The sequence below is a fragment of the Pseudomonas sp. TUM22785 genome, assembly GCF_028198105.1.
In the GTDB taxonomy this organism is placed as follows: domain Bacteria; phylum Pseudomonadota; class Gammaproteobacteria; order Pseudomonadales; family Pseudomonadaceae; genus Metapseudomonas; species Metapseudomonas solani.
The window spans coordinates 5,410,892-5,463,826 of the sequence record NZ_CP116239.1; the positions used below are offsets into that span (position 1 = coordinate 5,410,892).

Genomic DNA, 52,935 nt, shown 5'->3' on the forward strand with positions numbered 1-52,935 from the left:
CAGCAGGCGAACCTGCTGGGCGGTCACTGGACGGCCTCAACAGCCTGCTGGTAGAGCTGGGCCCAGGTATCCGGGTGTGGCTTCCCGGGGCGCCAGGTGCGCAGATACAGCTCCCAGGCTGCATGGGCGTCGCCGATCTCCGGCAGCGCGAAGCGGTCGGTGTAGAGCAGCAGGCGGGCCAGACAGCAGGCCAGGATGTCGTCGGTCTCGATCGCTGCGTATACCGCGTCATCCGTTGGCGGCACTCCCCTGGCCTCGAAGACCTTCGCAGCGCTACGCATGGTGCTGATATGGCGAGGCACGCCGTGAACCATGCCGCCACCCTTCTCCCCCTGCCAGAAGCTCCTCGCGGGGCCGTTGATCTGCCGGCGGTGGATGAATCGGCTCTCCTGCAGCCCGATGGCCAGCAGCATCACCTCGGCCTTCTTACCCGCCATGCGGTCAGGCAGCAGCAAAAACGCCGGGGCAATGATGTCCCGGCGGACCTGTTGTAGATCCATGGTGTTCTCCAGAAACGAAAAGCCCCGCATTCGGCGGGGCTGTCAGGTAGGTTCGGCCCTTGGCGGCCAGTTCATCGGCGGGAGCATGGCGAGCAGTTCGGCCTCGGTAGGAACCGGGCCGCCAGCCCTCACGTCGGCAACCAGCTGATAGCCCAGCGCCCAGCAGGCGTCGCGCCACTCGACGCCGGCCTGGCCCTCGGCCTGGAACTGCGCATTGGTGCTAGTGGCGTAGGTGCACAGGCTGAGGATGGAGTCGTAGCCACGAGTGCGCGCCACTGCGTCCATATGCGCCTGAACCGCGGCGGTCAGTTGCTGCTGCAGCAACTGCAGGCGACGCTCGTCAGGGTCAAACGCCTGCGCAGCCCGCTGTAGGTCGGCATCAGAAACGCCATCTACATGTAGGACGCCATTCTCGTAGCGCCTGGCGAGCAACTCACCATTCCCGGCAGCCCGCGCGATGCTCTCTAAATCAGCAGCAGGGTCGATACGTATTGATCCCATGATCAGACCTTCAGCAGTTGCATGTAGGTGTACCGCGAACCGCCGGTTAGCGGCCGGCTGCCGCCCGAGACGCCGGTGTTGATGTACAGGTAAAACTCCAGGTAATCCGACGCTGATTGCACGTCGACAATGCAACATGCAATCGTGTTGAGGTCGGCTACGCCGGGATACGAAACATAGCCAGCCGTTCCGTTCACGTAGAGGCTGCCGTTTTTGTAAACCGCGCAGATGGCGTAGTCCCTGTCAACAGCCGAACCAACGTCGCTACGCATAACGACGAGGAACCGACCAACGCCCGGAAACACTCGATTGTTGGCCGCGTCCAGCGAAATTCCAGCGCTGAACAGGGTCGAGTCCAGCAACACCTTCGTGAACACCGTGTTGGGTATGGTCTGGTTGCTACCCAGGTAGAAGCTCCCGGCGGGAGCTGGCGCATTCAGGGTGTCCCCCGGCGGCAACTGCCGTGGTTTGCCGTTGACCGATACCAGCGGCAGGCGCAGGGTCACAGCAACACCGGATCGCTGTCGGTGGTCACCAGCTCAGTCGTCGAACGAGCGATACCCAGGTACTGGCTGACCTTGTTGGTGCCCTGGTTTGCCGAGAGAGCGGCATCCAGCGGAGTGGCCGTAACGGCGCCAGCGGTTCCCAGGAAGTAGTCGGAGCCGATCGTCAGGCCAGTCAGGTTGGCGTTCACCCCGTCCAAGGGGTATACCGTCGCGGTGCCGGCGTTCGCAACTGCAGCCGTCACATAGCCGTGGGCGGGGCGGTTGTTCGAGTTATCCGCCTTGCGCGCGCTGAACGCGCCGGCGTTCGGGTAGAGATTGACGAAGTCGCCGGCCGCGAGCGCCTCGGTGGCCGTAGCGGCAATGGTGTTGGCTCCGAAGCCAGTCGGCATCACGGTCGTGGAAAGTCTGCCGTTGTCGTCCAGCGCCACGAGATCGCCGCCATTGGCAGAGCCGGCGGAAACAACGGTCGCGATGATCTGCTGGAACTTGCCGCCGACGAGACGGATAAAGCCTTTTGCAGCCATGTGTCACTCCTATGCCAGTTCAACTGGCTGATCGATGTTGATGATGAGTCGAGTGCTGGATACAGCCCTGCCCACGTAGAGCAGGAAACCGGCCTCCGGCGGGGCCTGGGTGAGTTGTCCGGCAGGGCCGAGCCACACCGGACCAGGCGACCACGACCAGGCTGAGTCATCCATCGGCCCGCTGGATTGGACGTTGATTGGCTGACCAGCCGTGGCAGAGGTGAGGGTTACGCCGCAGACGAGGTCGACGTGGTCGCCATCGTCGGCGTCCAGATAGAACACCTTGTCATTGAGTTCGTAGACCAGCCGCAGCGCGCTGATCGTCTCGCCAGCCAGGCGCTGAACCGAAGACCCACCAGCGGGGCCTGGCTGACCTGGAGGGCCGCCTGGCCCCTGCGGCCCGGAGGCCACGATTGCAGCAGGCGCTCGACGAGGCTGGGTGACGATCACCACCGGCTGCGCCACCACTACAGCGGTCGGGGTGTCAGCCATGGCAGCACCCTCCCCCACTGCTGACGACCACCTCGCCGCGCAGCCAGCGCTCTACGCGCCCATCGGTGTAGGTGAGGTCCAGGTCCCACTCGCCGCGCGTCCAGCCGATGGCGGCGGTCTGCTCGGGGGTCAGTTCCAGCAGCAGTTGGCCGAGGCCGATCACGGTCAGCCCCGCGCCCAGCGTCAGCACGATCGGGTCAGCACCCTCGCCGCGGATCACCGCGCGGATGCCCATGCCCGTCAGGTCGACCGGGAGCTGGTAGACGAGGTCGCCGCCGGTGGCGCGCAGCGAGCGACCGTTGATGTCGTTGAACTCGACGGTGTCGGCGTCGATCACCCTGGTCATGCGGCCCACAGAGGTGAGCTTGTCCAGGTTGAGGTTGCCGCCCTGGATGCCCTCGGCCCAGGTCATCCACTCCCCGGGCAGCCCGTGGTCGGGAACCGTCATCAGCAGCGGTGCGGTTTGCTGGATGGTCGCGATGAGCTTGTAGGTGTAGGTCTTCTGCATCAGCAGGAGCGGCTGCTGAAGCGTTGCGCCCGGAATGATGTCCAGGACTAGGCGGGCCGGCTGCATGGCTGGCTGCTCCTTGTGTCAGGTGTTGGGGTTAAACCTCGGCGCGGCGCATCCGCAGAACCGGGACCGCCCCGGAAACCAGGTCGCTGTCGCTGTAGGTCCAGGTGGCGGGCAGGCCGCCGGAGAACGGCTGGCTCTGCTGCAGCATGTTGAAGCGCGTCAGGGCGGCACTGCCCTGGCCCAGAGAGGGCATGCCCTCGCGCAGCGCCTCGACGGTGGCGCCGACGCTGCTGTGGAACGCGAGCCAGTACACACGGTCTGCGCGCAGGGTGTACGGGGTGATGGAGACCCATTTGTCCCCGGAGGTGCTGACCAGGATCTGGCCAAACGTCACCAGCAGCTCATTGGGCCAGCCCATCTCATCAGCCGAGTACAAGCCCACCCGGATGTAGCCGCCGGAGGAGCCCGTCTGCACACGGATGCGCAGCTCATCGATGACGACGTCGCGAAGCGGCGCCCAGGGCGCGGCCTTCACCTGGTCGGGGATGAACGCGTTGTTGGTGGGCGAGCTCCAGAGGAACCCATTGTCTAGGTAGTTGCCCACCTGTGGCAGGGGCGTCAGCCTGGCCAGCATGCTGTCGAGCGGGCGCCAGGCGCCGGCGGCGCGGAGGTTGAGCGCAGTTCCGGTGGGCTCAGGGATTCCGCCGCCCCCGCCGCCGCCTCCGTCATGTGCGGCCGTCCACAGCTCAGCCATGTCGCCTGCAGTGATGCGCGCCTCGACGACCGAGCCCACCGGCCAGTTGTTGGCCACGGTGCCCTCCTGCCCGCGCACAACGGTCAGCACGCCGGCGGAGCGCCCGGTGACCTTCACGATCTCCCAGGCGGTTTCCACTCCTGCGGGGTCGCGGGCAACAAGCGTCAGCAGGTAGTAGTCGGTCCCGATTGTGCCAAGACGCTCGGCCGCGCCGGCATCGATGCTCATGCTCAAGCCGGCAGACGCCAGCTCCGCCGTCAGGGCGGCGCTCCAGTTGTTGATGAATCGTCGGGCCATGTGGACCTCAAATGAAGGTGACGAAGGTGTCTCGCGGGCCCGCCACCTCGCCGGTGTACGGGTTGAATGCGCCCCACAGCAGCGGGCCGTTGGGGTGAGCGTCGGTGTTTCCCTCGGCGTAGGTGGCGGCAGCCACTGGCCCCGCCGGGGTCATGGCGCCCAGGTAGTGCAACCAGAAATTCCCCAGCGGAGCGAGGCTGCGCGCCTCGTCGGCCACGAACATCACCATGTTGTTGCTGAACAGCCGCCAGCGGCCGCCAGCCATGGCGCGGCCGTAGCCATCCAGGGCTGCAGGGCAAGGCGCCACGCCATCGACCAGTTCGAACGCGATGCCCTGTCCTCCGCTCTCCTCCACCGTCGACGAGATCTCACCGCCGCCGGTGTAGGCGATGGTGCGGTTAGCAGTGATCGGCGTGCGCAGCCGGTCGGTCTGGTCGTTGGTGTCCACCAGGTCGTAGACGATGGGCAGTTCGCCGGGCAGTTTCAGCTCACAGTGCTCGGATACCACCGTGTAGGAGCTGATCAGCCAGCTGTCCTCATCCGGTACAGCCTCCGGCACGCTGGTGTCATAGCGGTGCAGGTAGTCGACCGTGCACTCCACCGGCTCCCCGTCATCGGGCGAGAACCACATGGCCAGGATGCGCCCGGTTACCCCAGCGGCGGCATGGCCACTGCTGGTCCAGTACTCGGTCGGCGGCGACGTCGGCAGGAAGTGCTGCGCCTGCGTGATCGCGAAATCGTGCACCGGCGTGCCCAGCGTCTGCTCCCGCGTGCGCAGCACCTCGGTGCTGATGCTGATGGCGCCGGCGTTGCCGGAGACGGTCACCAGCAGGAACCCTGTTGGCACCGGGCGGACGTCCACCGCCCAGCGCTCGTCGCTCACGTAGAGCATGAATATGGCCCGGCGGCCGGCCGGCGTGACGTCGATGGCGCTGTTCCAGCGGCGCACGAAACCATCCAGCAGCGGGCTGGCCTGGCCGAGATCGGCCGGCCAGGTCACCGACAGGGCCTGAACCTGCGCGGGCGCACCGAAATCGCCGAAGCGGCGCGCCTGCGCTCCATCTAGGTCGATGATCCAACGCGTACCATCCGGCGCGCAGTAGATCCAGCCGCCAAGCTCGCGGCCGTAGAGCTGGAAAGGACGCCCTACCAGTATCGCCTCGTTGCGCCATTCGCGACCCAGCGCGTAGTCGGCCGCAAGTTCATCCGGGGTGCGCACCACCGGCGCCACGCCCGGGACCTTCAGCCGGTAGGTGTAGTTACCGTTCTCGACCGGCCCCGGATGCTCGCGGGTAGTGCCATTGTTCAGCGTGAGGACCAACGGGCTGAACGGAGTGGCGCGGGTGGCTCGGCCATGCCAGGGCCACCCCCAGGGGGGCACGTTTGAAGGACTCATCAGCACACCTACGGCGAGGGGTTGGCGGGTAGGAATATCTGCTCCACATCGTTGGCATCCCGCCAAACGATCTTCTTGGGAGCAGGCAGCACGAACAGGCCATCAGGCGAAACCAATCCATCGGGCCAGTATTCCCGGGCTGCAAATGAGGGCTCCGTCAATGGCCCGGCCATGCCGCCTCCTGCTCCGGTTGCCGCTGGCTCCTTCCACACACCGCGCCCTCGGGTCGCGGGCCTCAGCCCCTTGCGCTCCAGGGTGTTCAGCTCCTGCGTGCGCCGGCGGCTGGTCTCCAGAGAGTTCAGGTCACGCTTCAGCGTGCTCGCACGAGACGAGCTCACACCGGCACGGATGCCGGCGCGTTCTTGGGCAAGGGTCATTTACAGCTCCAGGATGTCGTTCGGGACAGCGACCCGGTAAGTCTGCGCCTGTTCCACCTCGTACTCGTCGCGGTGGTCGGCCGGCTGCTCGGGCGCCTCGATGTCGAAGCGGCGCTCGAAGCGTTCCTGTTCCGAGTTGTAGTTCGAGTAGTTGCCGCTGAACCCGAGCAAGTCCTCGTCGTAGGGAGGGCTGTCGACGTGCCCCGAGAACTGGCTCGGCAACTGGATCAGCAGTGGCACCTCACCGGCGGGGGTACTGGCCGGAGCTGATGGAACGGTCAGCGGGTCGTTATCCGTACCGCCGCCCTGGCTCACCGCCTGCTGGATCAAGGTGATGGCCGAGCCGCTGTCCAGGTCCCACTCGTCCACCAGGCTGAACACCCGGGACTGGCAGAGGATGTCGCGGCCCAGGATCTCGTCCTCGCAACGGCCGGTGTGCTCCAGGCGCATCGCCAGCGTGTCCGCCGTCGGCAACTGGTAGCCGAAGCGGTTACCGCGGTGGGCGCCTAGGATCTGCACACGCCCCACGTTCAGCAGGCAGCTCAGGCCCTCGATGCGCCGGCCTTCCTCGCGAATGTCCACCACGTAGTCGCCCAGGGCATCCACCACAGCATCGGCATCCGGCGCCGTGAATTCGGCATCCTCGAACGAGTCAGCACGGTCGCTCTCGGTCTCCATCGCCACCCGCTCGCGGTTGATCACCTCGCCCGCCTGGGCAACGCTCGCCGGCGCCTCGACGCGCAGCTTGTACTGCTCCGTCACCGGCTGAACCCAGCGCATGGCGCTGTCCCACGTGGCCCGCACCAGCAGACCCAGTTCCGGGTAGGGGTTGATCCAGGCCGAGGGCGGATCGCAGAACGCCCCGGCACCGGTCTCCGGCAGGTACTCCCAGTTGGCGTTGAGGATCTTCTGGTAGCCCGCCGACTCGCTGGCCTCTGTCACCATCCCGAGATCAGGAACCTCTGTGGAGTCGCCCCGGTACAGCAGGCAGAAGCCGTCGATGATCGACAGCCCCACCCAATCCGGGTGCTCCCAGAAGAAGGGCTGGTGGCGCTCGCGCAGCCGCGGGAACCGGTAGTCGCCCTCGATCTCGACGACGTTGATGCGCTCGCTCAGCTCCACCGGTATCCACTCGATGGACTCGAACAGCACCGCGCCGGTCGGGACGATGAAGTGCGGCTCCGGGGTCGGCGCCCAGTCCGTCACTTGCAGGGCCCCTTCCAGGCTGAGCTGCAGGCTCGCCGGACGGGTACTCATGCGCTCGGCGGCGTAGTCCCAGCGCGAGCGCCCCTCAACCTCCTCGAACACATCCGCCGACCACAGGCCGCCGGTGATGGCGTCGATACCGGCCACGTCCATGGCCTCGACGATCTCGTTGAGGCGGTCGCTGCACTCGCAGGACAGCACCCCGGTCTGCAGGTTGAACTGTGGCCCGGTGATCTGACCCCGGAACCGCAGGACCTCGTTCCAACCGGCACCGTTCCAGGTGCGGTAGTACAGCTCGACAGCCTGGCCTTGGTAGCTGGCCGGGTTCACCGCTTCGCCCAGGAACTGAAGGTCGAAGTCGGCGATTGCCCGCGAACCTTCCTCCCGTTGGATGCTGATAGACCCGGCCAGCAGGTGGCTGGAGTCCACCCCGTTCAGCATCAGCCGAACCGACCACAGCACCGATACCACAGGAACGATCGTCACCGGTGCCGGCGGAGCGCCCACAGCAAGGCCGCCGTTCAGCGGAGCCCCGTTGAGCGGCGAGCCATTCAGTTGCATCAGACTTCCTCGGCGGTGATGGTCCAGTCGTGGGTGTTGGCCTGCGGGTCCATGGACTCCGGCGGCGGTTCGCAGAACACCGTGAATTGCGGCATCCAGCAGACCTGGTAGAGCGTGGCGCCCGGTACTTCGGTGATGGTGAAGGCGTTACCGGCCATGGCGACCGGGGTCGTCACCCAATCGCGACCGACCAGCGCCAGCGCCCAGGGCGCCTTGTCGGGGCGCGCGGTACCGACGATGGAGCCGGTGAGCGAAGTGGTGCTGACCGAGAGCTGCTTGGTGCATCGCAGCTCCAGCGGCTGGCTGAAGTCCAGAGCCGAAAGCCCCGGGCCCATCCAGCCGCTGCCGCGCAGGCTGATCGACATCTTCCGCCAGTGCTGCATCTTCACCGCCGCACCGCCAGAACGGCGCACCACAGTCGATCCGCCGATCGGCGAATACTCCTGCGACACAGGCCCGCTCCAGCCCTTCAGCGGGATACCGCCGAGCATGACGTCAGGGATCATGGTTGGTCCTTATCGGGTAGAGGATTTGCCGCGCATGCGTGCCAGGCGGCGAATTTCCTTGGCGGTGTCGTGCTGCACCATGGCCGGGAACGACGTGCCGTCCGGCAGGTTGATCTGGAGCGATCCGTAATCGGCCAGCGAACCACCAGAGCCTTCCAGCGATGGAGCCAGCGGCGGAATGGCTGGCAGACCACGCTCACCCAGCACTCCACCGGTAGCGAACTTCGGAACCCGCATGGCGTTGAGCTTGTGGATCGCATCGGCGCCGTAGTGGCGCACGGCAGCGGCGCGAATGATCCCTTCGCCGTTGCTCGCCCGGATGAGAAGGCTGTCGCTCGTGCCGCTCCCAGCTCCGCGCAAGATCCCGCCGGTGGCGAACTTCGGCACATTGGCATCGCTCGCAGCAGGAGCGGTTCCCTGCACGACAGGAACCACCGGGATCACCATCTGCTGCCGGAACTGCGTGGACAGCGAGGTGATCGCCTGCTGTGCAACAGCCGCGGCCTCCTGATCGACCTGGACATCGACACCGACTGGCGGCAGGTTCGTGAAGCTGTTCTCCCCGTCCTGGCGGATTCCTTTCGGGGCGATATCCACAGCCACCGGCGGCAGGTTGGAGTAGCTGTTCTCTCCATCCTGCACGATGGCCGTAGGCTTGACGGCTACAGGAACGGTTGCGACCGGCTCGTCCTTCGCCTTCGGCGCCCCATAGGTCGGGTCGATGCCGGCAGCCAGTGCGCTCGCAGACTTAGACCTGGATGCCTGGGGATTCGCCACCCTTTCAGGCAGCGTGATCGTCTGTCCAGTCAGCGTGGCGAGATCCCTGAGCTCCTGGCGGGCCTTGTCCAGAGCGACGTCATCCAGCTTCACGCTGATAACAGTCTTGTTGACCTTGTCGAGCTCGTCCTTCACCTGCGCAACCAGTGCCAGCGCGTCGGCTGCTCCCTTCTCCGCCTTGTCGAGCGTGACCTTGTCAGCCTCGTCCTCGATCGCCTTCAGGCTCTTGATGAAGCCCGCGAAGCCGTAGGTGTTCTCTCCGGCGTCCTGCAGGTCGCTGAGCACCTTCAGCGCAGCCTGGGCGCTGCTCTTCGCCTTCTCGACATCGCCATCGCGGAGCGCCTGGCGGGCCTGAAGTCGCAGGTCCTGCGCCTGCCCAAACGAGGCCTCACCGGAGGAGCCGGATTGCAGCTTGTTCAGCGCTTCGGTGTACCGCTTCTGAGTGTCGAGCTGGAGCTTCTTGGCGTCCTCGATCTCCTTGGCTGCCTTGCGCTCTGCTTGCACATGCTGCTTCAAGAATTTCTCGGCGCCGGCCACTCCCTCCTTCTGAACCTTCAGGGTATTCGCGATGTACTTGCTGTACTCGGAGTAGCTCTCCTCGTCGATCTTCTCCTGTTCTTCGGCAGCCTTTTTCTTCGCGTCGGTCGCCTGCTCAGCTGCTTCGATAGATGACCTGTAGGCATCGACAGACAGGCCGGCGATCTTGGCTAGCAGCTTCTCTCGATCTCCCTCGAGCTCCTTCACCCAGTCATTCAGCTCTTCCTTGGACAAGAAGAGGCTGAAAGTTGGGCGACCAATGAAAGAGCCGCCATCCCGCGCATTTTTCACCCCCTCCAGGGTCTTCTCGACCTTGTCGAGCTCGTCAACATAGCCATTGGCATTTGCAGCGGCGAATGCCATCTCCTTGGCCAATTTGGAAAACTCGTTTGCCGCCTGCACGGTCCAACCAGCGAAGGTAGCCATGCCGCCAGCCAGATCGTTCAACCCCTGGATTACCTGAGGGTCCGACAGCAGCTCTCTGAGCTTCTCGATCGCGCCGATTAGGCCGGACGTGTCTCCCTTACCGAATGCCTTTAGGGCATCGTTCCGAAGCAAGGTGAGCGCCCCGTCAACCGTCTTGGGCAGCTTCTCAGCCTGCTCTGCGAGCGACGGAAGCGCGTTGACGGCCAAGTCGGTGACAACCTCCGCCGTCAGCAGCCCCTCAGAGGCCATTGCCTTCAAGGCTCCAATAGGAACCTTAAGCCCATCAGCAAATGCGCGTAGCAAGGGTGCCGCTGACTCTCCAAGCGCCCTGAACTCCTCGCCCTGTAGGCTGCCGGCGGCGATGGCTTGGGAAAACTGAATCAGCGCGGACGATGCTTCTGCGGCTGTAGCTCCGTTGATTCTCAGCGCCTTGGTGACCGTGTCTACGACGGCTGCCGTGTCCTTCTTGCGTCCGATCTGATCGAGCGCTGGCGCCAGCCTGGCATAGGTGGAAACCACCTCTTCAACCGGAACTTGAGCGTCCTGGGCGATCTTGAAAGTCGCCTCCTGAGCCTTGTTGAACTCCTCTTGCGATGAGGTGGCAATCCTCAGCTGAGCGTCCATCCTCTTGGCGGAGTCCGTAATCTCTGCGTAGGCGCGCAGCGCGGACACGGACCCATATGCTGCCCCGGCAATACTTACGGCGCCGGTGAGGCGACCGGCAAGGCTGCCGCCGATTCCGGCGCGCGCTCCGGCCAGGTCCTGCATCTCACGTGAGGACTCACGAATTTTTCGATTCAACGCCTCTTGGGCTACGGCGAGCTCGCGCGCGGTGAGGGTTCCGCTCTTGCGCAACAGCTCGTAGTCGCGGCGGGCCTGCTGGATTGCCGCAGACTGGGCGCGCAACCTGGCCACCCCAAGGTTGCCAGCGGCATCGCCCAGGGCCGACTGTCCACGCAAACCATCGGTGCGCTTGGCAAGCTCGGCAGTCAGGCGCTGCTGCTCAGAGGCAAGGCTACGCACATCAACGCCGGAAGCCTTCAGCTCTGCGCGCTGGCTGCGGATGGCCGCCTTCTGCTGATCGAATGCCCGGGTGGCGGCCAGCAGCTGCCGCTCAGCCAGCTTGAAGTCGCGGTTCAGCTCCTTCACTGGCTGGCCGGCCTGCGCGATTGCCTTCTGCAGATCCTCAACCCGCTTCCGCGCGGCGAAGTAGGCGCTCGAAGCAGCTTTGGCAGATTCCTGCGTCTGGCGGAATGCGTCGATCTGCTTGAGCGGCTTGTTTAGCGTACGCGCAAGCTCGTCGTACTCCTTGCGAAGGCCGTTGATGCCGGTCTTCGCACCGGATGCGTCGGCTGTCAGGACCAGTTCGATTTTTTCCACGTGCTCAACCCTTCATTGCGCGGAGAAACAAGGACCAGGGGTAGCTCAACACCTGGTGATGGCCGTGGCGAACCAGGGCGCAAATGGCTTGCTCCAGCTGGATCAGGCCTTCTCGCTTTTCGACAGCCTGGCCAGTAGGTCGAAAAAATGCGGGTTGCACTCCTTGCAGTAGTCGATGACCTTGGCGACCTGCGAAGGGAGCATCTGATCAACCTCTTCCAGTGTCAGGCTGGTCAGGCGCGGCAGGTCGCGCAGGGACAGCGCAGGGAAGAGGCCGTCGGTGATCACCTCGAACTCGCTCTTGTCGTTGGCCATTGCTCGAACATCGCCGACGGTGAGCTCACGAAACACAATCTCGCGGCCGGCGATCATCTTCACGGAACGGCCAATGGAATCAGTCATGCTTTTCTCCAGGTATAAAAAAACCCGCCGTGGCGGGTTTCTGGTTGGTTGATGTGATCAGAATTTCTTAGGGACCATGCTGTCCGGATAACGTGAAAGCTCACGCTCGCCAACGTAGTAGCGGTTCCTATTTACGCAATCGACGAAGATGACGATCTCGCTCGGGGGAACGCTTCGTTGATCTGATAGGCCGACATAATCAACGCCACGGCAATCCGGGGCCCGAGAAACAAAATCGGCGGCCCTGCGCTCCATATCTGCAATTCTTGCGACCCCATCCTCACCCCAGGCTGCATAAGTTCTGGGGTAAGCATCGCGGGTATAGGTTGTCAGAGCATTCGGCAGTATTGGCGCAGGCCTCCTCTCCGGAAGGCTCGCGTAATCCGGCGAGGCCGCATGCTTCTGGTAAATGGTCCAGGAGGACCAGGAAAGGAACACCGCCGCGATAGCAGCAATCACCATCACCCGGCGCTGGTAAATCCCAAGTAGAAACCGCTCCATGACACCCCTCCCTTCTCCGACGGTGGGAATGTAGCAGAGCAGCAACGCCAAAACCCAGCATGTGCTGGGTTCGGCTATCGAGCCCGGTCTATGCCCTGATGAAGGGCTCGATGCGGTCCAGGGTCGATTCCTTCCAGCGAATCTGCTGCACCGGCGCACCGTCGCTGTGCTTCTTGGCGGTGTCGACGACCACGGCGAACTGCCTTCCTTCCGGGAGAACCTCCCAGCGCTTACGCCCTTTCCGGTACTCGAAAGACCGCTGAAGGCCGCAGCGCTCCAGCACCTTGTTTACCGCCTGGCCGCTGAGTCCGTCGAACTTGTCGCCGATATCCGTCGGGGTGAAGGTCAGCTCCTGCGACTCGTTGACCAGGTAGGGAACCCCCGCCATCTGCATCACATCGACCCCCAGCGTTGCGGACACCATTCGGTTGGCGCTGAGCACCGCCTGATTTCCTTCCAGGCCAAGGGCCTTCGCGATAATCAAGCCAGCATTGAAGCTGTCGGCTGTAGTGGGCAGCTTGCGCTCAATCGGCAGGCGCTGTCCGGCTACGTCCTCCAACTCATGGAGACGGCGGATAACCTTCATCCTGAGCGGCGCGCTGTAGCCAGCGAGCAGGCATTCGACGTGATCACGATCCAGCAGATACTCGGTTTGCTCCCGATTCCTGCTGTCGAGATAGATGCATCCAAATTTGGATGCATCTTCCTTCAACTCCTCAAGCATGGATTCGATGTCACGCTTGACGTGGTAGTGAGCTTTGCCGGTAAGGCCCGCAATCTCCCGGCTGCTCATGGTCAGCTGCTGCTGAACGACGATGCTCATGCTGCAGCCCTCTGGGTTAGCAGCATGTGCCGCATGTGGTCGGATCGAGACTGAATGTTGAGCATCGCCGCCATCACAAACTCGAACATCTTGTCTATCGAGACCGGGATATCGCCCCGGGTGGAGACCATGCCTGCGATCAGCTCTTCGTAGCTCAGCACGCTGGCGTTCTCGGGCACAGGGGTGAATTGCTCTTTGCCGTCTGGGTCCAAAGACACCAGCCAACGCTCGTAGCGTTTCAGCTTTTTCCCGATCAGGCCGCCGAAGCCTTCAATGGCCTCGCGACCAAGCCACTCCCCCTCCAGAGCGTATGCAGCAACGAAGTTGCGGGCCGCATCCAGCTGGCTCGCCGGGATGTCCTCGGCGGACACAACGCTGAAGGCCTTGTGGACCTGGGACCAGAGATGGTTCTTCGCGCCACGGCGCAGCGCGGAAGGGAGGCGTTTCACCTTGCCATCAACCACAGCCGCGAGGCAGTGGAAACCATCGGTGCCAAGGGTTTGGCCCTGGATGGTCGCCACATCGGAGGGAGCGAGCTGATGAAGGCGCTTCTCACACTCAATGAAGTAGCGCCGCGCCTGACGTCCTTTCTCGTTACGCTCGACCATCGCTAGCTCTTTGGCCATATCCAGAGTTACGTGGAATTCGCGACTCGGCCGGCCTCCATTGCTTTTACTCAGGAGTGAGTAAAAGTCACGACCATCCTGAAATTCATACTCGCCAATGCGGCGAGCGATCCAGTCATTGAATCGCGCATCAACCTGAAGAAATCGATGCAGCGAGCGCGCATCCACCAGCCTCACCTGATCGCCGCCCAGGACGCCTGAGAAAACCGGCAACATCGCGCCCGCCTCGGAATGGACATTGCAATCCGTAGTACCTGCGGTATTATTCATCCCGTGAACTCCTTCGTAAGTTTTCACACCTGAAGCCCTGGCCTGCACGCCGGGGCTTCTTCGTTTTAGGCCATCGAGGCCCGCCTCTGCTCTCTGCACTTCAGTGCCTCCTCTATCAACAGCTCAATTTCAGCATTCAGGCTGCGGCGATTCATCGTCGCCTCGCCCCGTGCTGCGTCCTTAACTGCCGGCTGCAATCGCAGACCGAACGGCTTGATATCGCGTGTTTTCATGGCTCCCTCCAGATAACTACACGATGTAACGATAACACCGTGTGTCTATGTGTCAACGAAAAATGTGACTACAGTGTGTAACCATGGAAAACGAAGACCTCATCAGAAACATCAACCCCTTCGGCCTTCGCATGCAGCCGGCCCTCAAGACTGCTTTGGAGGAGTCAGCCAAGGACGCCAAACGGTCTCTAAATGCGGAGATCGTTGCTCGTCTCGAGGCAAGCATCTTTAAGGAGGCTGCATCTCGATCTATCGTCCCTGCTTCCAAAGCGAAGGAGCTAGCTTCGGCGGCGCGCCTGGACATTGCGGCAGAGCTTCGCGACCAAGTCGTTGAAGGCCTAAATAGCGCAATCAGCAAGGGTGCCTCACACACCTACATCGAGTGGGTGGATCTGGATCTCATGCAGATGTCCAAGGTCGAATTTGAGGAGGTGACCGAACCACTCGCCTCGGAGCTTCGGAAAGCCGGCTATTCGGTGAAATACGACCGGGATGGAATGACACTAACGTTTTGATGCAGACAACCAAGCCCCGCCCTTGAGCGGGGCTTTTCGTTTCCGCCGATCAGGCCGCCGCCGGGAGCTCCTTCTTGATTCAGCCAACGGCTGGACTGAAGATGCGAGCTGGCTTGCTCACATCTCGCCGGAGAGCAGAGTGGGGAAATCCCACCTTGCCGCCGGTGCCGAACAGCCCGGGGCTGCCAAGACGGCCGCCCAGCGGACTCCGGTGGCGCTCAGTTCCTCCAAGCCACTGATTTGATTGAATTCCTGAAATTTTCGGGAGAAGGCCCAAGCTGGGCTTAGGCCGTTTCTCCCTGGCCCATGCCCACCGATCAGGCCGCCGCCGGGAGCTCCTTCTTGATGCGGAAGTACTTCGAGGTGCCAGCGCCCACCTTGGTGGTATCGCGCAGCACCTTGGCCGTAGCCTCGAAGCCGCCGAAGTCCTCGGTGTTGATCCAGTCCATGGTGGTGGCCAGGTTGAGGCGGCACTGGAAGAAGCGAGCCTCGACGCGCTTCTGGGTGCCGGCGGCGTTCTCGCCCTCGAAGAGGAACTCGAAGGTCTTGCCGCTGTTGGTCAGGGCCTCGATCACGTCCACCGCGGCGGAGCTGTAATCGACGCTGACCTTGTACGGCGTGCCGGACGGGGAAGCCTTGATGGCAGTCTCCAGCGCACCGCCGGCCACAACCTCGATGCCGGAGCCGGTCATGTTCCAGTCGATGCCCTCGTCGAAGTCGGTAGTGCCGGCTTCGTTGCTGACGCTGGTGATGGAGAGCGGCATCTTGTCCAGGGCGATGGTGCCGTCGACGGTGGCGACGTGCTCCTCACCGGTGACGGTACTGGCAGCCACGTTAGAGGCGCTACCCCAGACCAGGGCCGCAAACACCCAGGTGTAGATCTCGCGGAAGTTGATGCTCAGACCGACCGAAGTAACGCGGTCCAGGCTGTCGTATTCGCCACCCTGCGGGGTGGTGGTGTCAGGCAGCGTCAGGCTGTTGGTTTCGGTGGTGTGCTGGATGGTGGATACCAGGCCGCATTTCTGGAAGGGCAGACCGGAACCGACCTCGCGCGCCTTCAGAAAGCCGCCGATGACGACCGTCTCTTTGTAGATAGCCATGGCTTACTCCTTGATGGTGGCCGGGGAGGCCTGGTTGAGGACGACGGCGCCGATCTTCCCGGACTGCTCCAGGAACAGCTTCTGGCGCTTCGTGACCTTGATCGTGTCGCCGGCCTTGTAGTCGACGCCCTTGTGGGTGTGTTCGCCGGCGAGCTCTACCTCGACCAGCTGCACGGGTTTCTCAGTGCTCATCGGCGGATTCGCTCCTGGATGATGGTGGTGATGTGGATGGGTACCAGGACGCCGGCGTAGCGCTGGCCATCGCCTGGCGGGAATGGCTCTGAGGCGCCCAGCGACAGGCCGGTGACTCCCGTCGGGAATCCCTGCGGGAACACGCCGGATGCCGGTAGCAGGGCCTGACAGATGTCCAGTTCCATGGCATCGAGCGCGTCTTCGTAGGAGGTCAGGTCGCACTTGACCAAACCGATCACGAAGAACCCCGGGAATGCCTTGATAGCCGCCGGCCCGCGTTCGGGCGGTCGGTTCGGCGCCTTCTGGATCAGTGCGAACAGTTCAGGGAGCCCGCTCAGCGGCGGCCCTTTGGGCGGCAGCACCTCGTTCAGCCAGCCGGTCCTCACGTTGTCGCCGATATTGGTCAGGTAGCCCTGCGCGGTGGTGATGCCCTGGACCTTCGCGATCAGAGCCTGGCGGACTGCAGTCAGGATGTTGCTCATGCGTCCTCCATGCAGGCGGCGGTCACCATGTGCCCGTCGTCCGCGATGACGTCCTCAACGATCAGTCGGCGGCCGCAGTGCAGGAAGATCCCGCCCCGCTCTGCCGTCTCCAGTAGTGGCTTGCGCCAGCTCACGCCGATCATGTCCGAGCGCATCAGGCCCTCGGGGCCGTTCTGCATCAGGTTGTTGTCGACGATCACCGGCAGGCACCGCACCGGGGGCGTTCCATTGAGGCCCCGGTACTCGGCCGTACCGTCGTTGAGGTGCGCGACCACACGGTTGTGCATGCGGTCTCGCATGTCGGCCCAGGCCATGGGTTAGGCCACGGCCGCCGGAGCGGAAACGCCGTTGAGGCGAACACGGCCAACGGCGGAGGGGTTGGCGGCCACTTCGGTGGCGGCGCCGACCAGCACCAGCCCGGTAGCCGAGACGTTGGTCAGGGCGCGGCTGGTGGTGTTCATGAACACCGGGTCACCGACGGCCCAGGCCTGGGCGCTGATCTTGGTGAGTTCGAACACGCCGGAGAGCTTCAGGACCACGGGGTCGCCCTGGGCTTCGGTGGTGGCGGCCACGCCGACGAAGGCGCCGACCTTGTAGAGCTGGCCGGACAGAGTGCCGCCGGTGGGCGCCGGTACGGTGATGCAGTCGCCGTGCTGGATGAAAGTCTTCATGTGTCACCTCGAGGAGGGTCAGGAGCAGAAACAGAAAGGGCGCCCGAAGGCGCCCTGCTGGGAGTGGTGGAGGATCAGTTGCCCGGGTTCTTGTAGGCGCCGCGGTAGTCGATCCACGCCGCACCGAAGACCAGGCGCGCCTTGATCTCCATACCGTCCACCTCGAAGCCCTCACGGGTTTCGGTGAAGACGCCCTGCTCGCCTTCCAGGTAGGCGTACTCGAAGGTGTCCACGACGCCGGGGGCGGCGTAGAGGTACCACTGGTTACCGGTGATGCGAGCGTCGACGATCACGGTCAACGAGGCGTTGCGGCTGTCGTTGATGTCGGCGTTCTTGGCCGGCACGTAGTTGGAGCTGGTGAACTGGTATGCCTCCAGCTCCTTGTCCGGGCCCACCACCAGGAACTCCGGGCCGATGTTGAGGAAGGCGCCGGCCTTGGACTTCTGCTTGCGCATCGCGGCGCGGGCGGCGGCCAGAGTGGTGGTGTTGATCGCACCGCCGCTGGCGGCGAGGTTGCCGTGAGCGGTGTCGAACACCGGGGTGCTGTCGGTGAAGTTGGGGTTGCCCAGCAGAAGCGCCCAGACCAGGTCGGACTCGGTCTGCGCGGCAGCAGCACCCAGTGCCTGCGGAATGCGGGTCAGCGCGCCGAGGTCGTCGTTGACGATGGCCTCCCAGGTAAGCGCGATGATCTTGCCGAACTTGGCCACCTTCAGCGGGGCGCCCTCTTCGTTCAGGGTGCCGTACTTGTACTCGCCGTGCTCTTGCACCTTCTCCAGCGCAGAGATATCGCCGAGGGCGGCGCGGGTTACGGCGCGGAAGTCCGGCACGGTGGTCTCGCGACCCAGCGGACGCCAGGTCTGGGGAGCCAACTGGTAGGCATCGCGCAGGGTGCGGTTCACGGTGCTGCCGAGCAGCAGCGGGAAGTCGCTGGTGGAATGCATGCCTGCGGCGCGGACGGCCTGGCGGTCGCAACCCAGTGCAGCGCGGGCCACCTCCTGCGGGGTCATGCCGCGAACGCTACCACCTACCAGCTCGATGGACTCGCGCGCCATGTCAATCAGGCGCATGCCGCGGAACTCGCGACTGTTGTCCTCCAGCTTGATGGTGGGGTTGCAGCGGTTCAGCAGGGCGTTCAGCATCGCACCGCGCTTGGCGGTCAGCACGCCGTTGTCCACAGTGGCGACAACGGTGGGCTGGGTGCTGCGGGACTCGGGCTGGCTCTGCTGCTGACGCTCGGCCAGCAGGTCGAACATGGCAGCGCTGGCTTCAGCCTGGCTGGCGCCGCGCGCGATCAGGTCTTCCGCGACGTCATCGCCCAGGCCGGCCTTCTTGGCCATGGCGCGGATGGTGGTGCCGCGCTTGCGCTCGGCCTCGGCTGCCTCACGGCGGATCAGCTCTTCGGCCGCGCGTTTCTCTTCTTCGGTCATTTCGGTTTCCTCTTGGGGGTTGGCCACGGCGGCCGGTTGGGCGGCAGGCTCTTCAGCCTCCCGAGTTTCGAAAAGGGTGTTGAAGCGCTGGCCGTCGTACTCGGCCGGGGTCTTGGCGCTGCGGATCTTGGCGCCGTCGTCGAAGCCGATCGGCACGATGGAGAGCTCCATGGGCTCCCAGTCCACGGCGCGGTAGATGGGCATGGTGTCGTCACCGCCCTCTACCAGGACGTAGCGGTGCACGGTGTAGCCCACGCTGATGTTGCGCAGGATTCCGTCCTTCACGTCGCGGAACACCTCGTCGGCGTCCTCGCGCTTGCTGAAGCGCACCAGGGCGTGGCCCTCGCCGTTCTCGAGCCAGGCCTTCTCAACCACGGCCAGCACGGAGCGCAGCTCCCGCTGGTTGTGGGCGTTGAGCAGAGGAGCACCGTTGTTGAGGCGCTCCATCTTCACAGCCGAGTCGCTGACCTCCAGCTCCTCGAGGTAGTAACCCACATCCCAGTTCCAGCGCCGGCCCTGGGCGCCGGTGGTCCACACCAGCTCAGCGGTGCGAGCCTCGATGTCGACCGTCTCCGGACGCACCGCGGCGCGCAGCGTGAGCATGGGGGTCTCATGCGTCTTGTTCGTCGTCTGCGGCATCTTCCGGTTTCTCTTTGGTGGTGTTGGTGGCAGCCGCTGCCGAACCGGCCGCGAGCACCTTGCGGGGGTCGCAGTCGAGGATCAGCCCGAGGTCGTCGAGCAGGGCGTTGGCGTCCTGGATGTTCTTTGCATGTGCCTGCGGGTCGGTGATGCCGAGCTCCCGCAGGGCATCCGGCCAGGTGACCAGGCCATTGCGCAGGCGCTGTTTCACGGCCTCGATCTCCGACTTCGGATCGACCATCTCGCGGCGCGGCGGCGTCCACTCGGCTTTCACGTCCTCGAGCACGCCACCCGGCAGCAGGGCCTGGGCCTCCATGAACCAGCACCAGACGCCCACACAGAGCTGGGGGATCAGCATCCGCCACTGCCACACGTCCACCCGGCGCGCGAAGTGCAGCCAGCCCATCCGGCCGCTGGAGAAGTTCACCCCCTTCAGGTCCCCGGTGGTGAGCTCGTAGGGAACCCCCAGGCCGACGGAGATGGCGTGAAGTCCTTGCCAGGCGTAGGAGTCGTAGCCGTTAAACGTCGGCGGTGTGCCGAAGCTGACGCTTTCGCCCTGTGCCAGCTGCTGGATGATTCCAGGCTCAACCCTCTCGATGAGCGGAGGCGCCTTACCGGCGCCACCGGTTCCTTCGTCTTGAGTGACGAAGGCGGAAAAGCAGGCGGCGATCTTCGCCTGCTCCATCACCGCGTCTTCCATCTCGTCGAAGTTGCGCAGACGCTGCATCACCGGCGCGAACCAGCTGTAGCCGCGAGCCTGGCCGGGGCGCTTCGGCAGGAAGATGTGGATCACGTCCTCGGCCGGGATGCGGCGGGAGGTCGATGTGCGCCAGGCGTTGTTGGCGCCTGGGTGCTGATCGAAAAGCCAATAGGCGACGCGCTTGCCGATGGGGCTGAACTCGATGCCTTGGATGATCTCGTTGGCGCCATTGGGGCCGTGCTTCTCCTCGTCGAGGAAGTCGGCCTCCAGCACCTGCAGCTGCATCGGCACCGGCAGGCCATCCGAGGACTTGCGCCAGCGCCGGCGCACCAGCACCTCGCCGCCCTCGGGCACCGCCTCCATGATCTTGTGCTGAAGCCCGTAGAAGTTCTCCAGGCCGTCGGCGTCGCAGAGCGTCTCCTCGCCCCACGCCTTCCACAGGTCCATCAGCTTCTTATTGGCACGGGCGGACTTCGCCATGGGGCGCGGGACAATGCCGGCGCCGACCACGTTGTCGGCAATGCCGGTGACGGCGCGCTCGGCATAGGGGTTGTTCCGGCGCAGGTCCCGCGCGCGGTTGCGCAGGCGGGCCAGTGCCGGTCCGATCTCGGCGTTGGCATCAGTGCTGCTGCTGCGCCAGCCGTCATTGCGGCGGCCCTTGGCAGCCCCCTCGAAGCGGCGCTCGAAGATATCGATCTGCAGGTCGATCTTCTTTTTTCGCAGGCGAGCTTCTGCGCGTTTCGCGGCACGGCCGGGAAACAGGTTGTCCATGAAGCCCATGTCAGTAGCCTTTCGAGAAGGAGGCGTAGCGCCTGCCGCCGTTGTTGTGGGAGTTCAGGCCGAGCTCGCCCTCCATCTGACGGAGGATGCGCATCATCTCGTCCACGCTGCGGTAGGTGACGGCGCGGTCGGCGTAACGCACCTGAAGCTCGCCGCCGGCCAGGGCGGCCTTCAGGGCTTCGTACTGCTCCAGGGTGTAGGCCATCAGTTCTTCTTCCAGTAGGAGGATTTGGCGCGAGGCCGTTCTTCGTTCGAAACAGCCGCATCGCCGCCAGGCCTTGGCTCAAGAGCCAGGAGGTCGAGATTTACACCGAAGCGCTGCTGGCTGATCCGAAGAGCACCCAGGGCACCAACGAAGCAGTCGAGACTCTCGTTGCGGGGGCGGATGGTTTCCCATCGGTGAACCCACTTGCCGTCGACGAACTTCGCGATCTTCTGTTCGGCGGTGAGCTGCTTCGCTTCGGTCTCGTCGCATATGTCGTCATTCGACGGCAGGTGCACTACACCTGGCTGGCTGATTCCAGCCTGTGATTTGGCGGTATCAATCGGGAGCAGGTAGCGGCTGTAGATGAGGTCCTTGGCGTTGTCGGTACCGATCATCGTCAGGTACACGCCAATCACCTTGTTTCGGGTACGCGGCATGCTCGCGATAGGTTTGCCGTAGACGCTCGATCCCTTCGTGGGGATGACCCAATGGAGGCCGTACTGCCGACTCATCGAGTACACCTCGTCGGTGTAGTGGCCGCCGGAGTCCACCGTCCAGCGATCAACCTTCATGACAAGGCCATCAGCGCGCGTGAACTGCTTCTGGAACTCCAGGCCCACCTTGCGCTTGAGTTCTTCGCTGGCCGGGTCACCCATCAGGATGAAGCGATAAACCAGCCAAGCCTCCTCGCCAGGCCCCCAAGCCCAGACACGACCCTCGTATCGGTCGTCTTGGGTGTCCACTGAGCCGGTCAGCAGCACTGCTAGCTCCGGCACCTCCCCAGCCCAGACCTCTCTGCGCCCGTACAAAACCTCCCACTCCACCTTCTCCCCTTCGCTGTCGTCGAAGGTCTCGCCGAGGGTGGTGTTGACGAAGGACTTGAGGGAGTTGCGGTCACCCTTTGCAGCCAGGAAGTCGGTGACGATTTGGACCCATGTGGTGAAAGGGCTGTATGCCGTCCAAACATGGAATGACACAGACTCGGGCGTTGGTATGGCCTCGTCTGATTTGTCGTAGAAATCAAGGCCGTCGCGAGTCCAAACACCTGTCCGATCGCAGATCCAACGGCCGGATGAGTGCTGCTCCTGCATCTCGTGCTGCAGGACCTCGCACCCGCTGGCGGCGCACCGGTACCAGACCCTCTTGGTATCCTCGGGGTCCCACTTGATGCCGTACTCGCAGTCCTTGCCGCCCCAGAGCAGAGGTTGCTCCACACGGCACTTTGGGCAAGGGACGTGCATGCGAAAGAAGTGGAGCGATTTGGACGCCGCAGTCTCTATCTGACACTTTCCTTTGATCTTCGGCGTACTGCCCCGGATGGATTTCGGGAACGTGGAACCCTCAATGCGCTTGTCGCCCAAGAACGTCGAAGAGCCCTCCTTCTCCACATCTGGCTTGAATGCGGCCAGTTCGTCGTAGATAACGGTGTCGACGGACAACTCGCGGTAGTTCTTGGCAGCAGCGCCGCCGCGGCAGTAGAGCTGCTTGCCATGGCTGAATAACTTGCAGTCGAGCGTGCTGTCCCGGTGGTTCTTGATTCCGAACCAGTGTGCGAGCCGCCTTACCGACGGCACGTCGCGAACCATCGTCTCGATTTGCGATTTCATGAATCGCGCAGCGCTGCCGTCCGAAGGCAAAAGAACCAGAATATTCCGGCGCTTGTGTTCAATCTGATAGGCAGAGGCCGCCAGCAGCATCTTGGAGTAGCCGACCCTGGCGGACTTGATCACGTTAACCGTGCGGATCTCGTCGTTGCCCATGGCATTCAGCATCGCCACCTGGAAGGGCAGGGTCTCCCACTCGCCTTCCTGATACGACGACTCGCTCGACAGGTAGAAGTTGCCCCCGTCAGCCCATTCCACCGGAGTCTGGGGAGCAGGCCTTTCCAGTGGCTTCAGCCCGGCACGAATCGAGTTGGCCAGTTCAGTCAGCTGCGGTTGCAAGATACTCATCGAGAAGTCCAGGCAGGCGCTCGTCCAGCAGCGCTGCCCGGTTACGCGCCTTGGCCAGCTCGCGCTGCACCGATTCGATATGCCGGACCTCAAGGTCTGGGTGACGCCGCTTCAAGGTCAGGGGCAGGGTGTCGAGGATCGAAGCGATCTCGGCCGCCAGCTTGGAGAAAACGAACATGGCGAAGTCGGTTGGTACCGCTCGGCGCCGGTTGATGTCGTTCTTCAGCTCCTGGCCCTCCGCCTGAGCGGACGTAAGCCGGAGTCGTTCCTGGGTGAGCTTGTGCTCAGCCAGGGGGTCGATGCCTTCCGGGAATTCCGGGTCCAGTTCCGGTTTGACTTGGTTGCTTCCCAGCCCTCGCAAGTAGCGGATATAGGCAAGGCGACACGCCTCTAGATCAAACCCTCCCTTTCCCTTGGAGCCAGGAAGCACGCCCTCTGCAGTCAATTTTCGGACCCAGCGGTCGCTCAAATCGAGATGCTGGGCTACCTCTGCCTGGGTTGCCATGGGGAACACCGCCGGTACCGGAACCGGAACCGCCTGAAAAAACTGATAAGTAGCCCGAGATCGGGGCTCGAATTACCCTCATGGACCACCCCCTCCGGGAGGACCCAAGACCATAGGGGTTCTCTATCGACGGCGAGTGGCCATGGCCTGCGCCATCGCGAGCTCGAACTGCCGTGGCAGCTCACGCTGAGCGGTTCGCTCTGCGATCTCGAAGAAGTCGAGGGCCTTCCGATACCTCGGGGCGCGGCCAGCAAAGGCCAGCACCACACGTAGCCCTGACCTGCCATTGCCTGTGCGCTCAGCGACAGCGAATGGCTCGCGCTTGGTGTTGTGCATGACGAAGTAGCGCTTGGCATTGCCCTTGGCCCTGCTGCGCTTGCTGCCTGTGGCGTTGGCGCTGTATCCCTCCTCAGTGAAAAGCGAGGCGCCGGAGATGATCTTGTTCAGCGTGCCCTTGGGGATGTTGCCGTAGGCATCCAGCTCCATCCGGTTTCCCGGAACGATGTATTGGCCCTGCTTCAGCACTCCCTTACGCCTTAGCATCTTCTCGATGCCCTTGTCGCTGCGAGGGCCGCCGTAGATCTCAGGGGTCAGCCAGCTGGATGCAGCCCTACCCTTACCCCATGCACCTTCACGCCCGACCACGTTGCCCTTGCCGTTCACGCTGCGGCCATCCTTGATCCATACCCGAGCCTCAAGCTTCTGCTTGGTAGCGGACTGGATGTAGAGACTGTTGAGCGTGGCGGGCGTGGGCCTATCGAACACCACGCCCATCTCGGCGCGGATGTCCTCGGCCACAACCTGGGCGGTTCTGGTCAGAGCGAGAGCAGTGGCGAACGGAAGCTGATTGCGTTCCAGGTCCGTGAGCCGAGCCATCGCCTGTTCGAGGCCTGTCGGCTTGACCGTAATCACCGCTGGCGGCGCTCTACGCCTGACCACCCCCACTCATCGCGGAAGATGTGCCGGCGCTTCACGAACGCAAAAAGCAGCAAGCCCGAATGCACCAGCGCGCTATAGGGGTCGAAGTGCCAGGTCTTGATCGTCACGACCAAGCCGCCGAACGCACCGATGGCCACCAGGTAGAACGACAGACACAGCACAGGATGCTCATACACGCTCACGGCGCGCAGGTAATCCAGCGCAGCCAGTACGACCAGGATGCACAGCAGCGCAGCCAGGCCGATCAGCAGGGAGTTGATCATGGTCAGGTGCCTCTGGTGGGCGTGAACCGCTCCGCCGCAGCCTTGATGGCCGGGATGATGTTCATCGCCAGCAGGCCGATCAGGAAGGCCACGCCGTTGCGGGAGTCGGCGTCTGCCGGAAGCCCGAAGTAGTTGATGACGAAGTGAGTGGTGAAGACAGCAGAGCCGAAGCCAGTGAGAACGGCCAGGCCAGCCTCCTTGCGAGTGAGTCCTTTCAGGAAGCTCAGCGAGAGCACGGCGCCAGCGAAGCCAGCGATCGCGACGCCATACTTGGCGAATACCGCACCCGCCGCAGTCGACGTCGGTTCCATAGGTCTCTCCATGAATAAAAGGCCCCGGGAGGGGGCAAGGGCGCTGCTGCTGATGAGGGGAGCAGCGCAGAGCAAGACGGGGTTCCAGAAACGAAAAACCCAGCTCGATGGCTGGGCTTTAGCTGAAAAGCGCTCTACGAATCGCTGGGAATCTTTTGGGCCAGCAACCCTTGTAGTCTGATTTCATCCATAAACGTATCTGCCAGATCTGAGCAGTTGACGTCCCTATCCAAATTTTACTGCTCATATCGCCTCCAGAGACCAAAAAGCCCCGGCGGGATGGCCAGGGCTTTGCGTAGTCGGTCCTCGTGACGCGTAAGATCGACAGGATGGGTTTAATATCGCTCATGCGCTCACGGGTTGCAACCCACTATGCCGCTTCGGTGAAGAGCAACCCTTCCGCTTCCAGAATCTCCCCTGCGGCGATGAGCGCCTCCTCCACCATTTCATCCAGGCGCTTACGCACGTCACCACGCCAACGGCGACGGGTCTGCTCGGGCCTTGCCTCCAGATCCCAGCTGTTCATGTCGTAGAAGCTCCTCGGCAGCACGATCATGTCGCACGAGCGCTTCCCATCCACCCCCTTCATCTGCGGAATAGCCCAGGCCGTTACAGCCTTTTGCACGAACAGCTTCGGGGCGTGGCTTGGAATCAGCGGACACAGCCGACCAATCGCACCCACCTTACGGCCCTTGTGGGTGCCGTACCTGGCTGCCAGAACATCCCAGTGCCTGGGCTTGAGCTGGCTGTGCAGGCGGGCAAATACCCAGCAGTCCACGTCGGTTCGGTTCAGGCCAGCTCCATCGGTGCCCATCAGCGTGGCGAAGTCGTGCCCATCCTCGTGCCCAGGCCTGTAGAGCTTCTGCCATGCCTGCTTGGCGGTGTTGTCGATCGTCTCTGCCGCGAGAGCGGAAACCACCGCAGCGAGTACTGATGCGTAAACCATGGTCTTCCCCCTTAATCTCCGGTCCAGTTTCCCCCGCCGATCCCGGCGGGGTTCTTCATTCCTATGTAGTCCTGATGCGGGCCGCCTTTGCTGTTCTGCTGGCTCTCCAGTTGAGCCAGCCGGCGGTCCCGCTGGTTGAGGCGCAGGCGCAGCTGCAGCACCAACACCTCGGCGGGCAGTGCCTCGCCTGATTCCTTGCTCACCATCCCCGACGCGCCGCAGGTGTTGCACTTGATGTCGTGGAAGATGCCTCTCGTCCAACCCTGGCCAGCGCAATCGGGGCAGGCAGCCAGGTCGATTACCTCCAGCCTCTTAGCCGGCCCGTGGCGCTTCGGGATCACCCCTTCACCGCCTGAGTGGGCGGCATGGCCAAGTAGCCGTTGATGACCTCAATCGCCTCGTTGATCCCTCGGCACACCAGGGCCATGTAGCCCTGCAGCTCTACGCTCATCAGGTACGCCTGCTGGCTCTCGGTAACCGGCGAGTCATGCGGTGGGGTCGCCTTGAATTCGATGTACAGGCCGAAGTAGCCGCCCCTGGCCATCGGCAGCACGATGTCGCTGACACCGGCCTTCACGCCCTGCCCCTTCAGCTTCGCGGCGACTGCCTTGACGCGGTGACCGCCGTTCGGGACGTGGTAGGCCAGCTTGTGCGCCAGCGGGTGCTGGAGGGCCAGCCACTTGAATAGTGCGGCCTGCTCCTTCCCCTCGTAGTCCACAGAGGGCCGGCGGAAGGCATGGGTGGATACCAGACGCTTACCCGACATTGGCCACCTCCCGCGCCAGCTCGCGCTCGATCCACTTCGCGGCGCCCAGGGCGCTGGGGAAGCCGCCGAAGGTCCGGCCATCTGCCGTCCTGGTCTTGTAGATCCAGCAGGGGAAGCCGTCCTGGTTGCCGAACTCAGCTACCACTGCGTGGCCGGCCCTCTCCTGCCGGTACTGCTCAACACGAACCCAGCCCATCTCGACCAGCTCCGGGTAGTGCATCTTCAGGTTCAGCGTGTAGCCGTCGGGGTGGCGTTTGTGGGTGAGCGGGCTGACCCCGCTCGGGCGCCTCACGCCATCACCTCATCGCCATCCAGCCAGGCCAGGAAGCCGGCGGGGATATCGTGGCCTTCGGTGGCGAGGATCTTGGCGCACTCGGCGAGGAGGTCGTCCTCCCTGCCGTAGCGCGCTACGAATCTCGCTTTGTTGTGATGTAGCGCGACACCCTCGCCGCCGGTCTGGTGGTGCGGACCGCACAGAGGGATCACGTTCCAGTGCGCGCCACGCTTCGTGCGCCCGCTGATGTGGTGGATGCTGCAGTGGGTGTTGCCCAGGCGCCCGTCCTTGCGGCAGGCGATGCAGCCGACCTCGCTCACCAGCTTGTCGTGCCAGCGGCGCTGCTCGGCGGTTACTGCTCTTCCCTGCATCATGCCGGCACCGCCTGGGCTTGCTTATGAGCCAGGATCAGCGGGGTGATGTCGTCGCGCTCGTTGGTGTAGGCGAACGGAGCGCTGCCACCCGGGGCGGTGATCGTGTAGCGGTTGTTCGGCAGCCGGCACAGCGCGATGGTGTAGCCGCACTCGGTCATCCAGCAGTCGTTGATCAGCTTCTGGTCGCGGTCGCGTTTCTGGCGCCAGCGCAGTTTGTCAGCCATGGTCGGCTCCTTGTGCTTCAGCCATCCGTGCCGCGTGCCGGGCCTTCAGGCGTTCGTCGTACTGGTTGAGCTCTTCGCGGCGCGCTCGGGCGCGGGCGCCCTTCTGCTCTGCCAGGGACTTCTTCAGTTCCAGGAGGCGCTCACGGAGCTGTGGGGATGGGTTTCCGGTGCGACCGGTGAGCAGGCCGGCAATGGCGGCTCCGTCCTGGCTCACCGGCACGCCTTGTTCTCGGAGGTCGGCAAGCAGCTGCTGGCCAACCGGGGCGGGCAGGCGCTGCAGCAGCACCGCCTGCTCGACCGCCAGGGCCCGACGTTGCAGGTCGTAGCCGATGGAGAGCGACCACTTGACTGGCTTGCCCTCTCGGCGTGCCGTCTCTACCAGACGGTCGTAGGCGCTGAGGAACGACATCCGGGCTCCCACCTTGTCGCGCATATCCAGGCTGGCCTTGGCCACCTGCAGCGCTGCCAGGATCTCCTCGGTCAGCATCACCGACTCGAACTCGTCGGAGGCGGCCAGGGCGATGGACCAGGCTTCGTCGCGACCCGGGCGGCCATCGGCTGCCTGCACACGCTGCAGGATCGCTCCGATGGTGAGCTTGCCGGTCAGCTCCCGGCGGCAGGCCTGCAGCGCCGCGACCACCACCGGCTCCGGGTAGCCCTTCAGGTCGTCGATCATCATCAGGCCGGCGGCCTGGGTCAGCTCCTGTACCATCGCCTCAGCGGTGGCGAACAGCGAAACCAGCAGCTGGTCTTCCTGATCAGGCGTTAGCACTGGCTGCCCTCCTCTCGCGCTGGACCTGCAGGGCGGCCTGGGCTGCGCTCAGGTTGGCCTGGGTCTTCTCGGCCTGCTGGGCGGTGCGCCCGGTGACCTGGGTCTGGGTTGCCCAGGCGGTGCGGTAGGCCTCTGCCTTGGCCAGCAGCTGGCCGAACTCGTGGTAGCTGCGAATCAGGTTGGCGTCGTTGATCCCGACGAAGTAGGCGGCTACCGCCGGGGCTTCCTCGGCGCCGAGGCGCTTCAGCAGGCCGTCAACCTGGGAGTTGACCTTGGCGTTGCGCACCGGCTTGGCGCCGTAGCGATCGAAGTAGGCCATCGCGTAGGCAGTCCAGATCGCCCTGCAGGCTTCCTGGCGTGCCACCTCCGCTTCCTGGCTCTCAGCCTTGGTCGGCCGCTTGCCCTTCCGCTGGCCGGCCGGGACGGTCGGCAAAGAGGATTGCGGTTCTTTTGATGGTTCTCTTTTGGTTCTATTACGGTTCTGGGTGCAGCTGCGGCGGGGGTGGGGTGCACCATCTGCGGGGGTGGGGTGCAGCGCCTGCGGGGGCAGACCCGCACCATCTGCGGGGGTGCATTTGCTGCGGGGGTGCAGCTCCTGCGGGGGTGCATATGCTTCGGGGGTCACCGTGTACACGGTGGAGCGGCCAGTACGGTCACTGGTGGCCAGGGCCCCCACGCTGCACAGCCACTTGATGGCACCCTGCACCGCACGCTCCGACAGGCAAGTGCGTAGCGAGATGTTAGACACCGAAGGCCAGCACACGCCCTCGTCGTTGGCGTTGTCCGCCAGCGAGATCAGCACAGCCTTCTGAGTGGCTGTCATCCCCTGGAGCGGCCAGCAGGCCGACATGATCACAGTGCTCATCAGGCCACCTTCACCGAGGCTTCCAGGGTATCGAGGGCCTTGCGAGCCTCCTGGATCTCCCGGCGGATCATCTTCTTCTCCAACTCGGTCACGCGGTTGTCAGCCAGGGCATCAGCAACGGCGCGAGTGACGTCTGCGATTTCGGTGTGCATGCCCAGGACCGCCGCCGGAATCGCCTTCGGCTCTGCCTCTTCCTTCGGAACGATCATGTGTCCGAAGTCATCAGCCAGCGCCGCCAGGGAGCGAAGGTCGCCCGAGTGGAGCAGCAGCGCGTAGAAGTGCTTCACATTCGGCCAGTGGGCATCGTTGTCCGGGTTGACCCGCTGTAGCAGGCTGACATGAGGCATGGCTATCGCAGCAGCCAGCTTCTTGGGCTCGCCGTCGTGGACCGTGTCGTGAATGGCTCGCAGGAAATGATCCATCGTAAAACCTCGCTCTTCTTTCCGTGGCGGCGCGCTACGTGGCACGCCATCCTGTATTCGTGGATGACGTGCTCAGGCGACGCCCTGGAGAACCTTGTGAGCCAGCTCGAGCAGATCGGGGCGAAGGCCGGCAATGGTGATCTCGCCCTTGGAGGCGACCTGAAGGCGCTCAGCGAGATCCGCCGAAGCCTTACGGTGGCCGCCAGCGAGTTGCCAGAGGTGCCCGACGGTGGTGCCGGCTTCTTTGGCGACCGACTCGCGGACCTGGGCTGGAGCCTTCGCGAGCCAGTCGCGCAGGTGGTCATTCATGAAGGATTCCTCCTGTTTCAAGTAGGAGGAAATTTAGCTCACGGCTAATGCGCGAGCAAGGTAAATTTAGCCGTGCGCACATTTAGCACGGAGCTAAAGGATGGCAACATCGTCGAATGGACATCTACGCAATTCGCAAGCAGAACCTCATCAACCTCATCGGCACGCGTCGCAAGAACGCATGCGCGCTGAAGTGGGAAATGGCGCCTGCACACCTGAGCCAGATCCTTTCGGATCGCACTGAGAAGAACCTGGGCGACGACGTGGCGCGACGAATCGAGAGCCTGGAAGGCCTGGAGAGAGGCTGGATGGATCAGCTCCGGGAGCCGGGGCTGGATGGTTCGGTCGAGGCGCCGCCTGCCTCAGGAAAGACCCCTGCTGACCTGGTTCGCGCCATGCTCGCCACCAAGGCCGGCAAGGCGCTTCCGAAGGAAGCCCGCGAGCGCCTGCTTGGCGCCGCCGAAGAGCCATTGTCCGGGGTGGTAGAGCCCAGCGGAAACGTCATCAGGGCCGACTTCTCCAGGCGACCCACACGAGGCGACGAGATCAGCATCGCCCACTACGACGTCCGCGGCGCTATGGGTAGCGGCAAGCTCGTGCGTGAGTATCCGGAGATGCTCCGCGACGTCATTGTCAGTCAGGAGCACCTGCGCGAGCTGGGAGTGAAGTACCAGGACCCGGCGCACCTCAAGATGATCACCGGCGATGGTGAATCGATGGCGCCCACCATCAAGCACCTCGACCCGCTCATCGTCGACGCCAGCATCCGTGAATTCACCGGCGACGGCATATACGCCTTCACCTACCAAGGCCTGTTCTACATCAAGCGCCTACAGTTGAGAGGAGCCGAGCACTTCAAGATGCTCTCCGATAACACGCTGCATCCCCCAGAAGACATCCGGATCGAGGAGACGTACATACAGGCTCGGGTGCTGCTGGTGTGGAACGCGCGGCGGGTATAGAGCCAACCCAGGGAGGAAAGGAAATGCTGGAAAGACGCTTCATCCCGCGCGACGGCAAGCACCTCGTCTACTCCGGCAAGGCGTTCGTTTCCTTCACCTCCCTCTCCAGCAACGAATCCATCGAGATCGATGATATCCAGCTCCTGCAACTGGAGAACGGGATCTATGAGCTCCACAGCCAGAAGCAGGCCGTGGCCTTCCGGGTCCTCATCACCACAGACTCAGGTAGAGCATGGGAAGGGATAGTCGTGGAGCAGCACCCGGGCGTTATAAGGTTCGTGCAGAGATGAAATCGATTTTCCTGGCCTCCCTGGTGTCGGCCGCCCTTCTCACCGGCTGCTCATCGCAAGCGCCGAAGCCCTATGTGGTTCCGCCGACGACTCCAGAGCAAAAGGCTGCCAAAGAGAAGGCCTTGGCTGAGCTGCTGTATCAGGCGCCAGCCAACTACGCACTCATCCCACCAGACTGTGATGACTGCACCCCTGCAGAGCTGGAAAGGCACGGCGAGAAGGTCAAGTACGAAGCCGAATTCCTATCGAACCCGGAATTCTTTCACCTGGAAGGCTGGACCGTGGTTGATTGCGACGCAGAGCCTGGAGTCTGTGAGAGCGTGGGCCGCCCCACAGACAGGTGCGATGAGTTCCCGAGCATATGTGCCTATGCGCGGTAGGGGCGATCACTGGGTTACCAGGTTTGTGCAGAGGTGAGAGTGGCAGCCTAATCCCTTGGTAGGGATCCGCAAATTCCGCCCGCCGGACTATGATGCCACTTCAATATCAACAAGGAGGTTTCACCGTGCGCTATCTCATTGCGGCTGTTGCGCTGTCCATGCTTTCTGGCTGCGCAAGCATCTTCAGCGAAGACACCTATCCCGTCAGCATCACCAGCGCTCCGAGCAACGCGAACATCGAGATCAAGAACGAGGACGGGAAGACCGTGTACACGGGGAACACCCCGGCCACCGTCAAGCTCAAGGCCGGCGCTGGATACTTCGACGGTGAGCGTTACCTGGTTACCTTCCGTAAGGATGGCTACGAGCCGTCCACTTACACCCTGAACTCCGGCATCGACGGCTGGTATTGGGGCAACCTATTGATTGGCGGCGTGCTGGGCATGCTCATCATCGACCCGGCCACCGGATCGATGTACACGCTCCCGCAAACAGCGTCAGCGTCTCTCGTTCAGCTCCCGCCTCCCCCGCTTGCGTCATATCCCGTTGAGCAGCAACAGGCCATCAGCAAGCAACAGCAGCTCCAACAGCTCCAGCAGCGGAACCTTCCCTATGACCAGTACCAGCTGGAGTACCGGAGGATCATGGGGGAGTGACACCAGGGGTTACCAGATTCGTCCAGCGCTAGTGGCGCGGACCATAAGCCATCACAAGGAGCAGTCATGGAAATGAAGTTCGTGAAGCAACTGAAAGAAGCAGATACCGCAGAGCAGGCGGAAGCCCTGATCGCAGAAGGCTGGACACTGATCGCTGTAGTGCCCACCACCAGGCCAAATGGCTGGAACCTTCCGTGCTACATCTTGGGTAGAGGCACAAGGGCCAGCGCTTCGTCACAGCCTCTCAAGATGTAACCAGGGCTAGAAAAGAGCGTCTGAGCGTCACAGATTGACGGTTGGCTCGTCAGGTGACGGAATCCCGGCGCATTCAAGCGCGATTTGGATTGCGCCGATAACCAGTACGGTTCGTTGCAATCAATTTCAAAACCCGCGCGTTGTCCCATGACCGCCCGGGCGCCGACGAATGGCAATTGGCTTGCAAGCCGCTGGCGATGCGGGCGTTACGGTAACGGCCGTTGTAACGTTTCATGAACCATTTGACGAATGGTTTGACGAATGGATAATCGCGAGCCAACGTTACCATTGGCTGTGGATAACTCTGTTAGCAACCATGCCGGAACCTCAAGGTTGCTCGGTTTCAATGGATTGAAGCGGGAGTCAAAATGCCCACAAAACTGCCGACGCGCCTCGGGAAGAAACCTCTTGTCGATGCAGTCTTTGAGATTCGGTTCCAGTGTGAGTTCCCACTGGCGAGCCTACTCAGCGGCATCATTTACACAGAATTGCATTGCTCAAGCATCGATCGGCTTCCTCAGTCTGAGATCCCTGAGTTCATTCGTAAGTCTGACCCAGTGTTTCACTTCACTCCGCTGAATAGTCTGCGCTGGGGCAGTATGGTCATTTATCTCAGTGACAACTCAGTGATACTCAATGCTGGAAGACCATACCCAGGATGGGCTGGATTTTTGGAAAGCATTAGTGGCCTTCTTTCAGTTATCCTCAACAAAGCCGGCGGTATCGTTGGCTCCGTCAGCAGATTCTCAATTAAGTACACAGATGTAATTGAGATCCCGAAAGATAAATCTCCAGAAGATTTTCTAAGCCTTGAATTATCGGCAAAAGCATCGCCATACTCATTTAGGCTTGCCGACACACACATACGCTCAGAGATACTCATCGAAGACTCTATAAATATAGTTGATGTTTTTGGCGCCGGAACCATAAATACAAATTCAGGAATAACTAAGACCGGCACAATTGTTTCAATAGACTCAATTGTAAATACTCCGCAAATCCCAATTTCTGAATTCATTCACGGAGCAAGAGATTCGTTAACAAGACTTCATGACGTGAACAAGGAACTGTTCTTCGGATTCCTTTCTGAAGAGGGTTTGGCATACCTGGAGCCACATTATGAGCCCTAGTTTTTCGATCAGCGGGTATCGGAATCTTGCAACTATTTCAATTGCAGCTGGCTTGTGTGCGGGAGGATTTTCCGCGCCGGTAGAGCCAGGACCTCAGCCGAGCACCAGGCGGCTTGAGGTTACAAGAACACAACCAAGCGCTGTCGGGCTATCGGTCGTATCGACTGTTGAGAGAAGACAACGAACACCGCAACAAAGGGTTATCGGGATCTATGAGAACCTTCTGAAAAGCCAGGTTCCATACGACCACGAGCTTGAGCAACTAATGCTGAACAATTTGAGTTCACTCTACCAGAGCTAGTTTGATGACTGGTTATGATTTGATGGATCAAATCCCATACTACCTCAATAGAGAGTCTGGTGAGGGGCTACTCAAAGAGCTAGAAAATTATAGCTCCGCAACTCCAATGTACTCCACAAAGGAGCATGAAGGCATTCTTCAGGGAGACTGCTGGACTGGTCTAAGGATTTTTAATTTCGACGCAGGAACACAGCAGGAGATTCGCGGAATCGTACTGTCCAATAGCTGCGACGTAGACCCAAACAACAAAAGAGATATCGCCTCAAAAATATCATTCTCACCGATAATTCCCTATTCAGCTATTGAGAAAATGATTAAAGGCGCATGCTCTGCTGAGTCGGCGGAATCCAAGCTCCGGGCGATTAAGGAGCAAAAAAATACGCAGTTCATGTTTTTACCAGCTCAAGGCGTCCTGTCCGAAGACTATGTTATATGGTTTAGTGACATTAATTCGATCAGAGCTGATGCCTTTCTTCGTAACACGAACAAAGAGAAAATTGTCACATTGAGTATGGTTGGCTTCTACATGTTCGTGTTTAAGCTCTCAATCCATTTATGCAGATTTCATGAAAAAGTTGATCGATAGCAAAGCCCCGCTCAGTGCGGGGCTTTTTCATTCTGGTCTACCCTTCCTGTTTCGCGATGACGGAGACAGGCAATGTGCGGACGCGTCGCCCAGTTCATGTCCTGGGCCGAGATCTACCACCTCCTGAATATCCACAGTCTGCCGCCAGGCGCACCGCTTGAGCCGCGGTACAACGTAGCGCCAACTACGCAGGTGCAGGTCGTGCTGCCGCTCGATGACGATGCGCGCGTGGCGCCGCTGCGCTGGGGGTGGCGGCCGCATTGGGCTCAGGATCGCGCAGCGCCGATCAACGCCCGCGCCGAGAAGGTCGCGCATGGGCCGTTCTTCCGCGCTATATGGCCGCATCGAATGCTCTGCCCGGTGTCGGGGTGGTTCGAGTGGGTCGACGAGGGCGGGCCGAAGAAGCAGCCCTACTTCATTCGGCGCCAGGATGGTGCGCCAACCCTATGTGCCTCAATCGGCCAGGTGCATGATGAGCCCCGGGATGACGACGGCTTCGTGATCATCACTGCCGACGCCCTGGGTGGCATGGTCGATGTGCACGACCGCCGGCCGGTGGCGTTCTCCCCTACCCTCGCCCGGGAATGGCTGGACCCGGCCACACCTGATGCGCGTGCCGAAGAGATTTTGGGCGCCGGCGAGGGCCCGGATGTGTTCGAGTGGTATCGGGTTGATCGTGCCGTGGGTAACGTGCGCAACCAGGGTGCGCACCTGGTGGAGCCGCTTCCCGTCGGGTGAAAGTGGCTGAACTGCGGCGGCGGGCGGATACTGTATATACATACAGTATTCCATTTTGCCATGCCCGACTACGCACGCATCCGCCACTCCAGGCACCTCACCAACTGGTGCTCCGCATTCGCGGATGACAACGCCTGGATGTATCGAACCTACGAGCACTACGGCCTGCTGCGCGACAAGGCCAACCAGCTGCACCTGGCCGGCAGCATCAGCATGGAACTGCGCAACGAGCTGATTCTGGATGCCTTCAGGGCCTTCCAGGCCAGCTGCAACCGCAACACTCTGGCCCGGTCCAGTTACCAGTACGGACACCTCTACGACATCTTCGAGGGCGATGTGAAGGCCGGACGCATCTCCTGCACCAGCCACTTCACGCTATACGGACCGCCAGAACGGGGCGGATGCATTAACCCCAGGTATCAGCACGACGGCGAGTGGGAGCTGCATGGGTACTTCGACTGTGTCAGCACCGTGTTCGCCATCGTGCGCGGCATGGAGGTGGAGTTGCCAGACGGCAAAATCCTCCGCATGCAGCTCGCCAAGCCAACCCACTCAACTGAGAGCTGGGTGGAAAAGATCGATCGGTGATCAGAACGGTGCCGGCATCTCCACCGACTCCCGCCACAGCACCTTCAGCTCTTCTTCATCGTCCTCGGGTCCTCCCTGGTTTGCCGTCGGGCCACCCTCCTCCTGCTGCGCCCATTGCAGCGTCACGGTGCCGTCGTCGTTGAAGGTCATCTCGATCCCGTCCGTCTCGCCGAGCAGCTCCAGCACCTCCTCCCACGCCTGATCCTCGTCCGTGTCCAGACGGTGGATCGTCACGCGCCGGTTCAGCTGCGACTTTGGCGAATTGATCATCTCCGACACCCTCAAGCCCAGGCGCTCACGGCTGCTCATCACGAGGCGTTCGGGTTGCTTCTGGGTCTTCTGCTTGGCCATTGGCTTACTCCTCATTACTGGATATTCGTACAGTAATAGCAGATTGCTAAGTACGGCAATAGGGCGAATGTCGAATTCGAGCACAAGAAAAATTTAGCTCTGAGCTATTGCCAACTATTTAGCCCGAGGCTAAATTTAGCTCACGCCAGCAGAACACCGCCGGCCAGCCCGACAGGGCGCCGCTCTTTAACAACCAGCAGAGATCCACAGGTGCCAGACGGCGTTTGAACCCTGTGGACGTCACCGAAATACGCAATGCGTCCGCCACCGGTTAACGGCGCGGAGGTTTGCGGGAAAGCATCACTGAAGCCCATCCAGAGGGTGGGCTTTGGGATGTAGACCTAACACCGCCCGTGGAGGGCATGAAGATGCAGATCTCAATCGTTGGCTACGAAAGCGAATGCCACTGCGAACACTGTGGGCGCGCACTGAAACATGGAATCCGCCTGAGCGATGGTCGCCTTGTTGGGGCCACATGCTTCGACAAGAAGCTTACCCAGCCCCGCACCTACCAAGGCAAGTCCTTCCGCCTCGGGGCCGAATTCATCGTGAAGATTGCCAAGGTGGTGCAGTTCTACTCGCCGTCCAACTGGTCCAGATTCGGCGTTTCACCGTCGAGCACAGTCTTCGAGGAGGCCGCATGAAAGCAAATCCAAAGCGAGGACAGGCAAATCTGAAGGGGGACGGTCGCGACTATTCGCGACTAGTTCTCGCAGCTTTCGATGCAATAGAGGGTGAGGCGGAAACTGACCGAATCATTGAGCTAAACCGCCGTCGTCGTGAGGTGAATGAGAACGCCAAAAAGCGCTTCTAGCCGGACTGGCCAGATCACCCACCCATGCAGCCACACCACAGCCCGATAGGGCAGAACGGAGTAACAGATCGTGCCCAACCACATTACGAACCGAGTTCAGGCTCCGGCAGAAGTGCTCAACTCGATGATCAATACCGACGGTGTTGTCGACTTCAACAGGCTGCTTCCCTTCAAGGGTGCTTTTCCGTGGGACTTCATAAGCGCAGCTGCAGAGACAGCTGCGGAAGCGATCAGTTGGGAACCGCTGAACGAGAACCCCCTAATCAAATCTCTGCAGGCTTCAAATCGACAGCGCGCGAACGTCATGGACCTGGACGACGAAGAGTTCGAGCAGTTCGTGCAAATGCTGCGCAACAAGCGTAGCTGCGGGCACATGCACAACATGAACTGGGGCCGAGCCGCCTGGGGTACCAAGTGGAATGCGTACAGCCAAGTTATCGAACTGGACGAGGGCCGCCTCAGCTTTGAAACCGCATGGTCCTGCCCCGCTCCGGTTTTCAAGGAGCTTTCCAGGCTGCATCCGGATGCAGTGATCCGGGTGCAGTTCGCTGACGAAGACATCGGCTGCAACTGCGGGACCATCACCTTTATCGGCGGTGAGATAGCAGAAAAGGACTGCGCCGGCAGGTGGGACTCCATGAGCGCAGAAGAACAGGCTAAGTGGACAGCATTTGCATATGGCGTGAAAGGCTGGACGCCTGAGGAAGACTAACCCGCCGCCCTGCCGGTAGCAGGGCAAGCATCCCCCCTTCCCCGAACCGACACGGGGCGCCACCGCGCAACGCATGACGCCGCGCGCTGGGCAACAACGAGAGCACGAGCGGCACCGGTATCCAGGTGCAACAGCGGAGGGCGCGGCCATGAAGTAACTCATCTACCGGAACGGAGGCAGGGCTGACCGGCATCGCTGGCCAGCCCTTTTTTGTTGAGTCCATACGCCGCCGGCCATGCCGGATAGGCCTTGCGGAAGTGTCTGCTTCCGGCGAGGCCGGCGACCTATGCACGCAACCCAATTACGAGGCCCATCGCATGACTGCGAAATCCTTCAAGCAGATGATCAAGGACGGCGAACTGAAGCGCGCAGACGCGATGAAGGCTCGCCTGGAAGACCTCCACGAGGAGCCGGGTTTCAACCTGCGCGCCGAGGGCGAAGACCTCGAGCAATCGATTGCGGCGCTCGCCGAGTACCTGCACCAGGGTGGTGTGGTTCCGCCGCTGGAGGTTCGCCCACGGGCTGAAGGTGGCATGTGGGTGGTGGACGGTCATCGCCGGCGGCGCGCCTACCTGAAGCTGGATGCCGAGGGGCGCCTGCCGCGTGATGACTCTGGCCAGGCGTGGATCGCGATAACCGCCTTTACCGGCAACGATGCCGAGCGAGTGCTGCGCGTCATCACCAGCCAGGAAGGCCGAAAGCTCACGCAGCTGGAGCTGGCCGAAGGCTACAAGCGCCTGGCTGCCTTCGGGTGGAGCAACGAGCAGATCGCCCAGAAGATGGGCCGCACCCGCCAGCACGTTGACCAGGTGCTCACCGTCGGCAACGCCAACACCGATGTGCAGCAACTGGTGAAGGATGGCGCGGTATCCGCCACCGTGGCCGCGAACACTGTGCGCAAGCACGGCGACAAGGCCGGCAAGGTGCTGAAGAGCACCCTGGAGAAGGTGAAGGCGGCCGGCGCAACGCGGGTCACGCCCAAGGCCATGAAGGAGCCAGAGATTCCCCGGGCGCTTCTGGAAAGCCTCTACGCGTCATGCAAGTCGATTGCGGACAGCCTCCCCGAACAAGTGCGCGCCGCCATCGGCGAAGGCGCCGAGATCATCACCGTCACCCTCAAGGCGAACCAGCTCGAGCGCTTCATCGATCTCGTTCGCCAGTCCACCGAAGCCCTTGAAGGCTGAAGGAGAGCATCATGCAGCAGCGCCAGCACCAGGCCGCCGAAATCGAAGAGTTCGCCGGCAAGAACATCCGCGAAGCCGCAGCCCTCGCCGAGCGCTATGGCTACTACCGCCCCGTTTTCACTGAGCACCTCGGCAGCCTCTGGGTGCTCGGCTTCAAGCGCCACCACGATCAGCAGGTGGCGTAATGCTCTCCACCGGATGCATCAGGAACCACCAGCAGCAGGTGGCAATGCTGGGCAGCGCCAGCGGCATTGACCCATTGCGGTTCCCGCGCCGCTACGCCCTGGCAAAGGCACGAGGCGAGTTGAAGAAGCACCTCAAGGCCCTCGCCCTGGCCGACAGGCAGCCAACCCCGCAGGAACGACGGCACGAGGAGGCCCTGGCCAAGCTGCCCATGATTCGTGAACTGGCTGCGTGCTACACGCTCACCACCGTGGCGGAGAAGGTGGGGATCGACAGACGACGCCTGGCCCTTTTTGCCCAGGACCACGGGATCGAGTTCCAGGACGGCCGGAACACCTCCCACTTGGAGAGGTATGAGGTGTATAGGGAGAAGCTGGAGGCCTATCTCGCCATAGGCCTGACGCGACTTGAAGCACGCCGAGCATCACGCCTCACCGATGGCGTGTTCCTCAGGGTCTGCAAGCACTTCAACCTGCAGTTCCCGGAGAAGCGCTGACCATGGCCAAGACCAGCCAGCAACGATCAGCAGACGCAGCAGCGCGGCGCAAGGAGCGCGGCGAGGTTGAACTCCGGCACCGCGTGCGGCCAGGAATACTCTCGATGCTGCGAGACCTCATGAGCTGGGGCGCGATCACCGAGATCGCCGAGTGCATCCAGCTGCTGATCATGAACATCCATGCCCTTGGGCCAGAAGGCGCCAAGCGGTTCCTTGCCGTGCCGCGCCACGAAATAACGATATCGGAAAGCGTGGCGCGCAAGCTCACTCAGTCAGGCGCAGATGAAGCTGCTCGAATCGACGCAGAGGAATCTGCCTGATCTACCAGAGGTTGTTGGCGGAGTTGATCAGCGGCCTCGGTTGCCCTTGCGCACGCTCTTCCGCCAGCCACTCACGGCTCCTCGCCAAGTTAAATACGCGGAGATCTTTCAGGAGCATCGATACGGCAGTGCCTGATATCGCGTACTCGCCGCACTCCGGGCAGTCGATGTTTTCGCCGTCGCCGGTCCTGGGGGCTTCTACAGCCTGCGTATCGCAGATGTAACACCTCATCACCATCTCCTTGTGCCGGCCGCATGCCGGATTCCAAAACCTACCCCACCCCATCCATCCGCACCAGCGGAAAGGATGCGATCGACCTGGAGAAATCCATGGATAACGAACCGAAGCGCATGTACCAGTGCGGTACGTGCGACGAGCTCCATGAATTTCATCACCGCGCCGAGGAGTGCTGCGCCCCAGAGATATACACCGTCTGGGTGTGCTCAATTTGCGGAGATGACCATGACACCAAAGCCGAAGCAGTTGACTGCTGTGCCCTGGCCATACAGCAACTGGCCGAGTCGATTACCTGTCCCTGCTGCCTCCGCGAACACGACGATTTGATCCAGAAATTTTCCATCGAACTAGCCGGTCACTGCAGCACCTGCAACCCCTTCTACTCAGTGGCTCATCAGTTCGCGATTGAGGACTCCGTCTTCCAGGCAACTGGCACTCCGGCTCGACTCAACGAGTAACGCCTAACCCACCCCATCCCCAACCCACTCTGCGCGCAGCGCTGGAGGGAAGAATCGTGTCCGATATGAAAACTGTACGCACCTCCGAGCTGATTGGCGCGGCGCTGGATTGGGCTGTGGCGAAGGCGCAGGGAGTTGAGATTGATCTGCCTGGAAGCGACGTAGTTTGGGCGAAATACGCCGGTGCGTACTCGCCATCCACCGACTGGAGCCAGGGCGGCCCGCTGCTTGATCAGCACTGCAAGGGATTCGGCCTAATCCAGGATGGGAAGTCTTTGACGTGGCGCGCATTCGGCTACAGCAGGCATGTCTTCGACTCTGAGCGGCTTCAGCGTATGGCGTCAGGCCCGTCGATCCTTGTGACCGCCTGCCGCGCCATCGTAGCCGCCAACCTCGGCGACGAAGTCCAGATCCCTGCGGAGCTGCTGCCATGACCGCCCTTCAGCGCAAAGAGCGGCCGATCATCTTCAGCGGCCCTATGGTCCGCGCCATCCTGGAAGGCCGAAAGACGGTAACGCGGCGCGTCGTGAAGCCTGCTCCTGTAGCGATTGATGCACCTCCTCCCGCTATCGCCGGCGGGCACTGGGAGTGGAAGGGAAAGCGCCTGGCCGGGCAGCGGGACGAGTTCCTGGCGCAGTGCCCATACGGCCAACCCGGCGACCGGCTGTGGGTGCGCGAAACCTACGGCGACGCCGATTGCCGACTGACCTACCGAGCCGATCTCGACGATGGTGCGCACTGCAAAGTCAAGAAGTGGATACCGGCCATCCACATGTTCCGCCGCGACAGCCGCATCCTGCTCGAGATCACCGACGTGCGCGTGGAGCGGCTGCAGGCAATCAGTACCGAGCAAGCCATGGCAGAAGGTGTGCGCCGATATGAGCGGCATGCCGAGCTGGGCGACTACTTCTATGTCGATGACACCACCACCTACAGCGCGAACCCGCTCCACTCGTTCGAGCTGCTCTGGAAGGGAATAAACGGCGCCGACAGCTGGGACGCCAACCCCTGGGTCTGGGTCGTAGAGTTCCGGAGGATTCAGCCATGACCGGCCTCTCCGAATCCGCCACACAGCGGCGCATAGACGCCCTGTGCTGCCCAGCCAAGCCCCGATACCTCAACAGGAACACGCATAAGCGGTACCGCGTCATCGCCGACGACGGCCAGCAGTGCGAGCTCCAGGGCATCGACATGAAATCCACCTACGCCAGCCACGAGGCGCTGGCTGACAAGAACGTATGGGAGCGTATTCCATGAGCGAAGAACTGAAGCCGTGCCCGTTCTGCGGGGAAACTCCTGACCTCCCCAGCGGAGACGGCACCTACTACGTAATCGAATGCAGGGAATGCGGAGGGGCGGTGGTAGGCATTCAGATCAGCGACCTAATGACCATTGAGGAGCGGCAATCTGATCCGTTCACCGACTACCGCTATGCCGAGCAGTTCATCGAGCGAGCCAAGGCGAAAGCTGCCGAGCGCTGGAACACCCGCGCCACCCCTCCCGCCGCGCAGGTGAAGGCCGACCCGACTGACATCGGCGAACTTTTCACTGACAGCATATGCCCCGCATGCGGCGACACAGGATGGCTGATTGTTGACGACAGCGGTCCCGGGAAGATGGTGACAGAGCCATGTCCATGCAAATCCATGTACCGCCCTGAGGATGACGTCAGAGCCGCGCAGGTGCAGGGGGAGCAACTCGAAAGAGAGCGCCGCGAAATCGTCGGAACGATCATCGCCAGCGAACTGCGCCTGATGGTGTACCTGCTGCGCGAGATAAGCGAAGCCGGTTGGGCCACGCCGGTTTCGAAGTTTGCGGAGGAAATCGAAAAGCGCCTAGCGGGTTATGAGGAGGCCAAAGAGCACGCGCGTTCTGTTAACCCCCCACATCCACTGGCCGCGCTCTCCGCCCCGCCTGCTGCTGACATGGCAGACGCCTACGTCGGCGCGCGTGAGGATGTGGCCATCTGGAAGCGCCGCGCATTGGAGGCTGAGGAGAAGGTGCGCGTGCTGGACCAGCGTATCGATCAGCTCGTGCTCGACGCCCAGGGCGAAACCCGCATTGGCGAGCCGTTCATAGCCCCGCCTGCTGCTGGCACAACCAGCGACCAGTACCGCGCAGAGCTTTACGACGAGGTATGGCAGAAGGCGCGCGACATGGGCTACGGGAACGTCACCAATGCCTTGGTCGAACTGGAGCGCATGAAGGCCACGCCGCCTGCTGCTGGGGTGCCAACCGTCGGCGCCAGGCCTCAGACCTGCAACTGGAAGAGTTGCGGCTGGTGCAACGAGGGTGCCGAGCCTTGCCACTACGTCCCGCCTGCTGCTGGGGTGCCGGAGATGCGCGGACTTGCATGGCGCAGCATCAAGTCCGATCCACCGGCTATTGGTCAATGCGTTGTGCTTGCTGGACCTCAAGGGTCCGACGCCCCTGGTCGTTACTGGAGGCTGACCGGAATCCGTCGTGACGATGGCTATTACGACTCGAACGGCTGTAGCTGCGATGACGCCACGGACTGGCATGAACTGCTCGAGTCTCCAGGATCGACCGCCCCCACCCCGCCTGCATCCGAACAGCAGCAGGCTGTCGAGGCGATCCTGTCATTCACCGATGGCGACGGCCGATCTGCTTTTGAGGCCATGTGCCGAGAACAGTGCCGGGATATCGAGCGCGACGAGCTTCTGGAATGGAAGTACGTCAACAGCGTTACGTTCGACCGCTTCATCGGATTTTCATCGGCCTGCAATCGCATTCGTGCAGAACTCCTGCGCCTGAACCCGCACCTTGCAGGTGTAAACCAGGGGGTAACTGAGGCGGGGAATGGGGGCGAGGTATGAGCCTTTTCCAATGCGAGGTTTGCGGCTGCTGTGAGAACACGGCGCTGTCCTGCCAGGGGTTCCACTGGATGGCTGATCTCTTCGACTGGTCCTACGCCCCGGAGCGCTAAGGGAAGAAGCTGTGCAGCGCCTGCGGCCCTACCCATTACAAGAGCGGCAAGCCTAGCGAATGGGGCGTCTGGCACGGCCAGTTTCCCCGTATACGGCTGCCTCTTGGCGCGTTCCAGACCGATAGGCAAGGCAACCTCGCCCACGTCGAAACTGGCGACACCAACTACCACAACTACCGAATTCAGGAGCACACCCCGCCCCAGGAGAACGACCGATGAGCGATGTGAAGCGGTACACCGTGCAAGGCCGCGACTGGCAGCTCAAGGAAGACGAGTCGGGAACGTTCGTGCTGGCTGTCGAGTACGATGCCTTGCTGGTCTCACGTGATCAGGCATGGAAGGCGGCAAACAGTGAATGCCAGGATTGGGCTCGCGAGTACGAAAAGCGCCGAGCAGTAGAGGCCGAACTCGACCAGCTCCGCGAGGAGCTCGCCGCGATCAGGGGGCAGGAGCCGGTGGCGTGGATGGACGAGGATGGGGCATTACACACGACGACGGAGAGTGCGCACTTTCGAGGAGCACCTGTCACTCCACTCTACGCCCTCCCACCCCAGCAGCCCGACGCGGTGAGCGTGATCATGTCGGACGCCGAGCTTGATGCCCTGTGGCGCGAAGTTCAGGACACCGCAATACGCGAGCCTGGTCTGCCTCACATCCGCTTTGCGCGCGCCATCCTCTCCACCCGCCAGGCTGAGGAGGGGGAGTGATGCAGGACATCAGACTGCTTGCAGCACAGGCTGCGCTGACGAAGCTGTTCAGCGACAGCTACTTCAGCATTTCAGCCATCGACAACATCTGCACGATGATGGGCATCAAGCCAAACATGAGCGCCCATCAGGTTCTGAGAACTCTGCACTGCGTGGAGTATTCACAGATGTCTCCAGAGCTGCTGAATGCTATACCTGGCCTGATCCACACCATTCTCCAATCACCCTCCTTCGATGCCAGCCGGATCAACGTCATTACCGACGGACAGTCGTTGCGCCTGGTGAAGAACTAACCCCCCCTACCCCACCACAGCCTGCCGGCAATGACCGGCGGGGAGGTATCGTCATGTTCATGACCCAGCAGGAAGTGGCCGACCTCACGGGGCGGTCCCGCGCCAGCGCGCAAATACGCTGGCTCGATGAACATCGTTTCGGATATGTGATAGGCGCGGACGGGCGTCCGAAGGTTCTTCGGGACGTAGTGCTTGCCCGGCTGGGGGCTTCCCAGCAGCAGAAGAAGGAGCCCCGGCTGCGTCTGACGGGGTCATGAGGAGGGGGACATGCGTCCAAGGAAGAAGGATCGGCACCTGCCGGCGTGCATGTACCACAAGCACGGGGCGTACTACCTGGTAAAGGGAGGGAAGTGGCTGCGCCTGGGTGAGGACTATCAGGCTTCATTGCTTGAGTACGCCAGGAAGACCTCCCAGGCAGCCCTTGGCGGCATGCCTGAGCTGATCGAAAGGGCCTTGGCGCACCATTTCAAGGTCAAGCACCTGGCAGCCAACACGGTGGCCCAGTATGAAGCCGCAGCAGAGCGGCTAAAGGACATATTCGCGGAGTTCGAGCCCAGGCAGGTTATGCCGAAGCACATCGCTGCGGTGAAGGTAGATCTCGCCGGCACGCCGAACATGTGCAACCGCATCCTGTCCGTGGCCCGCATCGTGTTCAGTTACGCCCTGGAGTGGGGCGAGGTCGATTTCAACCCTTGCGTGGGCGTCCGGCGCCACCATGAGGCGCGGCGCGACCGGTACATCACCGATGCCGAGTTCTCGGCCATCCTGGCCGCTTGCAGTCCCTACGTGCGCAACATCCTGGAAATGGCATACCTCACGGGCCAGCGCATCAGCGATGTGATCAGCATCCGCCTGGCGGATATCTCGCCGGAGGGCGTAGCGTTTGTGCAGCAGAAAACGAAGGCCAAGCTGGTCGTGGCAATGACCCCTGACCTTGAGGAGGTGATAGCCCGAGCCAAGGCCCTGCCAAGGAAGGTGCGCACACTCACTTTGTTCTGCGCCCGCGCTGGACGACCAGTTTCCTACCACACGATCAAGGAAGCATTTGCGCTGGCAAGAGAGAAGGCTGGCGTGCCTGATGTGACCATCCACGACATCCGCGCAAAGTCGCTCACCGATGCCGACGCGGAAGGGAAAAACGCTCAGGCGCTGGGTGGCCACAGCGACCCGAGAATGACCGCACGATATCTGCGCGGGCGGTTGCCGAAGATCGCTCAGGCCCCGACAATGCCTGTCAAAGTGCGCTGAGTATTAGACAAACACCCCTATGTCAAAAAGACAGGCCTCCGCCGAAGCCCTAAACAACGAGCTCTCCGACCACACCCCGATGATGCAGCAGTATTGGCGGCTGAAGAACCAGCACCCGGACCAGCTGATGTTCTATCGCATGGGTGACTTCTACGAGATCTTCTACGAAGACGCCAAGAAGGCGGCCAAACTTCTCGACATCACCCTCACCGCCCGTGGCCAGTCCGCCGGCAAGTCGATCCCCATGGCGGGCATTCCCTTCCATTCGGTGGAAGGCTATCTCGCCAAACTGGTGAAGCTGGGCGAGTCGGTGGTCATCTGCGAGCAGATCGGCGACCCGGCCACCAGCAAAGGCCCGGTCGAGCGCCAGGTGGTGCGCATCATCACCCCCGGCACCATCAGCGACGAAGCGCTGCTGGATGAGCGCCGCGACAACCTGATCGGTGCGGTACTGGGCGACGAACGCCTGTTCGGCCTGGCCGTGCTCGACATCACCAGCGGCCGCTTCAGCGTGCAGGAGATCAAGGGCTGGGAAAACCTGCTGGCCGAACTCGAGCGCATGAACCCTGCCGAACTGTTGATCCCGGACGATTGGCCCCAAGGCCTGCCAGCGGAGAAACGCCGTGGCGTGCGCCGTCGCGCACCCTGGGACTTCGACCGGGATTCCGCACGCAAAAGCCTGTGCCAGCAGTTCGGCGTACAGGACCTCAAGGGCTTCGGTTGCGAAAACCTGACCCTGGCCATCGGCGCCGCCGGCTGCCTGCTGGGCTACGCCAAGGAAACCCAGCGCACCGCCCTGCCCCACCTACGCAGCCTGCGCCATGATCGCCTGGATGACACGGTGATCCTCGACGGTGCCAGCCGCCGCAACCTGGAGCTGGACATCAACCTCGCCGGCGGGCGCGACAACACCCTGCAATCGGTGGTCGACCGCTGCCAGACCGCCATGGGCAGCCGCCTGCTGAGCCGCTGGCTGAACCGCCCGCTGCGCGACCGTGCCGTACTGGAAGCACGCCAGGACTCCATCAGTTGTCTGCTGGAGCGCTTCCGCTTCGAAGGCCTGCAACCGCAACTGAAGGAAATCGGCGACGTCGAGCGCGTCCTCGCCCGTATCGGCCTGCGCAACGCCCGCCCTCGTGACCTGGCCCGCCTGCGCGACGCCCTGGCCGTCCTGCCGGAACTGCAGCAGGCCATGACCGGCCTAGAGGCGCCGCACCTTGGCGTCCTGGCCACCAACATCCGCACCTACCCGGAACTGGCGGAGCTGCTGGCCCGCGCCATCATCGAAACGCCGCCCGCGGTGATCCGTGACGGTGGCGTGATCAAGACCGGCTACGACGCAGAACTGGACGAGCTCCAAGCCCTGAGCGAGAACGCCGGCCAATACCTGATGGACCTGGAGGCCCGCGAGAAGGCGCGCACCGGCCTGCCCAACCTCAAGGTCGGCTACAACCGCATCCACGGCTACTTCATCGAACTGCCCCGCGTACAGGCGGAGCAGGCCCCCGCCGACTACATCCGGCGCCAGACCCTCAAGGGTGCCGAGCGCTTCATTACCCCCGAGCTCAAGGCATTCGAGGACAAGGCGCTATCGGCCAAGAGCCGCGCCCTGGCCCGTGAAAAGATGCTCTACGAGGAGCTGCTGGAGCAGTTGATCGAACAGCTGGCACCGCTGCAGGACACCGCCGCCGCCCTAGCCGAGCTGGACGTGCTGAGCAACCTGGCCGAGCGCGCACTGAACCTCGACCTGAACCGTCCACGCTTTGTCGAAGAGCCCTGCATGCGCATCGTGCAAGGTCGCCACCCGGTGGTGGAACAGGTACTGGATACCCCCTTCGTGGCCAACGACCTGTCGCTGGACGACGCCACGCGCATGCTGATCATCACCGGCCCGAACATGGGCGGTAAATCGACCTACATGCGCCAGACCGCCCTCATCGTCCTGCTGGCCCATATCGGCAGCTTCGTGCCGGCAGCCAGTTGCGAGCTGTCGCCGGTGGACCGGATCTTCACCCGCATCGGTTCCAGCGACGACCTGGCCGGCGGCCGCTCCACCTTCATGGTGGAGATGAGCGAGACCGCTAACATCCTGCACAACGCCACCGACAGCAGCCTGGTGCTGATGGACGAAGTGGGCCGTGGCACCAGCACCTTCGACGGCCTGTCTCTGGCCTGGGCCGCCGCCGAGCACCTGGCGCGCCTGCGCGCCTACACGCTGTTCGCCACCCACTATTTCGAGCTGACCGTGCTGCCGGAAAGCGAGCCCGTAGTGGCCAACGTCCACCTCAATGCCACCGAGCACAACGAGCGCATAGTCTTCCTGCACCATGTGCTGCCTGGCCCTGCCAGCCAGAGCTATGGCCTGGCGGTGGCTCAGCTTGCGGGCGTTCCAGCCGACGTGATCCAGCGCGCCCGCCAGCATCTGACGCGCCTGGAGACAACCAGCCTGCCCCACGAAGCGCCGAAAGCAGCACCTGGGCAACCCGTACCGCCGATGCAGAGCGACATGTTCGCGAGCCTCCCGCACCCGGTGCTGGACGAGCTGGCGAAGCTGCAACCAGACGACCTGACCCCACGCCGCGCGTTGGAGTTGTTATATACATTGAAGGCTCGAATCTAACGCCATAGCGCACAAGCTGTTAGAATCCCGCGCGCTCTGGACGAGCTCCGACCACAAGCCTGAGCCGGAGACGCCATTCCAGAGCCGGGGAGCCCAATTAGCCAGGGTTTCCGAGCCGCCGCTGAGGAGAGAATTAGAATGACCTTCGTCGTCACCGACAACTGCATCAAATGCAAATACACTGACTGTGTGGAAGTCTGTCCGGTGGACTGCTTCTACGAAGGCCCGAACTTCCTGGTCATTCACCCGGACGAGTGCATCGACTGCGCACTGTGCGAACCCGAATGCCCGGCCCAGGCCATCTTCTCCGAGGACGAAGTTCCGGAGGATATGCAGGAGTTCATCGAGCTCAACCGTGATCTCGCTGAAGTCTGGCCGAACATCACCGAGAAGAAAGACGCCCTGGCAGACGCCGAAGAGTGGGATGGCGTCAAAGGCAAGCTCCCGCAACTGGAGCGCTGATCGCCAGACAGCAAAAAGGCCCGCAATCGCGGGCCTTTGTTTTTTGCGGGCAAAAAAAGGGGCGGTTGCCCGCCCACTCTTTTGTCCCTATCCCTTTAAATCCCTTTCATCATCCTGATGAGTCACATCCCGTGACGCTCCTGGCCGAAGTCCGTATCGGCCCGCAACGTTCCGTGTTGCATGGGGCTGATGATAGCGACTCCAGGTAATCGAACAAGGGCACCTGTTGGTGAAACAGCGGCGTTCGGCGTTAGGCTTAAAAATAAAAAACCTTTATTTTCAATAAGTTAAAAATAAACCTCAGTGATCTCGCCACATTATCGACTGGCTTTTGACCCATAACACTTACACCACTTGTAAGCGAATACTTACAAGCACGTTATGCGCAAACAACGAAACGGCGGCACAACCACTTGTTCCTGATCGGCTCCCCAAAAAGAAACCCGGCCAAGGCCGGGTTTCTTCGGATCACTATCGGTTATTGGAACAAGGCATCACTCGAAAGGCCGTTCTTCTCAAGAATCTCCCGCAGGCGCTTCAAGGCTTCCACTTGGATCTGCCTCACCCGTTCCCGGGTCAGTCCGATTTCCTGGCCGACTTCCTCGAGCGTGCAGCTTTCGTGGCCGCGCAAGCCAAAGCGGCGCACGACGACCTCACGCTGTTTGTCCGTCAATTCGGAAAGCCATTGATCGATGCTCTGCGACAAATCGTCATCCTGCAGCAACTCGCAGGGGTCGGTAGGACGGTCGTCGGTCAGGGTATCGAGCAGCGTCTTGTCCGAATCCGGGCCCAGGGAAACGTCCACCGAGGTAACCCGCTCGTTCAGGCCGAGCATCCGCTTCACCTCTTCAACCGGCTTCTCGAGCAGGTTGGCGATTTCTTCGGCGGAGGGCTCGTGATCGAGCTTGTGGGTCAACTCCCGCGCTGCGCGCAGATAGACGTTGAGTTCCTTGACCACATGGATCGGCAGCCGGATGGTCCGGGTCTGATTCATGATCGCGCGTTCGATGGTCTGGCGTATCCACCAGGTCGCATAGGTGGAGAAGCGGAAGCCCCGCTCCGGGTCGAACTTCTCGACCGCCCTGATCAAGCCGAGGTTGCCCTCTTCGATCAGATCCAGCAGGGAGAGCCCCCGGTTGACATAGCGTCGGGCGATTTTCACCACCAGGCGCAGGTTGCTCTCGATCATGCGTTTGCGTCCGGCGGGATCACCACGCTGCGCCAAGCGCGCGAAGTGCACTTCTTCTTCCGGAGTCAGGAGGGGGGAAAAGCCGATTTCGTTGAGGTATAGCTGGGTCGCGTCTAGGGCGCGCGTGTAGTCGATGTACTTGTGCTGCTTGAGTGAGCTCGACTTGGATTTGGTGCTGGGGGGAGACTCGTGCTCCTCGCTCAATCCCTCGTCCATGACGACGCCTGGCTCCAGGAGGAGCAGCTCGTCGTCGACGTCAAACTCCGGCGCTTCTTTATTGAGTGCCATTGTTGTTGTCCCTTGCTGAGTTCGACAACAAGCTCTGACGACGCCATGTCCCTGGCTACGCCTGAGCCCGTCCATCCCACGTGGGTGACGGGCCGACGTCGGATCAACGACGAGGCAGATATTGCAGTGGATCTACAGGCTTACCTTGGCGGCGAATTTCAAAGTGAAGCTTCACCCGGTCAGTACCCGTTGAGCCCATCTCTGCAATGGTCTGTCCGACCTTGACCTGCTGTCCTTCCCGTACCAGCAGCCTGCGGTTGTGACCATAGGCGCTTACGTAGGTATCGCTGTGCTTGATGATCACCAATTCGCCGTAGCCCCGTAATCCACTCCCGGCGTAAACAACGGAACCATCCGATGCAGCCAAAACAGGCTGGCCTAATTCACCTGCTATATCAATCCCTTTATTCAAACTACCGTTTGAGGAAAAACGGCCGATCATCGTGCCGTTCGCAGGCCACGCCCAGCCAGTCGCTGAGCGGGTTACAGGCAAGGTCGGGGTCGTTGCCGGCGTGGTCGCGACAGGTGGCGTCACGGGCTTGGTCGGCTGATTCTGAGCCGGCTGGCTCGGCTGCGTAGTGGGCTGCTTTGGCGGTGGCGTAGTGACGACAGGCGCTGTCGCAACGGAACGTACCGGAGCGGAATTGGACTGCCCGTCGAAGCGGATCGTCTGCCCCGGACGGATCACATAGGGCGCGGGAATGTTGTTGCGGGCAGCCAGGGCTTTCCAGTCCCAGCCGAAACGGAAGGCAATGGAATAGAGGGTATCGCCCCGCTGGACACGGTACTGACCCGTGGTCACCGGCTGGCGCTGCTGGGCAGCGGCACGGCCATCGCGGTCGACAACCTGCACACCGCCAGGCGGCGAGCTGGCGCACCCTGCCAGCAACAAGCCGACGGCAACGACGGACAACAGTCCTCGTGTGCTTCCCATGCTGATCCTCTGCCTAATGGCCAGGCTCATTCCTGTCCCCTTTCCCCAACGCCCAAAGGTCGTACTTATTGTGTCGAATTTATCGTTCAGGGCCAGTTACCCTTTGCTCGTTCCAGGCTGGCCGCTACATGGCCGGGCCGCAACGACGCATGATCTGTCTGCCAATCAGAAAGGCGATCGGCGCGCGGGTTCCCCGAAGGTCGGAGGATAGTACGTCGACTCACCCGCCGAGTTCAGGCGAGCGGCCCATTGAGCAGCGGCACGAAGCGCACGGCATCCAGCACATGGCGCGAGAAGCCCTGCTCCTCGCGGATGATCAGCATCAGCTGCTGAACGTCGCCCGCACCTACCGGAATGACCAGGCGCCCACCGGGAGCCAGTTGATCCAGCAGCGCCTGGGGCACCTCGGCGGCGCCGGCGGTGACGATGATGCCGTTGTAGGGCGCCAGTGCGGACCAGCCCTCCCAGCCATCGCCCCAGCGGAACACCACGTTGCGCAGGTTAAGCTCGACCAGGCGCTCCTTGGCGCGATCCTGCAGGCTCTGGATGCGCTCGACGGAGAACACCCGCTCCACCAGCTGCGCCAGGATGGCGGTCTGGTAGCCGGAGCCGGTACCGATCTCCAGCACCTTGTCCAACGGCCCTGCCGCCAGCAGCAGCTCGCTCATGCGGGCCACCATGTACGGCTGGGAGATGGTCTGGTTGTGCCCGATGGGCAGCGCCGTATCTTCATAGGCGCGATGCGCCAGCGCCTCGTCGACGAACAGATGACGTGGCGTGCGACGGATGGTTTCCAACACATGGGCGTTGGACAGCCCTTCCTCATAGAGGCGCTGGATCAGACGCTCGCGAGTGCGCTGGGAAGTCATGCCGATCCCCCGGCGCAGCAGATCGTCCTGCTCGCGAGCCATCAGAACAGCCTCCCCAGTGAGCCTTCGAGGCTGTCGAGGCCCTGGGTGAACGTACGGTCCAGCTGCAACGGCGTGATGGAGACGTAGCCCTGCATCACCGCATGGAAGTCGGTACCCGGGCCGCCATCCTCTGCGTCGCCGGCGACCGCGATCCAATAACCTTCCTTGCCCCGCGGGTTGACCACCTTGACCGGCGCCGCCGCACGGGCGCGATGGCCGAGGCGGGTCACCTGGATGCCGCGGATGCGATCCAGCGGCAGGTTGGGGACGTTCACGTTGAGCACGGTACGTGGCGGCAGATCGAGCTGGGCATGCCCCTCGACCAGCTTGCGAGCGAAATGCGCGGCAGTGGCGAGGTTCTCCGGCTGCCGCGAAAGCAGCGAGAAGGCGAACGCCGGCAACCCGAGGAAGCGGCCCTCGAGAGCAGCCGCGACCGTGCCGGAATAAAGCACGTCGTCACCCAGGTTGGCCCCGAGGTTGATACCGGAAACCACCATGTCCGGCGTCTGCTCCAGCAGGCCGTTGAGCCCGAGGTGCACGCAATCGGTGGGCGTACCGTTGATGCTGATGTAGCCGTTGTCGAGGCGCTGCGGGCACAGCGGCCGATCCAGGGTGAGCGAGCTGCTGGCACCGCTCTTGTCCTGGTCAGGGGCGATGACCACGCAATCGGCATAACTTTCTAGCGCAGCATGCAGGGCGGCGAGGCCGGGTGCATTCACCCCGTCGTCGTTGGAAATCAGAATACGCATGGGTTGTCCGTCTGCCCTGCCGGCACCAGATCGACAAGCTCGCGAACCACTGCGGTAGCGAAGCATCCAGCCGGCAGGACGAATTCCAGTTGCAGAACGTCAGGCTCGGGATAATGCCACGTAAGGCCGCCGATGGGGAGGCGGAGGATGCGCCGTTCGTGCGCCATGCCCGCATCCGCCAACCAGTCGCGCAAGGCGGGCTC

General features: G+C 62.3%; 74 protein-coding genes and 1 pseudogene (2 of these 75 only partly in view). 27 read left to right on the top strand and 48 right to left on the bottom strand.

From position 1 onward, the window contains the following. The 18 genes from PI990_RS24515 to PI990_RS24600 all read right to left on the bottom strand — a co-directional run. Positions 1–27 carry the 5' portion of a lysis system i-spanin subunit Rz gene (locus PI990_RS24515; RefSeq protein WP_271658734.1) on the bottom strand. The gene continues 477 nt to the left of window position 1, outside the view, so 27 of the gene's 504 nt are visible here — the first part of the coding sequence; its start codon is at positions 25–27; the stop codon falls past the left edge of the window. Then, a complete protein-coding gene (locus PI990_RS24520; RefSeq protein ID WP_271658735.1) occupies positions 24–500 on the bottom strand; it encodes a hypothetical protein in 477 nt (158 codons plus the stop codon). The genes PI990_RS24515 and PI990_RS24520 overlap by 4 nt, the downstream gene beginning before the upstream one ends. Before the next feature lie 42 nt (positions 501–542). Beyond that, positions 543–1,001: a hypothetical protein gene (locus PI990_RS24525; RefSeq protein WP_271658736.1), complete on the bottom strand. Its 459-nt coding sequence runs from the start codon at positions 999–1,001 to the stop codon at positions 543–545. A gap of 2 nt (positions 1,002–1,003) precedes the next feature. Next, positions 1,004–1,507 carry a hypothetical protein gene (locus tag PI990_RS24530; protein ID WP_271658737.1) on the bottom strand — a complete coding sequence of 168 codons (504 nt, stop codon included), beginning with the start codon at positions 1,505–1,507 and terminating at the stop codon, positions 1,004–1,006. Beyond that, positions 1,504–2,031, bottom strand: coding sequence for a hypothetical protein (locus tag PI990_RS24535; protein WP_271658738.1), 528 nt, complete (start codon positions 2,029–2,031; stop codon positions 1,504–1,506). Before PI990_RS24535 ends, PI990_RS24530 begins: the two co-directional genes overlap by 4 nt. 9 nt (positions 2,032–2,040) lie before the next feature. Next, positions 2,041–2,523, bottom strand: a complete 483-nt coding sequence (locus tag PI990_RS24540) for a hypothetical protein (protein ID WP_271658739.1) — start codon at positions 2,521–2,523, stop codon at positions 2,041–2,043. Further along, positions 2,516–3,031: a hypothetical protein gene (locus PI990_RS24545; protein ID WP_271658740.1), complete on the bottom strand. Its 516-nt coding sequence runs from the start codon at positions 3,029–3,031 to the stop codon at positions 2,516–2,518. The genes PI990_RS24540 and PI990_RS24545 overlap by 8 nt, the downstream gene beginning before the upstream one ends. Before the next feature lie 97 nt (positions 3,032–3,128). Then, positions 3,129–4,088 (bottom strand): hypothetical protein, encoded by a 960-nt coding sequence (locus PI990_RS24550; RefSeq protein ID WP_271658741.1) that lies wholly within the window; start codon positions 4,086–4,088, stop codon positions 3,129–3,131. A gap of 7 nt (positions 4,089–4,095) precedes the next feature. Then, on the bottom strand, positions 4,096–5,484 hold the full coding sequence (locus PI990_RS24555; protein ID WP_271658742.1) for a hypothetical protein: 1,389 nt from the start codon (positions 5,482–5,484) through the stop codon (positions 4,096–4,098). A gap of 8 nt (positions 5,485–5,492) precedes the next feature. After that, entirely contained in the window at positions 5,493–5,861 is a 369-nt protein-coding gene (locus PI990_RS24560) for a hypothetical protein (protein WP_271658743.1), read from the bottom strand. Next, positions 5,862–7,628 carry a hypothetical protein gene (locus tag PI990_RS24565; RefSeq protein ID WP_271658744.1) on the bottom strand — a complete coding sequence of 589 codons (1,767 nt, stop codon included), beginning with the start codon at positions 7,626–7,628 and terminating at the stop codon, positions 5,862–5,864. Beyond that, positions 7,628–8,134: a hypothetical protein gene (locus tag PI990_RS24570; protein ID WP_271658745.1), complete on the bottom strand. Its 507-nt coding sequence runs from the start codon at positions 8,132–8,134 to the stop codon at positions 7,628–7,630. The genes PI990_RS24565 and PI990_RS24570 overlap by 1 nt, the downstream gene beginning before the upstream one ends. 9 nt (positions 8,135–8,143) lie before the next feature. Further along, a complete protein-coding gene (locus tag PI990_RS24575) occupies positions 8,144–11,254 on the bottom strand; it encodes a tape measure protein (RefSeq protein ID WP_271658746.1) in 3,111 nt (1,036 codons plus the stop codon). 102 nt (positions 11,255–11,356) lie between these two features. Then, positions 11,357–11,656 (bottom strand): phage tail assembly protein, encoded by a 300-nt coding sequence (locus PI990_RS24580; RefSeq protein ID WP_271658747.1) that lies wholly within the window; start codon positions 11,654–11,656, stop codon positions 11,357–11,359. Between the two features lie 57 nt (positions 11,657–11,713). Continuing rightward, positions 11,714–12,157, bottom strand: a complete 444-nt coding sequence (locus PI990_RS24585; protein WP_271658748.1) for a hypothetical protein — start codon at positions 12,155–12,157, stop codon at positions 11,714–11,716. Between the two features lie 88 nt (positions 12,158–12,245). Next, positions 12,246–12,980 (bottom strand): Rha family transcriptional regulator, encoded by a 735-nt coding sequence (locus PI990_RS24590; RefSeq protein WP_271658749.1) that lies wholly within the window; start codon positions 12,978–12,980, stop codon positions 12,246–12,248. Beyond that, on the bottom strand, positions 12,977–13,876 hold the full coding sequence (locus tag PI990_RS24595) for an antA/AntB antirepressor family protein (protein WP_271658750.1): 900 nt from the start codon (positions 13,874–13,876) through the stop codon (positions 12,977–12,979). The genes PI990_RS24590 and PI990_RS24595 overlap by 4 nt, the downstream gene beginning before the upstream one ends. 65 nt (positions 13,877–13,941) lie before the next feature. Further along, the gene (locus PI990_RS24600) at positions 13,942–14,109 is read right to left on the bottom strand and encodes an Arc family DNA-binding protein (protein ID WP_271658751.1); all 168 of its coding nucleotides are present in this window, start codon (positions 14,107–14,109) and stop codon (positions 13,942–13,944) included. Positions 14,110–14,192: 83 nt separating this feature from the next. Between PI990_RS24600 and PI990_RS24605 the strand changes: the two genes are divergently transcribed. After that, a complete protein-coding gene (locus PI990_RS24605; protein ID WP_271658752.1) occupies positions 14,193–14,624 on the top strand; it encodes an Arc family DNA-binding protein in 432 nt (143 codons plus the stop codon). Positions 14,625–14,941: 317 nt separating this feature from the next. Here PI990_RS24605 and PI990_RS24610 read toward each other — a convergent pair whose 3' ends face one another. The 24 genes and pseudogenes from PI990_RS24610 to PI990_RS24725 all read right to left on the bottom strand — a co-directional run bounded on the left by PI990_RS24610 (position 14,942) and on the right by PI990_RS24725 (position 29,742). Further along, on the bottom strand, positions 14,942–15,724 hold the full coding sequence (locus tag PI990_RS24610) for a hypothetical protein (RefSeq protein ID WP_271658753.1): 783 nt from the start codon (positions 15,722–15,724) through the stop codon (positions 14,942–14,944). A 3-nt stretch (positions 15,725–15,727) separates the two neighbouring features. Beyond that, positions 15,728–15,916, bottom strand: a complete 189-nt coding sequence (locus PI990_RS24615) for a DUF7210 family protein (RefSeq protein ID WP_021217427.1) — start codon at positions 15,914–15,916, stop codon at positions 15,728–15,730. Next, the gene (locus PI990_RS24620) at positions 15,913–16,398 is read right to left on the bottom strand and encodes a hypothetical protein (RefSeq protein WP_271658754.1); all 486 of its coding nucleotides are present in this window, start codon (positions 16,396–16,398) and stop codon (positions 15,913–15,915) included. The genes PI990_RS24615 and PI990_RS24620 overlap by 4 nt, the downstream gene beginning before the upstream one ends. Next, positions 16,395–16,712, bottom strand: coding sequence for a hypothetical protein (locus tag PI990_RS24625; RefSeq protein WP_271658755.1), 318 nt, complete (start codon positions 16,710–16,712; stop codon positions 16,395–16,397). Before PI990_RS24625 ends, PI990_RS24620 begins: the two co-directional genes overlap by 4 nt. A gap of 3 nt (positions 16,713–16,715) precedes the next feature. Continuing rightward, positions 16,716–17,069 carry a DUF2190 family protein gene (locus PI990_RS24630; RefSeq protein ID WP_271658756.1) on the bottom strand — a complete coding sequence of 118 codons (354 nt, stop codon included), beginning with the start codon at positions 17,067–17,069 and terminating at the stop codon, positions 16,716–16,718. 74 nt (positions 17,070–17,143) lie between these two features. Then, entirely contained in the window at positions 17,144–19,099 is a 1,956-nt protein-coding gene (locus PI990_RS24635) for a prohead protease/major capsid protein fusion protein (RefSeq protein WP_271658757.1), read from the bottom strand. A 7-nt stretch (positions 19,100–19,106) separates the two neighbouring features. After that, entirely contained in the window at positions 19,107–20,615 is a 1,509-nt protein-coding gene (locus PI990_RS24640) for a phage portal protein (protein ID WP_271658758.1), read from the bottom strand. 1 nt (position 20,616) lies between these two features. Beyond that, complete coding sequence (locus tag PI990_RS24645; protein WP_021217952.1) at positions 20,617–20,820, bottom strand: phage head-tail joining protein; 204 nt, start codon at positions 20,818–20,820, stop codon at positions 20,617–20,619. Beyond that, complete coding sequence (locus tag PI990_RS24650; RefSeq protein WP_271658759.1) at positions 20,820–22,772, bottom strand: phage terminase large subunit family protein; 1,953 nt, start codon at positions 22,770–22,772, stop codon at positions 20,820–20,822. Before PI990_RS24650 ends, PI990_RS24645 begins: the two co-directional genes overlap by 1 nt. Further along, a complete protein-coding gene (locus PI990_RS24655) occupies positions 22,744–23,277 on the bottom strand; it encodes a terminase small subunit (RefSeq protein WP_271658760.1) in 534 nt (177 codons plus the stop codon). The genes PI990_RS24650 and PI990_RS24655 overlap by 29 nt, the downstream gene beginning before the upstream one ends. 123 nt (positions 23,278–23,400) lie before the next feature. Continuing rightward, positions 23,401–24,189 (bottom strand): hypothetical protein, encoded by a 789-nt coding sequence (locus PI990_RS24660; protein WP_271658761.1) that lies wholly within the window; start codon positions 24,187–24,189, stop codon positions 23,401–23,403. After that, positions 24,186–24,479 carry a hypothetical protein gene (locus tag PI990_RS24665; protein WP_236207443.1) on the bottom strand — a complete coding sequence of 98 codons (294 nt, stop codon included), beginning with the start codon at positions 24,477–24,479 and terminating at the stop codon, positions 24,186–24,188. Before PI990_RS24665 ends, PI990_RS24660 begins: the two co-directional genes overlap by 4 nt. 2 nt (positions 24,480–24,481) lie before the next feature. Next, complete coding sequence (locus tag PI990_RS24670; RefSeq protein WP_021217129.1) at positions 24,482–24,790, bottom strand: hypothetical protein; 309 nt, start codon at positions 24,788–24,790, stop codon at positions 24,482–24,484. A 370-nt stretch (positions 24,791–25,160) separates the two neighbouring features. Further along, a complete protein-coding gene (locus PI990_RS24675; RefSeq protein ID WP_271658762.1) occupies positions 25,161–25,736 on the bottom strand; it encodes a hypothetical protein in 576 nt (191 codons plus the stop codon). An 11-nt stretch (positions 25,737–25,747) separates the two neighbouring features. Then, positions 25,748–26,077 carry a hypothetical protein gene (locus PI990_RS24680; RefSeq protein ID WP_271658763.1) on the bottom strand — a complete coding sequence of 110 codons (330 nt, stop codon included), beginning with the start codon at positions 26,075–26,077 and terminating at the stop codon, positions 25,748–25,750. Next, on the bottom strand, positions 26,074–26,502 hold the full coding sequence (locus PI990_RS24685) for a VRR-NUC domain-containing protein (protein ID WP_271658764.1): 429 nt from the start codon (positions 26,500–26,502) through the stop codon (positions 26,074–26,076). Before PI990_RS24685 ends, PI990_RS24680 begins: the two co-directional genes overlap by 4 nt. Further along, entirely contained in the window at positions 26,492–26,794 is a 303-nt protein-coding gene (locus tag PI990_RS24690; RefSeq protein ID WP_271658765.1) for a hypothetical protein, read from the bottom strand. The genes PI990_RS24685 and PI990_RS24690 overlap by 11 nt, the downstream gene beginning before the upstream one ends. After that, entirely contained in the window at positions 26,791–27,150 is a 360-nt protein-coding gene (locus PI990_RS24695; protein WP_271658766.1) for a Ref family recombination enhancement nuclease, read from the bottom strand. The genes PI990_RS24690 and PI990_RS24695 overlap by 4 nt, the downstream gene beginning before the upstream one ends. Then, positions 27,147–27,374 carry a hypothetical protein gene (locus tag PI990_RS24700; protein WP_271658767.1) on the bottom strand — a complete coding sequence of 76 codons (228 nt, stop codon included), beginning with the start codon at positions 27,372–27,374 and terminating at the stop codon, positions 27,147–27,149. Before PI990_RS24700 ends, PI990_RS24695 begins: the two co-directional genes overlap by 4 nt. Continuing rightward, on the bottom strand, positions 27,367–28,146 hold the full coding sequence (locus PI990_RS24705) for a hypothetical protein (RefSeq protein WP_271658768.1): 780 nt from the start codon (positions 28,144–28,146) through the stop codon (positions 27,367–27,369). Before PI990_RS24705 ends, PI990_RS24700 begins: the two co-directional genes overlap by 8 nt. Further along, positions 28,133–28,510 (bottom strand): hypothetical protein, encoded by a 378-nt coding sequence (locus PI990_RS24710; protein WP_271661388.1) that lies wholly within the window; start codon positions 28,508–28,510, stop codon positions 28,133–28,135. The genes PI990_RS24705 and PI990_RS24710 overlap by 14 nt, the downstream gene beginning before the upstream one ends. A gap of 372 nt (positions 28,511–28,882) precedes the next feature. Next, a pseudogene (locus PI990_RS24715) lies at positions 28,883–29,011 on the bottom strand (helix-turn-helix domain-containing protein); the annotation flags it as partial. Beyond that, positions 29,011–29,433 carry a phage regulatory CII family protein gene (locus tag PI990_RS24720; protein ID WP_271658769.1) on the bottom strand — a complete coding sequence of 141 codons (423 nt, stop codon included), beginning with the start codon at positions 29,431–29,433 and terminating at the stop codon, positions 29,011–29,013. The gene PI990_RS24720 and the pseudogene PI990_RS24715, both read right to left, overlap by 1 nt. Positions 29,434–29,505: 72 nt before the next feature. Beyond that, positions 29,506–29,742, bottom strand: a complete 237-nt coding sequence (locus PI990_RS24725) for a hypothetical protein (protein ID WP_021217119.1) — start codon at positions 29,740–29,742, stop codon at positions 29,506–29,508. A 116-nt stretch (positions 29,743–29,858) separates the two neighbouring features. Here PI990_RS24725 and PI990_RS24730 point away from each other — a divergent pair, with 116 nt between their 5' ends. From PI990_RS24730 to PI990_RS24770, 9 genes are all read left to right on the top strand, one after another. Beyond that, on the top strand, positions 29,859–30,704 hold the full coding sequence (locus PI990_RS24730; protein WP_271658770.1) for a S24 family peptidase: 846 nt from the start codon (positions 29,859–29,861) through the stop codon (positions 30,702–30,704). A gap of 23 nt (positions 30,705–30,727) precedes the next feature. Continuing rightward, positions 30,728–30,994 (top strand): hypothetical protein, encoded by a 267-nt coding sequence (locus PI990_RS24735; protein ID WP_271658771.1) that lies wholly within the window; start codon positions 30,728–30,730, stop codon positions 30,992–30,994. After that, complete coding sequence (locus PI990_RS24740) at positions 30,991–31,374, top strand: hypothetical protein (protein ID WP_271658772.1); 384 nt, start codon at positions 30,991–30,993, stop codon at positions 31,372–31,374. Before PI990_RS24735 ends, PI990_RS24740 begins: the two co-directional genes overlap by 4 nt. A 125-nt stretch (positions 31,375–31,499) precedes the next feature. After that, a complete protein-coding gene (locus tag PI990_RS24745; protein ID WP_271658773.1) occupies positions 31,500–32,030 on the top strand; it encodes a hypothetical protein in 531 nt (176 codons plus the stop codon). 66 nt (positions 32,031–32,096) lie between these two features. Continuing rightward, on the top strand, positions 32,097–32,285 hold the full coding sequence (locus PI990_RS24750) for a hypothetical protein (protein ID WP_271658774.1): 189 nt from the start codon (positions 32,097–32,099) through the stop codon (positions 32,283–32,285). Positions 32,286–32,653: 368 nt separating this feature from the next. Next, a complete protein-coding gene (locus PI990_RS24755) occupies positions 32,654–33,415 on the top strand; it encodes a TIGR04255 family protein (protein WP_271658775.1) in 762 nt (253 codons plus the stop codon). Positions 33,416–33,720: 305 nt separating this feature from the next. Next, positions 33,721–34,302, top strand: a complete 582-nt coding sequence (locus PI990_RS24760) for a hypothetical protein (RefSeq protein ID WP_271658776.1) — start codon at positions 33,721–33,723, stop codon at positions 34,300–34,302. A 72-nt stretch (positions 34,303–34,374) separates the two neighbouring features. Then, a complete protein-coding gene (locus tag PI990_RS24765; protein ID WP_442969298.1) occupies positions 34,375–35,040 on the top strand; it encodes an SOS response-associated peptidase in 666 nt (221 codons plus the stop codon). Positions 35,041–35,100: 60 nt separating this feature from the next. Continuing rightward, entirely contained in the window at positions 35,101–35,628 is a 528-nt protein-coding gene (locus PI990_RS24770) for a hypothetical protein (RefSeq protein ID WP_271658777.1), read from the top strand. Here the strand turns inward: PI990_RS24770 and PI990_RS24775 are convergent, their stop codons facing one another. Continuing rightward, on the bottom strand, positions 35,629–35,979 hold the full coding sequence (locus PI990_RS24775) for a DUF1654 domain-containing protein (RefSeq protein ID WP_271658778.1): 351 nt from the start codon (positions 35,977–35,979) through the stop codon (positions 35,629–35,631). A 362-nt stretch (positions 35,980–36,341) separates the two neighbouring features. On the opposite strand from PI990_RS24775, the gene PI990_RS24780 reads away from it, so the two are divergent. The 17 genes from PI990_RS24780 (at position 36,342) to fdxA (ending at position 48,661) form a co-directional block, all read left to right on the top strand. After that, complete coding sequence (locus PI990_RS24780; protein WP_271658779.1) at positions 36,342–36,623, top strand: hypothetical protein; 282 nt, start codon at positions 36,342–36,344, stop codon at positions 36,621–36,623. 240 nt (positions 36,624–36,863) lie between these two features. Beyond that, positions 36,864–37,505, top strand: coding sequence for a hypothetical protein (locus PI990_RS24785; protein ID WP_271658780.1), 642 nt, complete (start codon positions 36,864–36,866; stop codon positions 37,503–37,505). Positions 37,506–37,822: 317 nt separating this feature from the next. Then, positions 37,823–38,689: a ParB/RepB/Spo0J family partition protein gene (locus PI990_RS24790; protein ID WP_271658781.1), complete on the top strand. Its 867-nt coding sequence runs from the start codon at positions 37,823–37,825 to the stop codon at positions 38,687–38,689. A gap of 11 nt (positions 38,690–38,700) precedes the next feature. Then, a complete protein-coding gene (locus PI990_RS24795) occupies positions 38,701–38,874 on the top strand; it encodes a hypothetical protein (protein WP_271658782.1) in 174 nt (57 codons plus the stop codon). Beyond that, positions 38,874–39,368, top strand: a complete 495-nt coding sequence (locus PI990_RS24800; protein ID WP_271658783.1) for a hypothetical protein — start codon at positions 38,874–38,876, stop codon at positions 39,366–39,368. The genes PI990_RS24795 and PI990_RS24800 overlap by 1 nt, the downstream gene beginning before the upstream one ends. A gap of 2 nt (positions 39,369–39,370) precedes the next feature. After that, positions 39,371–39,688 carry a hypothetical protein gene (locus PI990_RS24805; protein ID WP_271658784.1) on the top strand — a complete coding sequence of 106 codons (318 nt, stop codon included), beginning with the start codon at positions 39,371–39,373 and terminating at the stop codon, positions 39,686–39,688. Between the two features lie 255 nt (positions 39,689–39,943). Further along, positions 39,944–40,384: a hypothetical protein gene (locus PI990_RS24810; RefSeq protein WP_271658785.1), complete on the top strand. Its 441-nt coding sequence runs from the start codon at positions 39,944–39,946 to the stop codon at positions 40,382–40,384. 65 nt (positions 40,385–40,449) lie between these two features. Then, the gene (locus PI990_RS24815; protein WP_271661350.1) at positions 40,450–40,818 is read left to right on the top strand and encodes a phage protein NinX family protein; all 369 of its coding nucleotides are present in this window, start codon (positions 40,450–40,452) and stop codon (positions 40,816–40,818) included. Further along, positions 40,815–41,432: a hypothetical protein gene (locus tag PI990_RS24820; RefSeq protein ID WP_271658786.1), complete on the top strand. Its 618-nt coding sequence runs from the start codon at positions 40,815–40,817 to the stop codon at positions 41,430–41,432. Before PI990_RS24815 ends, PI990_RS24820 begins: the two co-directional genes overlap by 4 nt. Then, complete coding sequence (locus PI990_RS24825; RefSeq protein WP_184487621.1) at positions 41,429–41,641, top strand: hypothetical protein; 213 nt, start codon at positions 41,429–41,431, stop codon at positions 41,639–41,641. Before PI990_RS24820 ends, PI990_RS24825 begins: the two co-directional genes overlap by 4 nt. Further along, positions 41,638–43,221 (top strand): Lar family restriction alleviation protein, encoded by a 1,584-nt coding sequence (locus PI990_RS24830; protein ID WP_271658787.1) that lies wholly within the window; start codon positions 41,638–41,640, stop codon positions 43,219–43,221. The genes PI990_RS24825 and PI990_RS24830 overlap by 4 nt, the downstream gene beginning before the upstream one ends. 325 nt (positions 43,222–43,546) lie before the next feature. After that, entirely contained in the window at positions 43,547–44,038 is a 492-nt protein-coding gene (locus tag PI990_RS24835) for a hypothetical protein (protein WP_271658788.1), read from the top strand. Beyond that, on the top strand, positions 44,038–44,331 hold the full coding sequence (locus PI990_RS24840) for a hypothetical protein (RefSeq protein ID WP_271658789.1): 294 nt from the start codon (positions 44,038–44,040) through the stop codon (positions 44,329–44,331). The genes PI990_RS24835 and PI990_RS24840 overlap by 1 nt, the downstream gene beginning before the upstream one ends. 53 nt (positions 44,332–44,384) lie before the next feature. Further along, complete coding sequence (locus PI990_RS24845; RefSeq protein WP_271658790.1) at positions 44,385–44,588, top strand: DUF4224 domain-containing protein; 204 nt, start codon at positions 44,385–44,387, stop codon at positions 44,586–44,588. Between the two features lie 10 nt (positions 44,589–44,598). Beyond that, positions 44,599–45,579, top strand: a complete 981-nt coding sequence (locus tag PI990_RS24850; protein WP_271658791.1) for a tyrosine-type recombinase/integrase — start codon at positions 44,599–44,601, stop codon at positions 45,577–45,579. Positions 45,580–45,598: 19 nt separating this feature from the next. Then, positions 45,599–48,199: a DNA mismatch repair protein MutS gene (gene mutS, locus PI990_RS24855; RefSeq protein ID WP_271658792.1), complete on the top strand. Its 2,601-nt coding sequence runs from the start codon at positions 45,599–45,601 to the stop codon at positions 48,197–48,199. Positions 48,200–48,337: 138 nt separating this feature from the next. Continuing rightward, a complete protein-coding gene (gene fdxA, locus PI990_RS24860; protein ID WP_021219412.1) occupies positions 48,338–48,661 on the top strand; it encodes a ferredoxin FdxA in 324 nt (107 codons plus the stop codon). A 478-nt stretch (positions 48,662–49,139) separates the two neighbouring features. Here fdxA and rpoS read toward each other — a convergent pair whose 3' ends face one another. The 5 genes from rpoS to truD form a co-directional block, all read right to left on the bottom strand. After that, positions 49,140–50,138, bottom strand: coding sequence for an RNA polymerase sigma factor RpoS (gene rpoS, locus PI990_RS24865; RefSeq protein ID WP_021219413.1), 999 nt, complete (start codon positions 50,136–50,138; stop codon positions 49,140–49,142). Positions 50,139–50,241: 103 nt separating this feature from the next. Beyond that, on the bottom strand, positions 50,242–51,102 hold the full coding sequence (locus PI990_RS24870) for a peptidoglycan DD-metalloendopeptidase family protein (RefSeq protein WP_271658793.1): 861 nt from the start codon (positions 51,100–51,102) through the stop codon (positions 50,242–50,244). A gap of 203 nt (positions 51,103–51,305) precedes the next feature. Continuing rightward, complete coding sequence (locus tag PI990_RS24875) at positions 51,306–51,941, bottom strand: protein-L-isoaspartate(D-aspartate) O-methyltransferase (protein ID WP_169708397.1); 636 nt, start codon at positions 51,939–51,941, stop codon at positions 51,306–51,308. 41 nt (positions 51,942–51,982) lie between these two features. Then, complete coding sequence (surE, locus tag PI990_RS24880; RefSeq protein WP_021219415.1) at positions 51,983–52,732, bottom strand: 5'/3'-nucleotidase SurE; 750 nt, start codon at positions 52,730–52,732, stop codon at positions 51,983–51,985. After that, positions 52,720–52,935, bottom strand: the 3' portion of a protein-coding gene (truD, locus tag PI990_RS24885) for a tRNA pseudouridine(13) synthase TruD (RefSeq protein WP_271658794.1). Its footprint extends 843 nt past the window's final position; 216 of the gene's 1,059 nt are visible here — the last part of the coding sequence; its start codon lies off the right edge, out of view — the gene reads right to left on this strand; it ends in the stop codon at positions 52,720–52,722. The genes surE and truD overlap by 13 nt, the downstream gene beginning before the upstream one ends.

Coding starts and splice junctions, on each gene's coding strand:
- PI990_RS24520 (WP_271658735.1), bottom strand. CDS start 500: ATGGATCTACAACAGGTCCGCCGGGACATCATTGCCCCGGCGTTTTTG.
- PI990_RS24525 (WP_271658736.1), bottom strand. CDS start 1,001: ATGGGATCAATACGTATCGACCCTGCTGCTGATTTAGAGAGCATCGCG.
- PI990_RS24535 (WP_271658738.1), bottom strand. CDS start 2,031: ATGGCTGCAAAAGGCTTTATCCGTCTCGTCGGCGGCAAGTTCCAGCAG.
- PI990_RS24540 (WP_271658739.1), bottom strand. CDS start 2,523: ATGGCTGACACCCCGACCGCTGTAGTGGTGGCGCAGCCGGTGGTGATC.
- PI990_RS24545 (WP_271658740.1), bottom strand. CDS start 3,031: ATGCAGAAGACCTACACCTACAAGCTCATCGCGACCATCCAGCAAACC.
- PI990_RS24550 (WP_271658741.1), bottom strand. CDS start 4,088: ATGGCCCGACGATTCATCAACAACTGGAGCGCCGCCCTGACGGCGGAG.
- PI990_RS24555 (WP_271658742.1), bottom strand. CDS start 5,484: ATGAGTCCTTCAAACGTGCCCCCCTGGGGGTGGCCCTGGCATGGCCGA.
- PI990_RS24560 (WP_271658743.1), bottom strand. CDS start 5,861: ATGACCCTTGCCCAAGAACGCGCCGGCATCCGTGCCGGTGTGAGCTCG.
- PI990_RS24565 (WP_271658744.1), bottom strand. CDS start 7,628: ATGCAACTGAATGGCTCGCCGCTCAACGGGGCTCCGCTGAACGGCGGC.
- PI990_RS24570 (WP_271658745.1), bottom strand. CDS start 8,134: ATGATCCCTGACGTCATGCTCGGCGGTATCCCGCTGAAGGGCTGGAGC.
- PI990_RS24580 (WP_271658747.1), bottom strand. CDS start 11,656: ATGACTGATTCCATTGGCCGTTCCGTGAAGATGATCGCCGGCCGCGAG.
- PI990_RS24585 (WP_271658748.1), bottom strand. CDS start 12,157: ATGGAGCGGTTTCTACTTGGGATTTACCAGCGCCGGGTGATGGTGATT.
- PI990_RS24590 (WP_271658749.1), bottom strand. CDS start 12,980: ATGAGCATCGTCGTTCAGCAGCAGCTGACCATGAGCAGCCGGGAGATT.
- PI990_RS24595 (WP_271658750.1), bottom strand. CDS start 13,876: ATGAATAATACCGCAGGTACTACGGATTGCAATGTCCATTCCGAGGCG.
- PI990_RS24600 (WP_271658751.1), bottom strand. CDS start 14,109: ATGAAAACACGCGATATCAAGCCGTTCGGTCTGCGATTGCAGCCGGCA.
- PI990_RS24605 (WP_271658752.1), top strand. CDS start 14,193: ATGGAAAACGAAGACCTCATCAGAAACATCAACCCCTTCGGCCTTCGC.
- PI990_RS24610 (WP_271658753.1), bottom strand. CDS start 15,724: ATGGCTATCTACAAAGAGACGGTCGTCATCGGCGGCTTTCTGAAGGCG.
- PI990_RS24615 (WP_021217427.1), bottom strand. CDS start 15,916: ATGAGCACTGAGAAACCCGTGCAGCTGGTCGAGGTAGAGCTCGCCGGC.
- PI990_RS24620 (WP_271658754.1), bottom strand. CDS start 16,398: ATGAGCAACATCCTGACTGCAGTCCGCCAGGCTCTGATCGCGAAGGTC.
- PI990_RS24625 (WP_271658755.1), bottom strand. CDS start 16,712: ATGGCCTGGGCCGACATGCGAGACCGCATGCACAACCGTGTGGTCGCG.
- PI990_RS24630 (WP_271658756.1), bottom strand. CDS start 17,069: ATGAAGACTTTCATCCAGCACGGCGACTGCATCACCGTACCGGCGCCC.
- PI990_RS24635 (WP_271658757.1), bottom strand. CDS start 19,099: ATGCTCACGCTGCGCGCCGCGGTGCGTCCGGAGACGGTCGACATCGAG.
- PI990_RS24640 (WP_271658758.1), bottom strand. CDS start 20,615: ATGGGCTTCATGGACAACCTGTTTCCCGGCCGTGCCGCGAAACGCGCA.
- PI990_RS24645 (WP_021217952.1), bottom strand. CDS start 20,820: ATGGCCTACACCCTGGAGCAGTACGAAGCCCTGAAGGCCGCCCTGGCC.
- PI990_RS24650 (WP_271658759.1), bottom strand. CDS start 22,772: ATGAGTATCTTGCAACCGCAGCTGACTGAACTGGCCAACTCGATTCGT.
- PI990_RS24655 (WP_271658760.1), bottom strand. CDS start 23,277: ATGGCAACCCAGGCAGAGGTAGCCCAGCATCTCGATTTGAGCGACCGC.
- PI990_RS24665 (WP_236207443.1), bottom strand. CDS start 24,479: ATGATCAACTCCCTGCTGATCGGCCTGGCTGCGCTGCTGTGCATCCTG.
- PI990_RS24670 (WP_021217129.1), bottom strand. CDS start 24,790: ATGGAACCGACGTCGACTGCGGCGGGTGCGGTATTCGCCAAGTATGGC.
- PI990_RS24675 (WP_271658762.1), bottom strand. CDS start 25,736: ATGGTTTACGCATCAGTACTCGCTGCGGTGGTTTCCGCTCTCGCGGCA.
- PI990_RS24685 (WP_271658764.1), bottom strand. CDS start 26,502: ATGTCGGGTAAGCGTCTGGTATCCACCCATGCCTTCCGCCGGCCCTCT.
- PI990_RS24695 (WP_271658766.1), bottom strand. CDS start 27,150: ATGATGCAGGGAAGAGCAGTAACCGCCGAGCAGCGCCGCTGGCACGAC.
- PI990_RS24700 (WP_271658767.1), bottom strand. CDS start 27,374: ATGGCTGACAAACTGCGCTGGCGCCAGAAACGCGACCGCGACCAGAAG.
- PI990_RS24720 (WP_271658769.1), bottom strand. CDS start 29,433: ATGGATCATTTCCTGCGAGCCATTCACGACACGGTCCACGACGGCGAG.
- PI990_RS24725 (WP_021217119.1), bottom strand. CDS start 29,742: ATGAATGACCACCTGCGCGACTGGCTCGCGAAGGCTCCAGCCCAGGTC.
- PI990_RS24730 (WP_271658770.1), top strand. CDS start 29,859: ATGGACATCTACGCAATTCGCAAGCAGAACCTCATCAACCTCATCGGC.
- PI990_RS24735 (WP_271658771.1), top strand. CDS start 30,728: ATGCTGGAAAGACGCTTCATCCCGCGCGACGGCAAGCACCTCGTCTAC.
- PI990_RS24740 (WP_271658772.1), top strand. CDS start 30,991: ATGAAATCGATTTTCCTGGCCTCCCTGGTGTCGGCCGCCCTTCTCACC.
- PI990_RS24750 (WP_271658774.1), top strand. CDS start 32,097: ATGGAAATGAAGTTCGTGAAGCAACTGAAAGAAGCAGATACCGCAGAG.
- PI990_RS24755 (WP_271658775.1), top strand. CDS start 32,654: ATGCCCACAAAACTGCCGACGCGCCTCGGGAAGAAACCTCTTGTCGAT.
- PI990_RS24760 (WP_271658776.1), top strand. CDS start 33,721: ATGACTGGTTATGATTTGATGGATCAAATCCCATACTACCTCAATAGA.
- PI990_RS24765 (WP_442969298.1), top strand. CDS start 34,375: ATGTGCGGACGCGTCGCCCAGTTCATGTCCTGGGCCGAGATCTACCAC.
- PI990_RS24770 (WP_271658777.1), top strand. CDS start 35,101: ATGCCCGACTACGCACGCATCCGCCACTCCAGGCACCTCACCAACTGG.
- PI990_RS24775 (WP_271658778.1), bottom strand. CDS start 35,979: ATGGCCAAGCAGAAGACCCAGAAGCAACCCGAACGCCTCGTGATGAGC.
- PI990_RS24780 (WP_271658779.1), top strand. CDS start 36,342: ATGAAGATGCAGATCTCAATCGTTGGCTACGAAAGCGAATGCCACTGC.
- PI990_RS24790 (WP_271658781.1), top strand. CDS start 37,823: ATGACTGCGAAATCCTTCAAGCAGATGATCAAGGACGGCGAACTGAAG.
- PI990_RS24795 (WP_271658782.1), top strand. CDS start 38,701: ATGCAGCAGCGCCAGCACCAGGCCGCCGAAATCGAAGAGTTCGCCGGC.
- PI990_RS24800 (WP_271658783.1), top strand. CDS start 38,874: ATGCTCTCCACCGGATGCATCAGGAACCACCAGCAGCAGGTGGCAATG.
- PI990_RS24805 (WP_271658784.1), top strand. CDS start 39,371: ATGGCCAAGACCAGCCAGCAACGATCAGCAGACGCAGCAGCGCGGCGC.
- PI990_RS24810 (WP_271658785.1), top strand. CDS start 39,944: ATGCCGGATTCCAAAACCTACCCCACCCCATCCATCCGCACCAGCGGA.
- PI990_RS24815 (WP_271661350.1), top strand. CDS start 40,450: ATGAAAACTGTACGCACCTCCGAGCTGATTGGCGCGGCGCTGGATTGG.
- PI990_RS24820 (WP_271658786.1), top strand. CDS start 40,815: ATGACCGCCCTTCAGCGCAAAGAGCGGCCGATCATCTTCAGCGGCCCT.
- PI990_RS24825 (WP_184487621.1), top strand. CDS start 41,429: ATGACCGGCCTCTCCGAATCCGCCACACAGCGGCGCATAGACGCCCTG.
- PI990_RS24830 (WP_271658787.1), top strand. CDS start 41,638: ATGAGCGAAGAACTGAAGCCGTGCCCGTTCTGCGGGGAAACTCCTGAC.
- PI990_RS24835 (WP_271658788.1), top strand. CDS start 43,547: ATGAGCGATGTGAAGCGGTACACCGTGCAAGGCCGCGACTGGCAGCTC.
- PI990_RS24840 (WP_271658789.1), top strand. CDS start 44,038: ATGCAGGACATCAGACTGCTTGCAGCACAGGCTGCGCTGACGAAGCTG.
- PI990_RS24845 (WP_271658790.1), top strand. CDS start 44,385: ATGTTCATGACCCAGCAGGAAGTGGCCGACCTCACGGGGCGGTCCCGC.
- PI990_RS24850 (WP_271658791.1), top strand. CDS start 44,599: ATGCGTCCAAGGAAGAAGGATCGGCACCTGCCGGCGTGCATGTACCAC.
- mutS (WP_271658792.1), top strand. CDS start 45,599: ATGTCAAAAAGACAGGCCTCCGCCGAAGCCCTAAACAACGAGCTCTCC.
- fdxA (WP_021219412.1), top strand. CDS start 48,338: ATGACCTTCGTCGTCACCGACAACTGCATCAAATGCAAATACACTGAC.
- rpoS (WP_021219413.1), bottom strand. CDS start 50,138: ATGGCACTCAATAAAGAAGCGCCGGAGTTTGACGTCGACGACGAGCTG.
- PI990_RS24870 (WP_271658793.1), bottom strand. CDS start 51,102: ATGAGCCTGGCCATTAGGCAGAGGATCAGCATGGGAAGCACACGAGGA.
- PI990_RS24875 (WP_169708397.1), bottom strand. CDS start 51,941: ATGACTTCCCAGCGCACTCGCGAGCGTCTGATCCAGCGCCTCTATGAG.
- surE (WP_021219415.1), bottom strand. CDS start 52,732: ATGCGTATTCTGATTTCCAACGACGACGGGGTGAATGCACCCGGCCTC.